34 protein-coding genes and 2 pseudogenes (2 of these 36 running past the window's edge) are annotated in these 57,671 nt (G+C 72.5%); 16 read left to right on the top strand and 20 right to left on the bottom strand.

The annotated features are described in order from the left end of the window. Positions 1-1,114 carry the 5' portion of a cytochrome P450 gene (locus SNOUR_RS35515; protein WP_067355351.1) on the bottom strand. It extends 83 nt beyond the left edge of the window, so 1,114 of the gene's 1,197 nt are visible here — the first part of the coding sequence; it begins with the start codon at positions 1,112-1,114; its stop codon lies beyond the left edge, outside the window. A 139-nt stretch (positions 1,115-1,253) separates the two neighbouring features. Next, positions 1,254-2,027 (bottom strand): SDR family oxidoreductase, encoded by a 774-nt coding sequence (locus SNOUR_RS35510; protein ID WP_067355348.1) that lies wholly within the window; start codon positions 2,025-2,027, stop codon positions 1,254-1,256. Positions 2,028-2,307: 280 nt separating this feature from the next. Here SNOUR_RS35510 and SNOUR_RS35505 point away from each other — a divergent pair, with 280 nt between their 5' ends. Continuing rightward, on the top strand, positions 2,308-3,396 hold the full coding sequence (locus tag SNOUR_RS35505; protein WP_067355345.1) for an NADH:flavin oxidoreductase: 1,089 nt from the start codon (positions 2,308-2,310) through the stop codon (positions 3,394-3,396). Positions 3,397-3,478: 82 nt separating this feature from the next. Here the strand turns inward: SNOUR_RS35505 and SNOUR_RS35500 are convergent, their stop codons facing one another. From SNOUR_RS35500 to bla, 6 genes are all read right to left on the bottom strand, one after another. Next, positions 3,479-22,786 (bottom strand): SDR family NAD(P)-dependent oxidoreductase, encoded by a 19,308-nt coding sequence (locus SNOUR_RS35500; RefSeq protein ID WP_067355343.1) that lies wholly within the window; start codon positions 22,784-22,786, stop codon positions 3,479-3,481. Continuing rightward, positions 22,786-24,780 carry an asparagine synthase (glutamine-hydrolyzing) gene (asnB, locus tag SNOUR_RS35495; protein ID WP_067355340.1) on the bottom strand — a complete coding sequence of 665 codons (1,995 nt, stop codon included), beginning with the start codon at positions 24,778-24,780 and terminating at the stop codon, positions 22,786-22,788. The genes SNOUR_RS35500 and asnB overlap by 1 nt, the downstream gene beginning before the upstream one ends. A gap of 11 nt (positions 24,781-24,791) precedes the next feature. Next, positions 24,792-25,040: an acyl carrier protein gene (locus SNOUR_RS35490; RefSeq protein ID WP_067355338.1), complete on the bottom strand. Its 249-nt coding sequence runs from the start codon at positions 25,038-25,040 to the stop codon at positions 24,792-24,794. Positions 25,041-25,043: 3 nt separating this feature from the next. Next, complete coding sequence (locus SNOUR_RS35485; RefSeq protein WP_268254040.1) at positions 25,044-25,877, bottom strand: acyltransferase domain-containing protein; 834 nt, start codon at positions 25,875-25,877, stop codon at positions 25,044-25,046. Between the two features lie 183 nt (positions 25,878-26,060). Further along, entirely contained in the window at positions 26,061-27,041 is a 981-nt protein-coding gene (locus SNOUR_RS35480) for a LysR family transcriptional regulator (RefSeq protein ID WP_312634686.1), read from the bottom strand. Positions 27,042-28,031: 990 nt separating this feature from the next. Beyond that, on the bottom strand, positions 28,032-28,949 hold the full coding sequence (gene bla, locus SNOUR_RS35470) for a class A beta-lactamase (protein WP_067355327.1): 918 nt from the start codon (positions 28,947-28,949) through the stop codon (positions 28,032-28,034). Between the two features lie 147 nt (positions 28,950-29,096). On the opposite strand from bla, the gene SNOUR_RS35465 reads away from it, so the two are divergent. The 4 genes from SNOUR_RS35465 (at position 29,097) to SNOUR_RS35450 (ending at position 32,976) form a co-directional block, all read left to right on the top strand. Next, complete coding sequence (locus SNOUR_RS35465) at positions 29,097-30,107, top strand: LysR family transcriptional regulator (protein WP_067355324.1); 1,011 nt, start codon at positions 29,097-29,099, stop codon at positions 30,105-30,107. Next, the gene (locus SNOUR_RS35460; RefSeq protein ID WP_067355322.1) at positions 30,104-31,039 is read left to right on the top strand and encodes a serine hydrolase; all 936 of its coding nucleotides are present in this window, start codon (positions 30,104-30,106) and stop codon (positions 31,037-31,039) included. The genes SNOUR_RS35465 and SNOUR_RS35460 overlap by 4 nt, the downstream gene beginning before the upstream one ends. Positions 31,040-31,482: 443 nt before the next feature. Then, entirely contained in the window at positions 31,483-32,259 is a 777-nt protein-coding gene (locus tag SNOUR_RS35455) for a GNAT family N-acetyltransferase (RefSeq protein ID WP_067355321.1), read from the top strand. A gap of 186 nt (positions 32,260-32,445) precedes the next feature. Beyond that, positions 32,446-32,976 carry a universal stress protein gene (locus SNOUR_RS35450; protein ID WP_067359050.1) on the top strand — a complete coding sequence of 177 codons (531 nt, stop codon included), beginning with the start codon at positions 32,446-32,448 and terminating at the stop codon, positions 32,974-32,976. A 31-nt stretch (positions 32,977-33,007) separates the two neighbouring features. Here SNOUR_RS35450 and SNOUR_RS35445 read toward each other — a convergent pair whose 3' ends face one another. Continuing rightward, positions 33,008-33,832 carry an alpha/beta fold hydrolase gene (locus SNOUR_RS35445; protein ID WP_067355319.1) on the bottom strand — a complete coding sequence of 275 codons (825 nt, stop codon included), beginning with the start codon at positions 33,830-33,832 and terminating at the stop codon, positions 33,008-33,010. 92 nt (positions 33,833-33,924) lie between these two features. Continuing rightward, positions 33,925-34,221, bottom strand: coding sequence for a hypothetical protein (locus tag SNOUR_RS35440; protein ID WP_067359049.1), 297 nt, complete (start codon positions 34,219-34,221; stop codon positions 33,925-33,927). Positions 34,222-34,359: 138 nt separating this feature from the next. Between SNOUR_RS35440 and SNOUR_RS35435 the strand changes: the two genes are divergently transcribed. Continuing rightward, complete coding sequence (locus tag SNOUR_RS35435; RefSeq protein ID WP_312634678.1) at positions 34,360-35,130, top strand: class I SAM-dependent methyltransferase; 771 nt, start codon at positions 34,360-34,362, stop codon at positions 35,128-35,130. Positions 35,131-35,139: 9 nt separating this feature from the next. On the opposite strand, the pseudogene SNOUR_RS43680 reads toward SNOUR_RS35435, so the two are convergent. Beyond that, a pseudogene (locus SNOUR_RS43680) lies at positions 35,140-35,387 on the bottom strand (short-chain fatty acyl-CoA regulator family protein); the annotation flags it as partial. On the opposite strand from SNOUR_RS43680, the pseudogene SNOUR_RS35430 reads away from it, so the two are divergent. Further along, positions 35,385-35,720, top strand: a pseudogene (locus tag SNOUR_RS35430) (malate synthase A); the annotation flags it as partial. The pseudogenes SNOUR_RS43680 and SNOUR_RS35430 overlap by 3 nt on opposite strands. Before the next feature lie 270 nt (positions 35,721-35,990). Here the strand turns inward: SNOUR_RS35430 and SNOUR_RS35425 are convergent. The 4 genes from SNOUR_RS35425 to SNOUR_RS35410 all read right to left on the bottom strand — a co-directional run bounded on the left by SNOUR_RS35425 (position 35,991) and on the right by SNOUR_RS35410 (position 42,623). Continuing rightward, positions 35,991-38,126, bottom strand: coding sequence for a protein kinase domain-containing protein (locus tag SNOUR_RS35425; RefSeq protein ID WP_067355314.1), 2,136 nt, complete (start codon positions 38,124-38,126; stop codon positions 35,991-35,993). Further along, on the bottom strand, positions 38,123-40,342 hold the full coding sequence (locus SNOUR_RS35420; RefSeq protein ID WP_067355311.1) for a protein kinase domain-containing protein: 2,220 nt from the start codon (positions 40,340-40,342) through the stop codon (positions 38,123-38,125). Before SNOUR_RS35420 ends, SNOUR_RS35425 begins: the two co-directional genes overlap by 4 nt. Before the next feature lie 14 nt (positions 40,343-40,356). Next, positions 40,357-41,268: a hypothetical protein gene (locus SNOUR_RS35415; RefSeq protein ID WP_312634674.1), complete on the bottom strand. Its 912-nt coding sequence runs from the start codon at positions 41,266-41,268 to the stop codon at positions 40,357-40,359. A 338-nt stretch (positions 41,269-41,606) separates the two neighbouring features. Further along, positions 41,607-42,623: a LysR family transcriptional regulator gene (locus SNOUR_RS35410; protein ID WP_067355309.1), complete on the bottom strand. Its 1,017-nt coding sequence runs from the start codon at positions 42,621-42,623 to the stop codon at positions 41,607-41,609. 100 nt (positions 42,624-42,723) lie between these two features. Between SNOUR_RS35410 and SNOUR_RS35405 the strand changes: the two genes are divergently transcribed. Further along, positions 42,724-43,974, top strand: coding sequence for a M6 family metalloprotease domain-containing protein (locus SNOUR_RS35405; protein ID WP_067355306.1), 1,251 nt, complete (start codon positions 42,724-42,726; stop codon positions 43,972-43,974). Positions 43,975-44,087: 113 nt separating this feature from the next. Here SNOUR_RS35405 and SNOUR_RS35400 read toward each other — a convergent pair whose 3' ends face one another. Genes SNOUR_RS35400 through SNOUR_RS35380 form a run of 5 tightly spaced genes read right to left on the bottom strand, consistent with a single transcriptional unit; the run spans position 44,088 to position 49,905 of the window. Then, the gene (locus SNOUR_RS35400) at positions 44,088-45,110 is read right to left on the bottom strand and encodes an ABC transporter ATP-binding protein (protein WP_067355304.1); all 1,023 of its coding nucleotides are present in this window, start codon (positions 45,108-45,110) and stop codon (positions 44,088-44,090) included. Further along, complete coding sequence (locus SNOUR_RS35395; RefSeq protein ID WP_067355301.1) at positions 45,107-46,198, bottom strand: ABC transporter ATP-binding protein; 1,092 nt, start codon at positions 46,196-46,198, stop codon at positions 45,107-45,109. Before SNOUR_RS35395 ends, SNOUR_RS35400 begins: the two co-directional genes overlap by 4 nt. Continuing rightward, positions 46,198-47,184: an ABC transporter permease gene (locus tag SNOUR_RS35390; RefSeq protein WP_067355298.1), complete on the bottom strand. Its 987-nt coding sequence runs from the start codon at positions 47,182-47,184 to the stop codon at positions 46,198-46,200. The genes SNOUR_RS35395 and SNOUR_RS35390 overlap by 1 nt, the downstream gene beginning before the upstream one ends. Then, entirely contained in the window at positions 47,181-48,146 is a 966-nt protein-coding gene (locus tag SNOUR_RS35385) for an ABC transporter permease (RefSeq protein ID WP_067355295.1), read from the bottom strand. Before SNOUR_RS35385 ends, SNOUR_RS35390 begins: the two co-directional genes overlap by 4 nt. A gap of 16 nt (positions 48,147-48,162) precedes the next feature. Further along, positions 48,163-49,905 carry an ABC transporter substrate-binding protein gene (locus tag SNOUR_RS35380; RefSeq protein ID WP_067355292.1) on the bottom strand — a complete coding sequence of 581 codons (1,743 nt, stop codon included), beginning with the start codon at positions 49,903-49,905 and terminating at the stop codon, positions 48,163-48,165. Between the two features lie 189 nt (positions 49,906-50,094). Between SNOUR_RS35380 and SNOUR_RS35375 the strand changes: the two genes are divergently transcribed. The 8 genes from SNOUR_RS35375 to SNOUR_RS35340 form a co-directional block, all read left to right on the top strand. Beyond that, on the top strand, positions 50,095-51,273 hold the full coding sequence (locus SNOUR_RS35375) for an NAD(P)/FAD-dependent oxidoreductase (protein WP_067355290.1): 1,179 nt from the start codon (positions 50,095-50,097) through the stop codon (positions 51,271-51,273). A gap of 44 nt (positions 51,274-51,317) precedes the next feature. After that, a complete protein-coding gene (locus SNOUR_RS35370) occupies positions 51,318-51,638 on the top strand; it encodes a (2Fe-2S)-binding protein (protein ID WP_067355287.1) in 321 nt (106 codons plus the stop codon). After that, positions 51,619-53,154, top strand: coding sequence for an NAD(P)/FAD-dependent oxidoreductase (locus SNOUR_RS35365; protein WP_067355284.1), 1,536 nt, complete (start codon positions 51,619-51,621; stop codon positions 53,152-53,154). Before SNOUR_RS35370 ends, SNOUR_RS35365 begins: the two co-directional genes overlap by 20 nt. A gap of 78 nt (positions 53,155-53,232) precedes the next feature. Next, positions 53,233-54,150 carry a dihydrodipicolinate synthase family protein gene (locus tag SNOUR_RS35360; protein WP_067355281.1) on the top strand — a complete coding sequence of 306 codons (918 nt, stop codon included), beginning with the start codon at positions 53,233-53,235 and terminating at the stop codon, positions 54,148-54,150. 45 nt (positions 54,151-54,195) lie between these two features. Next, the gene (locus SNOUR_RS35355; RefSeq protein ID WP_067355278.1) at positions 54,196-55,200 is read left to right on the top strand and encodes a proline racemase family protein; all 1,005 of its coding nucleotides are present in this window, start codon (positions 54,196-54,198) and stop codon (positions 55,198-55,200) included. After that, positions 55,197-56,588 (top strand): aldehyde dehydrogenase family protein, encoded by a 1,392-nt coding sequence (locus SNOUR_RS35350; protein WP_067355275.1) that lies wholly within the window; start codon positions 55,197-55,199, stop codon positions 56,586-56,588. Before SNOUR_RS35355 ends, SNOUR_RS35350 begins: the two co-directional genes overlap by 4 nt. A gap of 69 nt (positions 56,589-56,657) precedes the next feature. After that, entirely contained in the window at positions 56,658-57,374 is a 717-nt protein-coding gene (locus tag SNOUR_RS35345) for a GntR family transcriptional regulator (RefSeq protein WP_067355273.1), read from the top strand. 123 nt (positions 57,375-57,497) lie between these two features. Then, positions 57,498-57,671, top strand: partial view of an alpha/beta fold hydrolase gene (locus SNOUR_RS35340; protein ID WP_067355270.1) — the 5' portion only. The gene runs 1,101 nt beyond the window's last position; only the first 174 of its 1,275 coding nucleotides appear in the window; the start codon lies at positions 57,498-57,500; its stop codon lies beyond the right edge, outside the window.

Raw genomic sequence — 57,671 nt, 5'->3', positions numbered from 1 at the left:
GCAGCCCCGGCAGTCGGCGCATCAGGGCCGCCAGGACCACGCGCAGCTCCATCCTGGCCAACTGCGCGCCGAGGCAGTGGTGTACGCCGTGTCCGAAGGTGACGTGCGGGACGCTCCCGCGGTGGAAGTCGATCTCCTCGGGCCGCTCGAACACCTCGGGGTCCCGGTTGGCCATCCCCAGCTCGGCGACCACCGCCTCGCCGGCACGGACGGTCTGCCCGCTCAGCTCGACGTCCGCGGTGGCGATCCGGGTGAAGCCGGCGGAGGCGCTGATCGGGATGTACCGGGAGAGCTCCTCGACGGCGTCGGGGATCAGGCCGGGGTCCGCGACGAGCTTCTCCCACAGCTCGGGCCTGGTCAGCAGCGTGTAGACGAAGTTGCCGATCTGGTTGGCGGTGGCCTCCTGGCCGGCGGACAGCAGGCTGACCCCGAGGCTGACCAGTTCCTCGTCCCGGAGCCCGTCCTCGTCGTCCGGTGCGGCGACCAGTTCGCCGAGCAGGTCCTCGGTGGGTTCGATGCGGCGCTGGGCGATCAGACCGCCGAGGTAATCGTTGAGATGCCCGCGGGCCTGCGCGGACTGTTCCGGGTCGGAGAGCATCAGCAGGCCGTCCACCCAGACGTTGAACCGGTCGCGGTCGGCCATGGGCACGCCGAGCAGTTCGCAGATCACCGTGATCGGCAGCGACCAGGTCAGCGCCTGGGTCAGGTCGGCGGGCGCCCCCGCGTCGATCATGGTGTCGAGCAGGCCGTCGACGATCTCCTCGACGCGCGGGCGGAGCTTCTCCACCCGGCGCACGGTGAACGCGTTGGCCACCCTGCGCCGCAGCCGGCTGTGTTCCGGCGGGTCCATGCTCAGCATGGAGGTACGGGGCAGCCCGACGGCGACCGTGCGCGGTACGTGGTCGCCCACGGCGGCGGCGCGGCTGAACCGGGGATCGGCCAGCACCGTCTTGACGTCCGCGTGCCGCGTCACCAGCCAGCCGTCGCCGCCGAAGGGCAGGCGCACGCGCAGTATCGGCTCCTCGCCGGATATCTCGGCCAGCGTCGCGTCCACGTTGAGTTTGTCGGCCGGACCGAACGGATAGGCCCGCGGCCCTTCCTCTGTCGCGGTCATCGTGTCAGTCCTTCCTGTGCCGGCAGGCGGTTACCCATGGATACGTGCGCGTCGCGCGGATTCCGCAGCGCGTGGAGTGGCGACGAAAGCGGACCTGCCGATGCCCGGCCGGCGCGCGGGCCGCGCGGTCCGCCGCGGGTCACAGGGCCGCGATCTTCCCGCCGTCGATGACGAGGCTGCTGCCGGTGATCCACGCGGCGCGCGGCGAGGCCAGGAAGCCCACCGCCTCGGCGATGTCCCGGGGTTGGCCGAGACGTCCGAGCGGAATTTCGTCGGCCCACTCTTCCGATTCGGCGCCGAGATAATCGACGATCTTCTCGCGCGCCTCGTCCGCCCCGGGCGTCATCACATTGCCCAGCGAGACGGCGACGACGCGGATTCCCTCCGGCGCCAATTGGGCCGCGAGCCCCTTGCTGTACGTTTCGAGGGCGGACTTCGCGGCGGCGTAGTGCAGGATCATCGGGTAGGACGAAATGGTGGCGATGGACGAGACGTGCACGATCGCCCCGCCGCCGCTCTCGCGCATCGCCGGCACGAGTGCCGAATTGAGTCGGACGGCGGCGAGGAAGTTGATGTCCATCGTGTACTGCCAGTCGTTCTCGATGTCCAGCGCGCTCTGAAAGGCTCGGCAGCCACCCGCGTTGTTGACGACGATATCCACGCCGCCGAGCGTGTCCAGCGCGGCATCCGCGAATTCGCGCACACCGTCGCGCGTGCTGAGGTCGGCTTTCACGAACGTGGCAGCGGACGGGGTGTCCTCGGTGGCGCTGCGGGCGGAGGTGACGACGCTGGCTCCGGCGTCGAGGAAGTGCTGCACGATGGCGGCGCCGATACCGCGGCTGCCGCCGGTCACCACGGCCCGCTTGCCTGCCAACTCCTTGGGAATGTCTGCAGTAACGCGAATTTCACTCACCGGGTTTCACTCCAGCTTGGCGGGGCGATGCGGAATGGCTAGGGAAACTATCCACGGGCCCGCCGACAGGGGTCAAGCTGATTATTTCGATGCACTGGATCGCATTGTGCGATCCAGCAATCGCACCGACTGGACGCTGCGCTCACCAGCACCGATAATCTTGCGCTGTCGAAGGGCGACCAGAACGGTTTGCGCGCAACCCGGTAAATGCATTGCCGAGTTGGCGAATCGGGCGCCCGGAACATCGATTTAATCAGTGCCGACATCTCGGGAGGAAAAAATGGCCACCCTGGACGAGCCGTTCACCGTGGGAGATCTGACGGTCCCCAATCGGATCGTGATGGCCCCGATGACCAGGATGCAGTCCCCCGGTGGCGTGCCGGGACCGGCCGTGGCGGAGTACTACGCCCGCCGGGCGGCCCACCAGGTCGGACTGATCATCACCGAGGGCACCTACATCGACCGCCCCGCGGCCGGCGCGTACGACGGCGTGCCGCACTTCTACGGCGAGCAGGCGCTCGCCGGCTGGGCCCACGTGGTGCGGCAGGTGCACCAGGCCGGCGGGAAGATCATCCCGCAGCTGTGGCACACCGGGGCCGTGCGCACCGGGGCCGAGCCGCCCGCCGACAACCCCTCCGGGCTCGGCCTGGACGGCGCGCCGGCCGGCAAGGCCATGACCCAGGCGGACATCGACGCCACGGTGGCCGCCTTCGCCGAGGCCGCGGCGACCGCCGAGCGGCTCGGGTTCGACGGCGTCGAGCTGCACGGCGCGCACGGATATCTGATCGACAACTTCCTGTGGAGCCGCACCAATCGGCGCACCGACGGCTACGGCGGCGCCCCGGCCGCCCGGGCCCGGTTCGGCGCCGAGATAGTGCGGGCCGTCCGTGCGGCCGTCCGCCCCGGATTCCCGATCTTCTTCCGGCTGTCCCAGTGGAAGCTCGGCGACTACGAGGCCCGCATCGCGAAGAGCCCGGACGAGCTGGCGCAGCTGCTGACCCCGCTGGCCGACGCCGGGGTGGACGCGTTCCACGCCTCCACCCGCCGCTACTGGCTGCCCGAATTCGACGGCAGCGAGCTCAACTTGGCCGGTTGGGTGCGCAAGCTCACCGGCAGGGCCACCGTGACGGTCGGCTCGGTGGGCCTGGACCGGCAGTACGGGGAAGGCGAGTTCGCCCAGGGCCTCACCAAGGAGGCCGGCCTGGCCGGCATCGAGGAGCTGGTGGCGCGCCTGGAGCGCGACGAGTTCGACCTCGTCGCGGTGGGCCGGACGCTGCTGGCCAACCCGGACTGGGCGGCGAAGGCGCTGCGCGGTGAACTGGACCGGACCGTCGCCTACGACCCCGCCGTGCTCCAGACCCTGGTCTGACCCCTCTCTTCTACGGGGCGGACACCGCAGCCGGGCCGCGGAGACGTCGAACGTCTCCGCGGCCCGGCCCGTTCACCCGCTGCTACGCGTCCGGTTCCGCCGTCCCGCCGTGCCGGCCCAGTTCATCCCGGATGATCGCGTGCCACTCGTCCCTCATACGGCGCGCCGTGGCTTCGTTGAAGACATGGGTGTCGTACTTGAGGAACACCTTGTAGCCCGCGCCCTCCCGGTAGAACTCCGCGGACAGTACGTACTCTCCGGCGTACGGCAGGTCGTCGAACCGCCGCAGGTCCAACTCGCCCTGACCGGCCGGCGCGTCGTTGGTGAGCAGTTCGGCGCCGTCGAAGTTCTGGAACAGGAAGTTGGTCAGTACCAGCGGCTCGTCCTCCGCCCCCAGCGCCCGGGTGATCTCCAGCAAGGGGTAGGCGCCGTGCTCGATGCCGGCGACCACCTTGCGCTGGAGCGGACCGAGCAGTTCGGGGAGGCCGCCGGTGACCGCGCAGCGGATCGGCAGGCAGTTGGCGAACTGGCCGACCACGTCCTGGAACCGCTGCTCGTAGCGGGCGGCGGCGGTCATGCCCAGGATCAGGTCGTCCTGTCCGGTCAGCTCGTGCAGGAACCGCGCGTACGTCGCGAAGAGCACGGTCGCCACGCTGACCCGGTGTTCCCGTGCCGTGTCGGCGAGTGCGGTGGCCAGTGCCGGCGGCAGCGTGAACGTCACCGTGTCCACGCGGGGCAGCCGCTCCGGGTCGTACGGCCGGTCGTACGGCAGCGCGAGCGCCCTGCGCGGGGCCGCCAACTCACCGACCCAGTAGTCGCGGTGCCGCGCGGCCCGTGGGCCGGTCAGCAGCGCCTCCTCCCAGGCGACGAAGTCGCCGTAGGCGGCCCGGCTCGGGTTCCCCCCGCCCCGGTAGGCGTCCTTGAGCGTGCGGACCAGGACCGCGGTCGACGTACCGTCCAGCAGGATGTGGTGCGCGGTGATCATCAGCAGCCGGCGTCGACCGGGGAGGGTCACCAGGTGCGTCCGGACCAGCGGGCCCGTCGCCAGGTCGAACGGGATGTTGACCAGCTCCCGCAGCCTGGCCAGTTGGGCGACGCGCGAGGCGGCCGCGATGTCGATCCGCTCGAACGACGGCACCCTGGTCGGGTCGATGTCCAGGTATGGCTCGCCGTCCCGCTCGCCGAGGACCGCGCTCAGCACCGGGTGGAGTGCCGTCTGCGCGCGGATCGCCCGCTCCAGTGCCGCCTCGTCCAGGTCGCCGTGGATCTCGAAGAGGAGCGGGAGATGGTAGGCGGTCGACTCCGGGCAGCGTCGCTGGTCCCGGTACATGGTCAGCTGCCCGCGCGAGAGGTTCCACCGTTCGCCGGCCGGGCCCGCGAAGTGGGCGCACAGGCCGTCGATGGACTCCACCTCGAAGAGCAGGGTGGAGGAGACGTCGTCGCCGAACTCCTCGCGCAGGGCGTTGGTCAGCTGGAGGACCAGGATCGAGTCCAGGCCGTAGTCGGTGAGCCGGGCCGAGGTGTCGATCCGGTCGGCCGGGATGCCCAGGACGGCGGCGGCCTTGTCGAGGATGACCGCGGACGGGTCGGACACCGCTGCGGGGGTGGCGGCGGGCGCCGGCTCGGGGCTCACCACCGGGGCGGGTGCGGGCCGGGGCGCCGGGACCGGAGCCGCCTCAGGGGCGACGACCGCGGTGCCGGACACCGGGGCAGGCGCGGGCTCGGATCGCGGTGCCTGCACCGTGCGCTCCGCGCCGCCGGCGCCGGGCCGCGCCCCCGCCTTCGGGGTGCTCGTCCCCTGCCGGGCGCGCCCTTTGGCCGCGCCGGCCAGTCCTTGCCGTGCCACGCCGTCGCTCTCCGCCGCGATGACCTGCTGCCCCAGCGGCAGCGCCTGCGACAGCGGGAAGACGACGGTGCCGAATCCCTCTCCGGTCAGCACGTCCCGCCAGCTCTCGGGCGACAGCGCCGGCGAGCCGGGGATCCGCAGCGACCGGTCGTCGAACAGCCACCAGCCCTCCAGCAGCCCGAACGTCAGGTGGCTGAAGAGGTCGAACGCCGACAGCTCGTTGAGCAGCAGCCATCCGCCGGCCCGCAGGGCGGCCTTTGCGTTGCGCAGGGTGTTGCGGGTGTCCCGGGTCGCGTGCAGCACGTTGGCGGCGATCACCAGGTCGAAACCGCCCTCCGCGACGTCCTGCCCGGCCAGCGGCTGCTCGATGTTGAGCAGCCGGCAGTCCAGGTACGGCACGTCCGGCCCGTACGTGGCCCGTGCGTGGTTGAGGAACGCCTTCGACAGGTCCGTGTAGACGTAGCTCTCGATGCTGTCCTGGTACGGCTTGAGCGCGGCGAACATCCCGCTGCTGGTGCCGCCGGTGCCGGCGCCGATCTCCAGGATCCGCAGCCGCGCACCGGGTTCGTGGCGCAGCCGCTCCGTGACGATGTCCACGGCGGCGCGGGCCATGGCCTGGTTGAACAGGTCGGCGGCCGGGTTGTCCCGGTAGCAGCCCTCCACCAGCTCCATGGAGCCGCGCGGGAAGATGACGTCGGTGGGTCGGATCCGGCCGGTCAGGACGTCCGGCAGGGCCCTGAGCGTGGCGGAGACCAGCCGCAGCTCGGCCGTGCGGTGGGCGTCGGTCGACCACAGCTCGCACTGCCGGTCCCACTGCGCCAGCACCACCTCCACCGGCTCGGCCGGCACCCCGACCTGCTCGGCGTGCGCCAACCAGTCGGCGTACAACGGCAGGATCTCGCCGTGGTCGAGGGACGCCAGCTGCGCCGCCAGGACCTTGGCCAACCACGGGTCGCGCTCGGTTCGGCGCCACCGCACGACCCCGTCCATGCGGCCGTCCACGCCGTCGGAGGTGAGCAGCAGCTCGCCGCGGACCCGGGAGGGCGTCGGCTCGTGCACGGTGACCTGGGTGCCGCGGTCGAAGTTGGCCAGGGTGTTGTGCTGGTTGGTCTTGATGAACGCGAGCTGCCGCTGGTCCCCGCCGAGCAGCGTGTCCAGGGCGGCGAGCCCCTCGTGCGGCTCGATCGACACCAGTCCGACCCGGCTCAGCCGCTCCCGGTAGAACGCGGAGGTGACGCTCCCGCGGTCGCCCCACCACCCCCAGTTCATGACCTTGACCGGTGTGTCCCAGTGCTGGCCGAGGGCGTGCGCATAGGCGTCGCTGAAGGTGCATCCGGCCGCGTAGTTGCCCTGGCCGGCGGCGGTCGTGAAGGACTGCATCGACGACAGCAGCACCGCGAAGTCCAGGGGCTCGCCGTCGAAGACCTCGGCCATCGCGGTCGTGACGTCGATCTTGGCCGCGAGTCCGGCGCGGAGCGTCGCCTCGTCCATCCTGGCGAAGGTGCTGTCCCGCAGGACGAGTGCGGCCTGCACCACCCCGTCGATCCGCGGGTGCCGCTGCCTGACCTCGGCGACGGCCCGGCGCAGCGCGGCCGGGTCCCCTGCGTCGGCGCTGAGGTAGCGGACGGTGCCGCGTCCGGTGATGGCGCGCAGCTTGTCGTCCACGGACGCGTCGTGCGCGCTGCGGCCGATCCAGGTGACGTGCGCGCCGAAGTGCTGCACCACGTGCTGGGTCCAGGCCGTGCCCAGGCCGCCGGCGCCGCCGATCACGACGTAGACGCCGCCCTCGCGGTAGACCGGTTTCGCCGGTGCCGCGCAGGGCGCCCAGTGTCGGGCCAGCCATTGGCCGGCGCGGCGGGCCCAGGCGTCGTCGGGTGACTGCGCGGGCAGCGCCGTGAGATCGGCCGGCCATTCGGGGGTGTCGAGGTCGACGCGGCGCACGGTCCACTGCCCGTACTCCCGCCCCAACGACCCGAACAGGCCGTGGAGTCCGGCGTGTGCCGGCTGGACGGCGTCGTGGGCGTGGGTGGCGAGGGCGCGGATCGTGACCAGTGTGATCCCCAGCGGCCGGGCGTCGTATCCGGCGGCGAGCAGCGCCTTGATCATGCGGAACGCCGCGACGACGCCGTCGTTCTGGGCGGCGACGTGCCCGGGGGCGTCGGTGGGTTCGAGTTTGGTCTCGGGCGCGGCCCAGACCAGGTGGTCGACGGGGCCGAGGGCGCGCAGCGCGGCGGTCGCCTCCTCGACGGTCGCCGAGGGCGGCAACGGCCAGGTCAGGGCGGTGTCGAACGGTGCGGGCCCGCCGACGACCAGGACCCGGTCGGTGCCGGACGGCACCGGCGCTTCGGCCGCGGTGATCGGGTCCCACACGGGAGCGAACAGCGCGGGTTCGGCCTGGACCGTGCGGCGCGAGGTGTATCCGGTCAGCCGCACGCAGACCTCGCCGTCGGCGTCCACCAGGTCGATGTCCAGCTTGTCGAGCGGTCCGGAGCCGCCGCCCCGCACGATCGCCCACATCGTCGGCGTGCACGGGGCGAACGCGTCCAGCTGGTCCAGGGCGAACGGCACGGCGGTGTCCCGCATCCCGGTGAGGTGGGCCGCCACCGCCGACTGGATCGCCGAGTCCAGCATCGCGGGTGTCAGCACCCCCGGCTCCGCCCCGTCGGGCAGCGCCAGTTCGGCCAGGACGAGCCCGGAGCCGACGTGTGCCTGCCGGATCGCCCGGAGCGACGGGCCGTGGTCGATGCCCATCGACACCAGGGCGTCGTGGATGCGGTCGCCGGAGACGGTCTCCCGGCAGTCCGCGCGCAGTGCGGCCAGGTCGGCCCGGGCCGGGCGCGGGGCGTCGGACGGCGTGATGCTGCCTTCGCAGCACACGGTGTCGCCGGTGGCGATCTCGAAGCGGTGGGCGCCCCTGCCGGTCGCGCGCACCGTCACCCGGGCCTCCACCGGGGTGTCGGCTACCTCCAGCGGCTGCACCCACGTCACGTTGCGCATCCGCACCGGGACGGTGCCGACCGCCTTGCGGGCCAGTTCGAGGGAGGCGACCGCGGGCAGGATGTGGCGGCCCTGTACCACGTGGTCGCGCAGCAGGCCGTGTTCCCGGGTCAGCGTCACCCGGTCGTCGCCGGCCGCCGCGGGCCAGTACCGGTCGCGGGCGAACGGGTAGGTGGGCAGCGGGATGCGGCGCCCCTCGGCCGGTATCGGCTCCTCGGCGGGCAGGCGGGCCGGGACCGTGCCGTCGAGGACCTGGATCAACTCCTCGCGGTCCCGGACCACACAGGCGAACCGGTGCGCGAAGCGCTGCCGGCCGACGGCCAACGTGAACGCGAGGTCGCCGAGGTCGATCGCGGCGTCGGCGCGCAGGTGGGCCGCCAACCGGCGCTTCTGCTCGTCGAGTTGCTGCTCGGTGCGCGCCGAGAGGACCACGGTGTGGGCCCTGTGCGGGGTCGCGGTGCGCGCGACGGGCGGCGCCTCTTCGAGCACGAGGTGTGCGTTGGTCCCGCTGGCGCCGAAGGAACTCACCACACCGCAGCGCGGCGCGCCGGCCGGCGCCTCCCAGGCGTGGGTGCGGGTGCTCAGGTAGAACGGGCTGCCGGCGAGGGGGATCGCCTCGTTGGCGGTCTCGAAGTGCAGCGAGGCGGGGATCTGCCGGTGCTTGAGGGCCAGCAGCACCTTCAGCACGCCCGCGACGCCGGCCGCGAACTGGGTGTGGCCGATGTTGGTCTTCAAGGAGCCGACCGCGCAGTACTCCGTCCTGTCGGTGTGGGCGCGGAAGGCACGGTCGAGTGCCTGGAACTCGATGGGGTCGCCGAGCTTGGTGCCGGTGCCGTGCGCCTCGACGAGCCCGATCCGCGTCACGTCGACGTCGAACCGCTCGTACACCTCGCGGAGCAGGCTCTCCTGGGAGAGCGAACTCGGCGCGGTGATGCCGTTGGTGGCGCCGTCCTGGTTGACCCCGCTGGCCTTGATCACGCCGTGGATGTGGTCGCCGTCGGCCAGCGCGTCCGCGAGGCGCTTGAGCACCACGACCCCGACGCCCTCACCGGGCACGAAGCCGTCGGCGCGGTGGTCGAAGGTGTGGCAGCGCCCGGTCGGCGAGAGCATGCCGGCGCGGCCCGCGAGCCCGTACAGCCGCGGCGTGGACTGGAGGAACACCCCGCCCGCCAGCGCCATCGAGGTCTCACCGGACCAGAGGCCCTTGCACGCCAGGTCGATCGCCACCAGCGAGCTGGAGCACGAGGTGTCGACGGCGATCGCCGGGCCCTTGAGGTCGAGGAAGTAGGACACCCGGCTCGGGATGACCGACGTCATGTTGCCCCACAGGGTCTGCGCCGGGGCGTCCGGGTCGAGCAGCCCCTGGTAGTCCCCCGCCCAGGCTCCGACGTACACGCCGCAGCGCCGCCGGCCCATCTGCCCGGCGTATCCGGCATCCTCCAACGCCTTCCAGGACTCTTCGAGCAGCAGCCGCTGCTGGGGGTCCATCACCGTGGCCTCGGTGCCGGAGATGTTGAAGAACATCGCGTCGAACTCGTCGATGCGGTCGAGGAATCCGCCCCGGGTGCAGCTGCTCACTCCGTCGAGGTCGAACCGGGTCGTCCCGGTGACCAGGTCGTCGCCGTCGGCCAGGTGCGTCCACAGTTCGTCCAGCGAGTCGGCGCCGGCGAACCGGCCGCTCATGCCGATCACCGCGATCGGTCCGCGCTCCCCGCTGACGCGCTCGTCCGCCCGGCGCCCGGTCGGCACCGGCACCGGCACCGGCACCGGCACCGGCTCGCCCGTCGTCTGCGGGGCGTCCGCCGGCTCCGACGCCGTGTCCGCGGCGCCCTCCGTGTAGGCAAGGGTGTCCCGGTACGTGGTGAGCAGGTGTGCGGTCAGCCGGTCGGCGGTGCTGAAGTCGAAGACCACGCTGGTCGGGAGGTCCAGCGACAGCGCCTCGTTGAGCTGGTGCACCACGCGGATCGCCAGGATCGAGTCCAGGCCGTAGTCGGCGAACGCCAGGCCGCCCTCGATCTCGGCGACCTCCAGCGCCAGCGCGCGGGCGATCTTCTCGCGCACCACGGCGGGCACGATCTCGTCCAGGTTCCGGCGCCCGACGGCGGGGGGCGCGGCTGCGGGCTCCGCGGCAACGGGCGCCACGGCGGCCGGCTCCACGACGACGGGTGCGGCGGCGGGTCGGGCGGCGCGTTCGACGACGGGCTCGGCGGCCGGGGCCGCGACCGATGCGGGCGCCGTCCGGGTCAGGTCGCCGATCCAGAACCGGTCCTTGGCGAACGGATAGGTCGGCAGCGACACCACCCGGCGCGGCGCGCCCTGGTGCAGGCGCTCCCAGTCCACCGCGACGCCCGAGGCCCACAGCGCCGCCAGCTTGGACAGCTTGCCGGCGGCGATCCACCGCCGCACCAGCAGCTCCTGGAGATCGCCGTCGTCGGTGATCTCGGCGAGCAGACCGCCGGAAGCCTCGACGGTACCCCGGTGTCCCCGGCCGGCACGCAGGCTGGTCCTCAGTTCCGCGGTGGACGACACCGCGACCGCGTACCGCTCGGTCATCGCCTCCCGTCCGACCTGGAGCGTGAAGGCCAGGTCGGCGAGGTCGGTGTCCGGGTTGCGGTCGAGGAACCCGGCCAACCGGTCGAGGGACGCGGTGAGCTGCTCGGGAGTCCTCGCCGAGAGGGCGACGACCTGTTCTGCGGTGTTCGTCGGGCCGTTGGTCGGCTGCACGGGATACTCCTCGACGATCAGGTGCGCGTTCGAGCCGCCGGCCCCGAACGAGGACACCGCAGCGATCCGCGGGCCCTCGGAGTGCCACGGGCTCAGCTCGCGCTGGACGCGGAACGGGGTCCGCTCGAAGGTGATGTTCGGATTGAGTCGTTCGGCGTGCAGGGTCGGCACGAGCTGCCGGTGCCGCATCTGGAGCAGCACCTTGGTCAGGCCGGCCACTCCGGCCGCGGCCTCCAGGTGGCCGATGCCCGACTTCACCGAGCCGATCGCGCAGTACTGTCGGTCGGCGGTGTCCTGCTCGAACGCCGTGGTCAGACCCGTGATCTCGATCGGGTCGCCCAGTTCGGTGCCGGTGCCGTGCGCCTCGACGTAACTGACCTCCCGCGCGTGGACCCCGGCCCGGTCGAGCGCCTGTCGGACCAGATCCGCCTGGGCGACCGGGCTCGGCACGGTGTAGCCGGTGGTGCGGCCGCCGTGGTTGACGCTGGAGCCGCGGATCACCGCGAGCACCCGGTCCCCGTCGGCCTCCGCCCGGGACAGCGGCTTGAGGAGCACGCATCCGACGCCCTCACCGGGCACGAACCCGTGGCCGCCGGCGCCGAAGCTGCGGCAGTGCCGGTCGGGCGAGAGCATGCCGGAGCGGCACAGTTCGACGTAGTCCAGCGGATGGGTGTAGAGGTTCACGCCGCCGGCGATCGCCACCTCGCAGGCGCCGCGCCGGAGTTGCTCGCACGCCTCGTGGATCGCGGTCAGCGACGCCGAGCACATGGTGTCGATGGTCAGGCTCGGTCCGCGCAGGTCCAGCAGGTAGGAGGCGCGGGCGCTCAGCGAGGCGAACGACAGGCCGGGCACCACGAGTTCGCCCGAGGGCAGTCGGCCCACGTCGTGCCGGGCGTGGCCGACCTTGGTGACGCCCGCGAACACCCCGACCCCGTGGCCGTGGCGGTCGGCCAGGCGTGCCCTGGTGTAGCCCGCGTCCTCCAGGACTTCCCACGCGGCCTGGACGAAGAGCCGCTCCTGCGGGTCCATGGCGTAGGCGTCGCGCGGGGCGATGCCGAAGAACCTGGGGTCGAACGCGGCGAAGTCGTCCAGGAAGCCGCCCCACTTGCTGTAGCTGCGGCCGGTGGCGACCGCCGTGTTGCGGTCCGGTTCGAAGAAGCCGTCCAGCGGCCAGCGGTCCACCTCCCGGACGCAGTCGCGGCCGGCCCGGAGGTTGTCCCAGAACTGGTCCGGGTCGGCGGCACCGGGGTAGCGCCCGCTCAGCCCGATGATCGCGATCGGCTCGTCGGTGCCGGCGGCCGGCGGTTCGGCGCGGCCGGTCGGCGTGTCGGCGGTGACGGTGGTGACAGTGGGTGTGGTCGGCGTGTCGGTGGTGCCGGTCGAGTGCTGCCGGGCCGGTTCCGGCCGGTGGCCGGTGAGTTGGCCGGCGACCCCCCGAAGGGTCGGCTGCTCGAAGAAGATCGTCGAGGAGACGTCGGGATGGGTCCGGATCAGCTCCCGGTTGAGCTGGAGGACCATCATCGAGTCCAGGCCGACCTCGACGAGCGGGCGGTCGGGGTCGACCGAACCCGGCGCGAGACCGGTGACCTCGGCGAACACCGTGAGGAGATGGTCCAGGACGTCCGGGTCCGCGGTGGGCACGGGGCGTGTCGCGACCGGTCGGGCCGCGGCCGGCCGGGGTGTCGCGGCCGGCGCACTCTGCCGCGCCCGCCGCGGGTCGCCGTGATGCACCCACACCTGGTCCGCCCCGGTGTGCCAGGCGTCGAGCAGGGCCGTGAGCCCCTCCTCCGTGGGCATCGGGGCCAACCCCCGGTCCTCCCACAGATATGCCCGAGCACGGTCGTCCACCCGCATGCCGCCGTCCTCCCAGAGCGGCCACGCCAGCGACAGCGTGCGCCCGCGGCGCCGTCCCTCGGCGACCCGCGTGTTGCGCACGGCGGCGAACTCGTCGAGGAAGGCGTTGGCGGTCGCGTAGTCGGACTGGCCGGGGTTGCCGGTGAGCGCGGCGCCCGAGGAGAACGTCAGCAGGAACTCCAGCGGGCAGTGCTCGGTGGCCCGGTCGAGGTGCACCAGACCGTCCACCTTGGTCGCGAGCACCTCGTCCCACTGCTCGACGGTCTTGTCCGCGAGCAGCGCGTCCCGGACCACGCCGGCGGCATGCACGATCCCGGTGAGTTCGCCCGCCTCGGCGACGAGGTGCCGCACCTCCTCCCAACGGGAGACGTCGGCGCGCACATACCGCGCGTCCGCGCCGGCCTGCCGCAACTCGGCGAGCAGGCGGTCCACCCGGCCGTCGCCGGGCGACCGGCCGGCCAGTACCAGGGTCGGTCGCCGCACGTCCGCGGCGATCCGGCGGGCCAGGCGGGCGCCGATACCGCCGGCGCCGCCGGTGATCAGGTACCTGCCGCCGTCGCGCCACGGCGTGTCGGCCGCCGTGCTCGCAGGCGCGGCCGGCGCCCAGGTGCGCGTGTGCCGGACACCGTCGCGGTAGACCACGAGATCGTCGGTGGCCTCGGCGTTCTCCGCCACGACGGCGGCCACGTCGGTGCCGCCGGCGTCATCGAGGCCGATGACCTGGCCGGCGATCCGGGGGTTCTCCTTGGCGACGGTCCGCAGCAGGCCGGCCAGGGCGATGTCGTCGGTGACGACCTGCACCAAGGTGGTGCCGGCCCGGGTGTCGAGGCCGCGGACGGTCTCCAGCAGCTGCCACGACAGGTCGCGGAACCGGCTCTCCGGCCGCCGCTTGACGGTGTCCAGGTGGAGCGCGCCGGGCACGGACCCGTCGATCCCGCACAGCACCACGACGCGCCGGTCGTACCGGCCGGTCGCGGCCGCGGGCGTCGGCGTCCACCGCGGCGTCAGCAGGACCGTGCCGATCTCCTGCGTGTCGCCGCCGGGTTGCTCGGTGCGGGGACCTCGCCCGGCCCCGGAGGGCTGCTCGGTGCCGGGAAGGTGCCTGGTGCCGGGGATCCAGAACCGGTCCCGGGCGAAGGGGTATCCGGGCAGCCGCACGCGCCGGGGCGGTGTGCCGCCGAACGTCGCGCGCCAGTCGACGGTGGCGCCGTCGATCCACTCCCCGATCGGCCCCTCGCCGCTCCCGCGGTCGCCGGTGGTGACGAACGCCCGCAGCCGGTCGAGGAGTTCGGCACGCGACGAGACGACCCAGCCGACGCGTTCCGCCATCTCCTCGCGGCCGATCTGCAGGCTCCACGCGACGGACCGCAGCGGGACGTCGTCCGACCTCTCCAGGTAGGACAGCAGGTCCCGGGCGCGGGCGGTCAACTGCTCCCGGGTACGGGCCGACAGCGGCACCGCCACCGTGGCGGCGGTCTCCCCGTCCTGGTCGCGGGGAACGTATTCCTCGACGACGACATGGGCGTTGACGCCGCCGAACCCGAAGCTGCTCACCCCGGCGCGCCGCGGCGCGGGGCTGCCGTCACGGTTGCGGGGACGCGCCCAGGGCTCGTTGTCCCGCACGATGTGGAACGGGCCGTCGGCCAGTTCGATGTACGGGTTGACCTGCTGGACGTGTTGGGTCGCCGGCAGCACACCGTGCTTCAGCGCGAGCAGCACCTTCAGCAGTCCGGCGATGCCGGCGGCCGACTCCAGGTGGCCGATGTTGGTCTTGACCGAACCGAGGCCGCACGCGCCGTCGTCACGGCGTCCCAGCCGGCGGAACGCCGTGCGCAGCGCGCGGACCTCCACCGGATCGCCGAGGGCCGTGCCCGTGCCGTGCGTCTCCAGGTAGCCGACGGTGTCCGGGTCGAGGTCGCCGAGGGCGGTCGTCACCAGCTCGGCCTGGGCGTCGGCGTTCGGCGCGGTCAGCGAGTTCGCCCGGCCGCCGTGGTTGCACGCGCTGCCCCGGAGCACGCCGAGGATCGCGTCGCCGTCGCGCTCCGCCGCGGCCAACGGCTTGAGCACGACCGCCCCGACGCCCTCGCCCCGCACATAGCCGTTTGCGTCGGCGTCGAAGGTCTTGCACAGGCCGTCCGGGCTGAGCATGCCCGCGCGGTGCGCGCTGACGAACGCGTCCGTGCTGAGCAGCACGTTCACCCCGCCCGCGACGGCCATGTCACAGGCGCCGGAACGGATCGCCTCCATCGCCCGGTGCACCGCCACCAGCGAGCTGGAGCAGGCCGTGTCGATCGGTTCGCTCGGGCCGCGCACATCGAGCAGATAGGAGATGCGGTTGGCCAGGATCGAGTGCGTCGTCCCGGTCGCGGTGAAGGCGTCCGGTGCCACACCGAGCGAGGTGAGCAGGGTCGCGTAGTCGTTGCCCGAGACACCGAGGAACACGCCCGTGGTGGTGGGCAGGTCCGCCGGCCGGTACGCGCTGTCCTCCAGTGCCTGCCACACCGTCTCCAGCGCGAGGCGGTGCTGCGGGTCCATCAGATCGGCCTCGCGCGGCAGGATGCGGAAGAAGCCGGCGTCGAAGGCGTCGATGTCGTCCAGGGCTCCGACCCGCTGGGGGAAGTCCTGGTCGGCGATGGTCCGGCGCTGGTTCTCGTCGTACCGGTGCAGCGGGAAGGCGGTGACGGAGTCCTTGCCGGCCACCAGGTTCGCCCAGTACTCGTCCAGGTCGCGGGCGCCCGGGAAGCGCCCCGCCGCGCCGATGACGGCGATCGGCATACGCGGATCGGCCGCGTCGCCGGCCGGCTCCGGCCGGGCCTCGGCGCGGACCGGCTCGGGCCGCTCCTCGACACGGACCGGCCGCGGCGGCCGGGCCTCGACCGTGACGCCGTGCTCGTCGGCGAGGTAGGTGCCCAGTGCCTGAAGCGTGTTGACGTCGAAGAAGACCGCCGGGCTGATCGTGACGCCGAACCGCTCGTGGATCTCCTTGGCGAAGGCCACCAGCGAGATGGAGGCGAAGCCGAACGCGTCCAGACCGGTGCGCGGGTCGAGCTCCTCCGGCGCGAACTTGAGGATGTCGGCGGCGATGGACCGCAGCACGTCCACGACGGCCGGCACGGGCGATGCCACCGGCTCGACGCTCACCGGCTCCGGTTCGACGCGTGCCGGGGCGGCCTGCGGTACCGGACGGTCGGCCGGCGTCGTCCCTCCGACGCCGCGCCGCGCGCCGGTCAACTCCCCGACGACCTCGCCCGTTTCGTCGGCCAGGACGATCCGGTCGGCTTCGAAGAGCACGTGTGCGACCGGCACGCCGGCCCGCACGTGGATCTCCGCGACGTGGTTGAGCGCGGTCCGGGCCCAGTCCGGTGCACCGGCACGCCGGGCCTCCCACTGCACGCCCTGGGCGAGGGCGGCCAGGACGTGCGGCTCCACGGTGACGTTGCGCCGCGCGTGGTCCTGTTGGAACGCGGGCCGGCCGACCCGCAGCACGGTCCGTTCGTCCGGCGTGCGGAACACGCCGTCGACCGCGCACGACGCCGGCTTGTAGTCCAGCCCGCCGTCGGCCAGCTCCGCCAGGAACTGCTCCCGCGTGCGCACCTGCCGCAGGCCGGCCAGGTCGATCCGACCGGACGGCGGCGTGGCGGCCCGCACGGTGAACTCCACGGCCGCCGACCCGTCGTCGGTCCGTACGACGCCGTGGCCGTCGGCGAACTCCGTGACCAGCCGCCGGGTCGCGGACCAGTCGACGGGCCGCAGCACGCGCAGGTCGTGGACCGACGCCTGTGCGGCGAATCCGCTGACCTTCGCGGTGGCCAGCGCGAGGTCCACGGCGAAGGTGGGCACGACGGCCGGCGCCTTGTCCCGGCGGTAGCCGTAGTCGAGCAGGTCGTCGAGGTGGACGTCCGTCGCGTAGCGCAGGCCGCGGACGTCGGACGCGTTGCGCCCCAGGAACGGGTGCAGCCGCTCCCGCAATGCCAGCGGGGCCAGCACGGACGGCGCGCCCTCGGTCTGCTCGACCCAGCACCGCACCTTCTCGAACGGGTACGCCGGCAGCGACACCCGGCGTGCCGTGGGCAGTTGGTCCCAGTCGACGCTCCTGCCGGCGACCCAGGTCGTCGCGAGGTCGTGCGCGGGCAGCTCCCGGCGCCCGGCGAGGTAGCCGTCGACGGCCGCCAGCGCGGACCGCTTGTCCGCCGCGACGAACGCCCAGCGGTGGGCCAGTTCGTTCTTGCCCACGCGCAGGGTGAAGGCGATGTCGGGGAGATCGGCCTCCGGCGCCCCGGCGAGGTAGTCGCGGAAGGAGGCCAGATAGCGCCCGAGCGCGGCCTCGTTCATCGCGGAGAACACGAAGAGCTGCTCGCCGAACGGCTCCCGGCGGGCCGGACGTTCGGGGTACTCCTCCAGAATGATGTGCGAGTTCATGCCGCCGGCGCCGATCGAGGTGATGCCGGCCCGGCGGGGGTGGGCGACCTCCCGGCCGTCCACCACGGTGACCGGGGGCTGCCAGTCGGCGAGCGTCTGCTGCACCCGGAACGGCGTGTCGGTGAAGTCGATGTCCGGGTTCAGTTCCGTGCTGTGCAGGGACGGCGCCAGCTTGCCGTGCCGGAACTGCAGCAGCACCTTGGCCAGCCCGATCATGCCGGCCGCCGCCAGCAGGTGCCCCATGTTGGCCTTGACCGATCCGAGCGCACAGAACTGCCGGTCCGGGGTGTGCTTGCGGTACGCCGTGGTCAGCGCGCGGACCTCGATCGGGTCGCCCAGCGCGGTGCCCGAGCCGTGCCCCTCGACGTAGCTGATCGTCCTGGGGTCGACGGCGGCGTCCGCGACCGCCTTCTCGATCGCGTGCGCCTGCATGCCCGGGTTCGGCACGGTGAAGCCGTTGCGGGTGCCGGCATTGGACAGAGCGGTGCCCTTGATGACGGCGTACACCTGGTCGCCGTCGCGCTCGGCGTCGACCAGCGGCTTGAGCACGACCGCGCCGACGCCCTCGCCGAGGATGGTGCCGTCCACGCCCCGGCCGAAGCTGCGGATGACGTCGGAGGTGCCGGTGGTGAAGTGCTCCTGCGACGAGGCGATCAGGTTGTACGGGTGCAGCATGAGGTTGATGCCGCCGGCGACCACCATCCGGCACTCGCCGGCCCGCAGCATCTGGACGGCCTGGTGCACGCACGTGGACGAGGCCGAGCACATGGTGTCCACGAAGAGCGACGGCCCGGTCAGGCCGTAGAAGTAGGACAGCATGTTGGGGATCGTCCCGGTGTAGCTGCCGCTCTGCGGCGCGCCCCGGGTCAGGCCGTTCTGGAAGCCGTAGAGGTTGTAGTGGTTGCTCATGGTGCCCACGAGCACGCCGACGTCGCCCTGGTAGCGGCGGTGGATGGTCTCCTTCGAGTAACCGGCGTCCTCCAGCGCCTGCACGCCGGCCTGGAGGAACAGCCGCACCTCCGGGGACATCTGCTCGGCCTCGCGCTTGGAGATGCGGAAGTAGCGGGGGTCGAAGGCGTCGATGTCGCGGAGGAAGGTTCCCGTCCTGATCACGCTCTTGCCGAGCACGGCGCGGTCGCTGTCGTGGACGGCCTCGTGGTCCCAGCGGTCGGCGGGGATCTCCTCGAAGGTGTGCCGGCCGTTCTCCAGCAGCTCCCACAGCTCGTCCATCGTGTCGGCGCCGGGGTAGCGCCCGGACACGCCGATGATCGCGATGTCGTGCCGGTCGTCGCGTGCGCCGCGTAAGGAGGCGCCCGCGGTGGCGGGCTCGGAGGCGGGTTCGCGGACTCTTGCGGTGGCGGGCCCGGCCGCGTCGTCGAACCGCGTCGCCGGGGCGCTGGGCCGCTCGGCAGGGGTGTCCCGTCGTGCTTCCGGCGTCTGCGCCGGCTCCGTCTTGCCCAGCACGGCTTCCAGTTGTTCGCGCCGCGACTCCACGAAGTGCGCGGCCACGTCCGCGATGTTGAGGTACTCGAAGAAGATCGTCTTGGACAACGGCCCGAACAGCTTCTCCAGTTGGGCGGTCACCCCCAGGATGCTCAGCGAGTCGATGCCGTACTCGATCAGGTTGGTGGTCGACTCCAGGTCTTCCGGGGCGTGCCGGAGGACCTCGGCGACGACGCCCTTGAGCAGGTCCTCGGCCCGCGCCTGGAGGTCGCCCGCGCCGGCCCGGTCGCCCTCCACCACGCCGCCGGACGAGGCCACCGGCACCGGCGCCGCGCGGCGGGCCGCGCCGAGGGTGGCCTCGGCACCGTAGGCGACGACGAGGTGCGCGGGGGCGTCGGCGAGCAGGGACCGGCCGAAGGCGCGCAGCCCGTCCTCGGTGGGCAGGGGCTGCCACCCGCGCTCGCGGCGCATCGACTCCCGGGTGACCTCGTCCACGGTCATGCCGCCGTCGGCCCACAGCGGCCAGCTGACGGCGACGGTCCGCCCGCTGCGCTCCCCCGCCTCGACCAGCGACTGCCGGTGCTCGGCGAAGGCGTCCAGGAAGGCGTTGGCCGCCGCGTAGTCGGACTGCCCCGGATTGCCGTAGACACTGGCGACCGAGGAGAACAGCGCGAAGAAGTCCAGGTCGAGATGGCGGGTGGCGGCGTCGAGGTTGAGCGTGCCGCGGACCTTCGGCGCGGTCACCAGGGGGACGTCGGCGAGGTCCTTGCGCAGCAGGTACTGGTCGCGCAGCACACCGGCGGCGTGCACGACGCCGTCGAGCGAACCGTGCTCCCGCACGAGCGTGGCGACCGCGTCCCGCACGGCCTGGGCATCGGCCACGTCGACCGGCAGGTAGTGCGCGTCGACGCCCTCGGCCCGCAGCGCCGCGACGGAGCCGGCCGTGGAGCGACCGCTGAGCACGACCGTCGCCTCCGCGCGGCCGAAGTAGCGGGCGAGGTGCGGGCCGATGCCGCCGAGGCCACCGGTGACCCAGTACACCCCGCCGGCCCGCAGCTCGGGCACCCGGGGACCGGCACCGAGCTGCGTCTCGACGGGCTCCCGCACCTGCCGGGTGCCGTCGGCGGAGTAGCGGACCTCGGTGTCGGCGGAGTCGTCGGCGCCTTCCTCGCGGACGATCCGCGCGACCTGTTCCGGGGAGGCCGCGGCCAGGCCCGTGACCCGGACGATGCGGCCCGAGACGAGCGGGTTCTCCAGGGCGACGGTGCGGAACAGGCCGGTCAGCGGGGCGTGGAGGTGCGCCGGCACCCGGGCGTCGACCAGTGCCAGGAACCGGTGCTCGCCCTTGGGGCCGGCCGCGAGCAGCTGCTGGACCTCGGCGAACACCTGCTCCGTCATGGCCTCGACGCCGTCGGCCGGACGGGCCGGAGCGATCTCCGGCAGGGTCACGGAGTGTGTGGTGCGGGAGCCGTCGGCCGGGTTCGTCGCCCGGTCGATCCACCGCGTGGTCGCGGTGACGACGCGCGGGCCGGCGTCGGTGGTGCGCTGGGCGAGGCCGCGCAGGCTGGCGCTGATCACGCCGTCGCGGTCGCACAGGTCGATGTCGAACTTGGCGAGCGCCCCGGAGTCGCCGCTGCGTCGGACCCAGGCCCAGGTCTCGGACGGGCAGGGCCGGTGGACCTGGAGCTCGTCGAGGGCGAAGGCCAGGGTCGGGCCGGTGCTCTCGCCCATCAGGAGCACGGAGGTCTGGAAGGCGGCGTCCAGGAGGCTCGGCGGCAGCACGCATCCGTCGGCCGCGGTGGTCTGGATGCGGGCGAGCGCCTCGTCCTGCCCCACCCAGACGTCGCGCAGCGCGCGCATGTCCGGCCCGTATTCCAGTCCCTGGGCGTCGAGTTGGGCGTACATCTCGTCGGGGTCGCGCGGGGTCGCGCAGGACGCGCGCAGGGCGTCCAGGTCCAGGGGCGACGGCTCCGGCACGGTGACGAGCTCGGCGGAGCCCACGCTGTGGGTCGTCTCGCCCTGGAGGAACTCGAACGCGATCGTGTCGCCGCGCGGGGTCAGTCCGATGTGCACGTCGACCGGCTCGTCCACGACGATCGGCCGCATCCACGCCACGTCGCGCAGCCGGACCGCCCCGTCCCCGGTCGCCGCGGACTCCACCGCGGCCCGCGCCATTTCCAGGTACGCGACCGCGGGCAACACGCGCGCGCCGCGCACCTGGTGGGAGGCGAGGAAGGGCTCGGACCCGGTGAAGGTGCTGGTGTAGCGCTGTTGCGCCAGATCGGAGGTGTTGCGGTGGACGAGCGGGTGCAGCGCCGCGGGGTCCGGCGTCCCGGCCGCCGGGGTGCGGTACCAGTGCCGGTCGCGGGCGAAGGGGTAGGTGGGCAGCCGGACGCGGTGTGCCTCGGGGTCGTGGGGCCAGTCGGCGGTTCCCCCGCGCACCCACTCCTCGGCCGCGGCGACCGTGTCCGGGCCGGCCTCGGCGGGGTTGTGCACCTCGCCGTCGGTCACCGACGCCAGCGCGTCGACGAGCTGCTCCCGGTCCGCGACGACGAGCACGGCCCGGGCCGCCATCGGCTCCCGGCCGACCTGGAGGGTGTGCGCGATGTCGGCCAGCGACTGGCGCGGCCGCAGCGCGCTCTCCGGGGCCCGCAGGTGGTCCCGCAGCTGGTCGGCCAGCGCGCGCAACCGCTCCGGCTTCTTCGCCGAGAGCGGGATGACGTACGGTCCCGGCGCCTCGGCGGCCGACTCCGCACGGGCCGGCTCGTCACGAAGTTCCTCGCGGGCCGGTTCCTCGCGGGTCGGTTCCTCCAGCAGTACATGGGCGTTGGTGCCGCCGAAGCCGAACGAGCTGACGCCCGCCCGGCGCGGTGTCCCCTCGTCGGCCGGCCACGGCTGGGTGTCGCCGACGATGTAGAACGGGCTGCCGTCCAGGTCGATCAGCTGGTTCTGGGTGCGGAAGTTGACCGTCGCCGGCAGGGTCCCGGCGGCCATCGCGCCGATCACCTTCACCACGCCCGCCACGCCGGCGGCCGACTCCAGGTGACCGATGTTGGTCTTCACCGAGCCGATGCCGGTGCTGCCCGGCCGGGGTTCGGTCCCGTTGGCCTCGTGCAGGTTCCGGAAGGCGCGGGTGAGGCCGAGGATCTCGATCGGGTCGCCGACCGGTGTGCCCGGCCCGTGGGCCTCGATGTAGCCGACGGTCTCCGGCGCGATCCCGGCGCGGGTGTAGACGTCCTCGATCAGGGTGGCCTGCGCGGTCGGGTTGGTCACGGTCAGCGAGTTGGTCTTGCCGCCGTGGTTGGTGCCGACGCTCTTGATCACCGCGTGCACCGGGTCGCGGTCCGCCACGGCCCGGGCCAGCGGCTTGAGCAGCAGGACGGCGCCGCCCTCGCCCCGGACGAATCCGTCGGCGCCCTCGTCGAAGGCGTGCGAGGTGCCGGTGGGCGAGAGCATGCTGGCCTTGCTGAACGCCACGAACAGCTTCGGCGACCAGCACAGGTTGACGCCACCGGCCAGCGCCAGGTCGCAGTCGCCGTTGTGCAGTGCGGAAACCGCCTCGTAGAGCGAGACCAGGGAGCTGGAGCAGGCGGTGTCGTTGGCGATGCTGGGGCCGTGGAAGTCGAAGAAGTACGACAGGCGGTTGGCCACGATCGAGTACGCGGTGCCGGTCGGGAAGTAGACGTCGGTCGGCACGTCGTCGCGCTCGATCAGCTCGGCGTAGTCGCCGTGGCACACGCCCATGAAGACGCCCGTGCGGCTGCCGGCGAGCGTGCCCGCCCGGTAGCCGGCGTCCTCGATGGCCTGCCAGGCCAGCTCCAGCGCGAACCGCTGCTGCGGATCCATCGTCTCCGCCTCGCGCGGCGAGATGTTGAAGAAGGCCGCGTCGAAGCGGTCGGCGTTCTCGATGAAGCCGGCCCAGACGCTGTTGGTCTTCTCCTCGCCGCTGCGCGGATCGCCGAAGTAACGTTCCTTTGACCACCGTTCGGCGGGCACCTCGGTGATCAGCGAGCGGCCCGCCGCGAGGTGGTCGAACAGCTCGACCAGCGTGTCGGAACCGGGGAACCGCAGTGCGAGCCCGATGATCGCGATGTCGTCGGCAGCCATCAGCGCTCCCCCACCTTCTGCACGGCACGGCGGTTGTCGACGGTCACCCGCAGGTCCAGGTCCCCGGGCACCGACGCGCCGTGCCGCCCGCTCCCGTCGTCGAGCACGAACTGTTGGTTGAGCACCGCTGTGGTCAGCAGATACACGAAGGTCTGGTCCTCCTTGGTGCTGATCTCCTCGACCGGCGAGGACATGATCTTGTCAACCAGGCGGCGGGCGAACGTGTGGTCCAGGCAGTCGATCTTGGCCAACTCACGGTCGGACAAGAGGAGTTCCAGGTACTCCGGACGGCTGTCCTTGAACGCGGCACTGCCCGGCGCGCGGTAGGGCTGCTTGGGACGGCTGGTGGTCCACTCCGGGAGTTCGGCGCGGAACGCCTTCTTCAGGATGGCCTTCTCGGTCTGGCCGTCGTCGTAGCGGAGGTTGACCGACGCGGCGGCGCGCACCACGGCCGGGTCCAGGAACGGGCAGCGGTTCTCGACGCTGTGCGCCAGCGCGGCGCGCTCCCCCTGCGTGGACAGCAGGAATCCGGCCAGCAGCGTCTTGTACTCCAGCCACTGGGCCTTGTGCACGGCGGACATGCCCGCGTAGCCGGGCGCCGCGGCGACCAGGTCGAGCAGATCGGCGAACGGGTCGCGGCGGTCGGCGAGCAGACGCGCCGCGAACCGGCCGTTCTGGTAGCGCATCTCGTGGGAGAACAGGCCCGGCAGCCGTTCCTCCGAGAACTGCTGGTACAGGCCGAGCAGATGGGCCTGGTGGGCGGGACCGAAGTGCGCCAGTTCCGGGTGCAGGTTGGCCAGCCTGGTGCGGCGCTCGTCGTCGGGCAGCTCGTTCCACTGCTCGCGCAGCAGGGTCTCGCGGAACAGCGAGTAGCCCAGGAACGCCTCGTCGGCGCCCTCGCCGCTGAGGATGGTCTTGATGCCGGCGTCGCGCACGTGCCGGGACAGCAGGAACATCGGCACGAACGAGGTGCGGAAGGTGGGGACCTCGGCGTGGTACACCGCGGCCGGGAAGTTGTCGGTGATGTCCGCGCTGGTGATCGGGACCGTGCAGTGCAGGGTGCCCAGGTGCTCGGCGACCAGGGACTGGCTGTCGGACTCGTCGAACGTCCTGTCCTGGAACGCCACGGAGAACGTGCGGACCTGGTGCGGGGAGAGCCGGGTGGCCAGCCTCGTCACGATCGAGGAGTCCAGGCCGCCGCTGAGGTAGACGCCGACCTCGACGTCGGTGCGCAGGCGCATCTCCACGCTGGTGCGCAGGGTGTCCCGGACGAAGTCGATCGCCTCGGCCTCGGTGCCGTCGAAGGCCGGGACGTCGAAGCCGAGGTCCTCGTAGGCCCGCAGGGAGCGGCGTCCCCCGCTGAGGGTCAGCACCGAGGCCGTCGGCAGCTGGCGGATGCCGTGGAACGGCGTGCGGTCGGGCAGCGGCGTCCACACCCCGAAGGTGGTGGCCAGCTCGCTCGGGTCGAGTGCGAATCGGAATCCGGGAAAGGCGCGGAACGCCTTCATCTCGGACGCGAAGAGGAAGTCATCGCCGTGGTCGGCGTAGAACAGCGGGCGTTTGCCGTACCGGTCGCGGGCCAGTACGAGGTCGCCGGTCAGCGCGTCCCTGATGGCCACCGCGAAGGCGCCGTTGAAGCGGGTGAAGCAGTCCGACCCCCACTGGATCCATGCCTGGAGCACCACTTCGGTGTCGGAGTGGTCGGTGCGGAACGGCCGCCCGAGCCGGGCGAGTTCCGCGCGGAGCTCGATGTGGTTGTAGATCTCGCCGTTGAAGCAGATCCAGTAGCGCCCCGAGGGGTCGCTCATGGGTTGCGAGCCGTCGGCTGGATCCACGATGGCCAGCCGCACCGCGCCCATGGCGATGCCGTCATCCAAGTAGTAGCCGGCCTCGTCCGGCCCGCGGTGACGAATGTTCGACAGCATCGAGGTGATGACCCCGGCGGTGGCATCGGGATGCACCGAGGTCGAGAGGAATCCAGCCAACCCGCACATGATCCGTCCTTCTAGCTCGCGGAGATCTTCTTCTGGACGAATCCGTCGATCGCGTTCAGCGAGACGAAGACGTTGGTGAGGATGTCCTCCGAGGTGATCTTCAGGGAGAACTCGGACTCCAGGAACTTCATCATCCTGACGTAGCCGAACGAGTCGATGACACCTGCCTTGAACAGGTCGGTGTCCGGGGTGATCGTGTCGTCGAACTCGAAGAGGAAACGGTCCTCCAGGTACTTACGGATGCTGTCCGTCGTCGTCATCAGTCACGCTCCAGCCTTGATCTTGTACACCATGTGGGAGAGGGCCAGGCCCCCTATTTCGTCGAATTCCAGCCCGTCGTCGCCGTCGAGCAGGGTGCGGACGCTGTCGGTCCACCGCACCGGGGTCACCAGCTGTTCCGCGAGCATGCGGGCCGTCTGTCCCGGCTCGTACGGCCGGGCGGTGACGTTGGAGATGACCGGGGTGGCGGGTTCGGCGAAGCTGAACTGCGTCAGGAATTCGGCGAATCGCACCCGGGCCGGCTCCATGTACCGGGAGTGGAACGGCGCACTCACCTTCAGTGGCACGAAGCGGATCTCCCGGCGTGCCAGGCAGTCGTGCGCCGCGGTCAGTACGGGGGGTGTGGCTGCGATGACGACCTGCGAGCCGGTGTTGAAACCGGCGATGTCGACACCGTCGACACCGTCGTCCGCGAGGATCTGCAGCAGCTTCTCCGCCGGTGTGTCCATCACCGCGGTCATGCCGCCGTCGGAGGCCGCCGCCATCAGCTCGCCGCGCTTGGCGACCAGCCGCAGCCCCGTTTCGAAGTCGAAGACACCGGCGGCGAGCAGGGCGTTGTACTCGCCCAGGCTGTGCCCCAGATAGCAGTCGGCCGGCCGGTCCTCGCGGTGCACCCGCTCGAACGTACGCAGCGCGTTGACCGCATAGAGCGCCGGCTGGGTGTATTCCGTGCGGGCCAATAAGTGGTCCGGATCCTCGGTGCACAAGGAAACGAGGTCGTACCCCAGCACATCCGAGGCGAACTGCACCAGCCCCGGATAGCGCTCGAACACCTCACCCCCCATTCCCTTTTCCTGGCTTCCCTGGCCTGCAAACATAACCGCCAGCACGACACTCCTTTATCTTGCGACAGCCTGCGAGAGGGGTCATCGTCCGGATTCAAAAAGCTAGGAAAGCGCCGGCATCACACGGCGGAACTCGACGCCAACTCCGGTGGAAGTAAGCTCACTTCGACCAGGCTCACATCGTTTCGCCAGCGCCGCACCGCGGGACCTTCCGGGTCATGCAATCGATTTCACACCGCAGCCGAGCGAAACCACCGACCTCAGCACTTGGAGGAAGGCCCTACCGCGACTGCTCATGGTCAGATCGGGCATCATGGCCACGCCGAGCGAAGCCGAAGGCACCTCACCGGCGATCTCGACCGCGCACACCGTTCCACCGTCCAACGTCGAGGTGTGCGCGGCGCGTTGATACATCAGGCCGAAGCCGGCGCCGGCGGCCACCAGCCCCCGCAGCGTCTCCAGACTCGTCGTCGTGATCACCCGCGGCATGCGGACGCCACGGTCGGCGAACACCGCTTCGCGGTGTCGGAGAACGGCCGGGTCGTCCAAGGTGACGAGCGGGCGGGCGGCCAGTTCGTCCAGACCGAGCGAACCGGCCGCGCTCATCGGGTCGTCATCGGCCAACAGCGCATGCATCGGCAGGGCGACCAGCGGACGGAACCTGGCCTCACCCGCCAAGAAGTCATAGGTCACGACTACTTCGCATCGGCCGTCTTGCAGGAAGGTCAGGAGTTGCCCGGCGGACGCCTCCAGAACGTTCAGTTGCAGCGCCGCATACCGCTCTCGTGTCATCCGGTGGACCGGGGGCAGCAGGAACGGGGCGAGCGAGGAGAGGAATCCCACGTCGAGGGGGCCGGCGGTGTCACCCGCCAGGGCATCGCCGCGCGCCTTCAGGCTCCGGGCCTGCCCCAACAGTGCGCGTGCCTCGCGCAGCAGGTGCCGGCCGCTCGGCGTGAGCGTGACCCCACGGGCGTGATGACGGAGCAGGAGTTGCACGCCCAGTTGGCGTTCCAGCCTCATCACGGCCGAGGAAACGGTGGACTGCGACGCGCTCAGCTTCTCCGCCGCCTCCGATATGTTGCCCACTTCCGCGGACACCACGAAGTAACGCAGTTGCGTGAGACTGAAGCCCAGGTGATCTATCACAGTGCACGTCCGGAGGGCTTTTTCCGGATTCTGGCCGCGCGCACCTCGCATTCGGCGACACTGCCGCCGAGGGCCGTACGGACATGGGTGACGCGCTGCCGACGGACCATGTGCAGGTCGAAGGTCCGGCGGGCCGGGGCGCGGCGGGGTAACTCGACCGGAGTCCGGCGCAGGCCGGCGGTGACCATGGGTGAGACTCTCCTCGACTTCGATCGACGACAAGCAGGCGGTCTCCCCGCTGCCCAGGGCAGGGCGCCCTGACCAGCGTGAATGGATGTATTCTTGCGACCTTCTGACCGCCGAGTCGTCGGTCGTGCTCAGGATCGCGTCCGGATTCGGTTCAAGATGGGTGTGGAACAGGCCGTGAGGACGGCGGAGTCGGCTGCAACGTCGAAGAACAGCCGGGCCGACAGCGTGGGGGGTATCAGCTTCTTCGCGAGGGGGGAATATGAGTGCGCCTGTTGAACTCCCAATCTCTCCGTTACGGCGGCGCCACGAGAATCGATCCCAACGGTCGATCCAGGTGCGGCCGTCGCTCCTGGCGTTGGCGATCACCATAATCGGACGTCTGCGCGGCCGGAAGACGAAGTTTTAGGACGCCCTCATCATTTGGACACGTGTGAATCGGCCAACGGGATTGCTCGATGATTCAAGCGCGGCAGCGCGGTACGGCGGTCGTCCCGCCGTCGCGGAGACCTTTCGCCGCGTCGCCACATCGCTTGAAATGGCGGGCCCGGTGCGAAAGTTGGGCGCACTCCACGACCACATCTCGATGTTACCGCCGGGAATCGCCGACGGCGCCCCGTCGGGTGTTCGACGGGGCGCCGTCGGCGCCATTCCGGCCAATGGTGTCGCGCGCCGGCGGTGAGGTGGGTGTCTTGTATCCGCCCGACACCGCTCGACGTCAGTTGTCCGCGGGGCGTCGGGCACACCAACTTCCCGGTCCGACCAGTGGTCGTCCGCGCGTCGGGTGAGGGCGGGGACGAGCAGGACCGCGACTGTCCGCGGCGCGCGGCGAAACCGCCTGGTGGAGGGCGGTCGTCACTCGCCGGGGGCGAGGGTGCGCGCGACGATGCGCGCCGCGTCCGCGATCAGCGCCTCGTCCACCGGGGCGTCCTTGGTGGATTTCGTCGACAGTACGGCCAGCACGATCGGGGTGCTCCGGCCGGTCCAGGCCACACCGACGTCGTTGGCGGACGCGTAGTCACCGGTGCCTGTCTTGTCGCCGACCACCCAGTGTTGCGGCAGTCCGGCGCGGAACCGATGCTCGCTGGTGGTGTTGCCCTTGAGCCAGGTGACGAGTTGCTCGCGCGCGTCGTGGGTCAGCGCCCGGCCCAGCGCCAGCCGCCCGTAGCTGGTGCCGAGCGCCTCGGGCGTGGTGGTGTCGCGCGGGTCGCCGGGGACGGCGGTGTTGAGATCGGGCTCCCAGCGGTCGAGCCGGCTGGTCGGGTCGCCGATCGACCGGAAGAACCGGGTGAGGCCCTCGGGCCCGCCGAGCTGGCGCAGGAGGAGGTTGCCGGCCGCGTTGTCGCTGTACTGGATCGTGGCGGCGCACAGATCGCCCACCGTCATGCCGGTGTCCACGTGCTCCTGGGTCTTCGGCGAGTACGGCAGGATGTCCCTGGCCGGATAGTGGATCACCTTGTCCAGCGGCGCGCAGTGCGCGTGGTCGCGGAGGACCGCGGCGGCGGCGACCGTCTTGAAGGTCGAGCACATCGCGAACCACTCCTGCGCGCGATGGGCGACGACCTGACCGGTGCGGGCGTTGCGCGCGTACACCCCGAGGCGCGCCGCGTACCGCCGCTCCAGATCACGCAACTCCGCGGCCGCACCACGCAGTTGGCCGGAGCCAGCGGCCGAGGCGGCCGACGACGACGCGGCGGAGGCGAGTACGGCGGTGGACGCGGCGAGGCCGGCCTTGAGCAGGCCGCGTCGGTGCAGCGGGCTGGCACTGGTCATGTGCGAGGGTCTCCGGTTTCGTCCAGGGGGAAGTTCTCGGAGCCCCGACCGAGCGAAGCTCCGACGAGGAACAGCGAAGCAGCCGGCCCGCACCCATGTCCAAGAGTGAAGATTGAATGCCTCATAACTTCTTGATATGACTCCAGGATGGACCTGCTCGCACACCTTGAGGCGTATGTCGCCGCCGTCGACGAGGCGAGCTTCTCGCGCGCCGCCGAGCGGCTCGGCATCGCCCAGCCCCTGCTCAGCCGGCGCATCAAGACGCTGGAGGCACACTTCGAGGGCCAGCTCTTCGACCGTTCGCGGCGCCAGGTCGCGACCACCGAACTGGGCGTCCTCCTGCTGCCGTACGCCCGGGACGTCCTGGACCGGGCCCAGCGGCTGCGGCATGTGGCCCGGTCGGCCCGGCGGTCGGCGGCGTGCGGCGTCGGCGTGCCGGCGGACTGCGGTCCGGCCGCGCTGGCGCGGGTCATCCGCGCCGGGGTCGAGCGCGGCACCACGCTCGGCATGCGGGAGTTGCCGCCGGCGGAACGCGAGGCGGGCCTCGCCGACAGCTCGCTGGCGTACGCACTGGTACGGGTACCCCCGGAGCACGCCCCGCTGCGGGTGCCGCTCGGCCTGGCCTCCGCGCCCTCGGAGACGCCGGACGGCGCGCGCCCCGCGTCGCCGGCGGACCCACCGCGGACGCGTCGGCGCACCGTCCACCTGGAGGATCTGCGTCCGCGGCGGGTCAGCGGTGCGGGACACCGGCGGCCGGCGGCCGTCCCGATCCTCACCACGGTCGAGGACCACGTCGGCTATGCGCAGGACCGGCTGCGCCGTGCCGTCGCGCGGGCCGGACTGCCGGAGTCCACGGTCCGGCCGGCCGGGCCGATGGCGACCGCGCTCGCCGAGACCCTCGCCGGACAGGCGACGCTGCTCTGCGCCGAGCCGTTCGCCCGACAGCACGGAGCGCGCTGGGCCGCGCTGGGCGATGTGTCGCTGCACCGGGGTTACGACCTGCGCGCGGCGCACCGTGGCCGTGGCCCGGCGAAGGTGCCGCAGTGGCTGTGCGCGCTGTTGGCCACCGCGGTGGGCGCCGTGCCGGACGAGCCGACCGCGGCGGTGGCCCGGGCCGTGGGCGAGGACGGCCGGTCCCGACTGGCGGCACACGGATGAGCGCCCGCCACACGCCCGGTCCCGCCTGTGTCGCCGACGACGCGGACCTCTTCGACGTGGCCGAGGCGATCGCCGCGGAGTGGGCGGACCTTGGTGTCCGCGGCTCGTTCCTGGCCCGGCACATCGACACCGGCGAGCAACTCGGCTTCGACGTCGAGGAGTCGGTGCCACTCGCCTCGGTGGCCAAGGTCCCGCTCGCCCTCGTCACGCTGGACCGGATCGCGACCGGGGAGCTCGACGCGGCCCGTCCCGTGCTCGTCGACCCCGCCACCAGCAGCGTCGGGCCCACCGGGCTGGCGGCGTTCCGCCACCCGGCCACCGTGGCCGTCGGCGACCTCCTGCTGCTGATGCTCTCGGTGAGCGACAACGCCGCCGCCGACACGCTGTTCGGCCTCGTCCCGGCGGAGGAGGTCGACGCCCGCCTGCGCGCATGGGGATGCACGGGCATCCGTCTGCGCCACCGGCTCAACCGCATGTACGAGTGCGCCGCCGGAGCCGCCGGCAACGACTTCTCGCTCGCCCTGGAGCTGGCCATCCGCGACGACCACTCGGGGCGGCACACCATCGAGACGTTGGATCCGGCGCACGCCAACGTCGGCACCGCCACCGGCCTGGTCGACCTGCTGCAACGGGTCTGGCGGGACGACATCGCCCATCCCGACGCGACCGCGGAACTGCGTCGGGTGATGGGGCATCAGGTATTCACCCATCGCCTGGCCAGCGAACTGCGTGCGGACACCATCAGGGTGAGCGGCAAGACCGGCACCTTTCTGCACCTGCGCCACGAGATCGGTGTGGTGGAATCCGAGCTCGGCGACCGGGTCGCGATGGCCGCGCTCACCCGCTCCGACCGCCGGGCCAACCTCGCGCCGGACATCGACCTGGTGATCGGCACCAGCGCCCGGCTGGCCTTCGAGGCGCTGCGTCGTTGACGCCCCGGCCGGCCGGATCGCGGCACCATTTCGCGCGAAACCGCAGTTCATCAGGGGGACGTCAAGAGGCGTGAAGGGCCCTTGCGGCGGGCTGCGGCATGGCATTCGATGGCGGGGTGAAAAGCGTCTGGCTCCCGCTCGACCACCCGCCTCATCCGATGGGGCCGTCTCGCGCATCGCGCTGCCCGGAGACGTCCGCCTCCCGCTGACGCGTCTCCCGCATCCTGCTGCGACGCCGGATGAACCCCGTTTCCCCGCGCCGCAGTCACCCCTCGACCGTTCGTCGGCCACACCACCTGACGACCATTCAGCGTGCCGAGCCGCAACGCGAAGAAGAGGACAGATCCACCGAGCGGGGCGGACCCGAGGCCCGGGATCCGAGGTCCGACACCCAAGGTCCTGGATCCGAGGTCCGGCCCCGCGACAGCCACAAGGAAACGCCTGTGATCGAAGTCTTTCCCAGTCAGCTCCCGCACTGCGCCGACTGGTTCGTCGACGGTCCCCCCGGAGCGGCCGCCCTGGCCGAGCACGCGCTTCTCGCGGGCACCGGTCGCTGGTGGGCCGACCGTGTCCACGCCCCACGTGCCGTGGCCGTCTCCTGCGCCGACCACGTGCTGTTCCGCGGGGACCCCACCGCGCTGGCCCCCCTCTCCCTGGCCGGGTTCGCCGCGCACTACGCCCAGGCGCCCGACCGCTTCCTGCCGCTCCTGGGCAGTTCGTTCGATCTGCTCGTGCCCTGGGAGCGGATGGTGTATCTCCAGCGCGAGCCGCTGGCCGCCACGCGCCCGCCCCGTGGTGTGAAGGTGCGCCGTCTGCTTCCCCAGGACGCCGAGGCGGTGGGCGCGCTGGGCGCGGACGCCGCCTGGATCCATGCCAGTTGGGGCGGCCCGGCCGGGCTCGCCGCCTCCGGACACGGCTGGGCCGCCTTCCAGGAGGGACGGGTCGTCGCCGTTGCCTGTACGTACTTCCGCGGCACCAGGTACGAGGACGTCGCCTGCGTGACCCTCCCCGAACATCGACGGCAGCGACTGGCCCTGGCCTGCGTCACCGCGCTGTGCCGGGACATCGCCGCCCGTGGGCACATCCCGAGTTGGACCTGCTCCCGCGACAACCGTCCCAGTCGGCTGCTCGCCTGGACCGCCGGCTTCCGCCTGGCGGACGAGTACGTGCACCATGCCACGGGGCAGCCGGTACGGCACACGGCCGGACTCGTCGCCTGACGCGCCTCGGCAGCGGGAAAACGACCGGGAGGCGTCATGGAACCGTCAGAGACCCCCGTCCCCACGCAAGGGACCCGCCAACACCGCGCGATCGCCTGGCCGCGGTCGCTTCGATGGCAGAGAAGTGGACGTGGCAGAGCGCAAGGAGCTGAACCCATGAGAGCCAACCCCATGAGAGCCGACCTCATGAGCAGACCTGCCCTACGCGTCGTGGCGGGTGTGAGTGGTTCGCTGGGAAGTCTGACCGCTCTGCACCGGGCGGCCTCCGAGGCGCGCGTCAGGGGCGCGGCGCTGTCGGCCGTGCTGGCCTGGGAGCCGCCGGGCGGCGACATCCCCCATCGCGGCGGCCCCTGCCCGACGAGCACCGCCGCCTGGCGCGGCATGGCGGCCGACCGGCTCACCGAGGCCCTCGATACCGCCTTCGGCAGCGCCGGACCCGGGGTTCCGCTGGAGCGGCTGGTCGTGCTCGGCAAGCCGGGCACGGTCCTGCTGGCGGTCGCCGATCAGCCCGACGACCTGCTCGTGATCGGGGCAGGTCCGCGCGGGCGACTGCGTCGGGCGATGTGGCCCTCGGTGGGCCGCTACTGCCTCGCGCACGCCCGCTGCCCGGTGCTGGCCGTGCCGCCCTCGCCCCTCCACCGCACGCTCGACGCCGTACACCGCCGCAATGCGTGGAAACTCCCCCTCGACACCCAGGGGTTGACCGAGATCCGCTGACCCTCCGACCTTCCGACCCTCCGCCCGCCCATCAGCGCTCGGCCATCGCTTCGTCTCCGTCGTGCCCAGGCCGTACCAAGGCGTGGTGGCGCAGAAAGTTCCGCACCCGGCGGTTCCACTCCTGTGGTTGTTCCCAGTAGGCGCTGTGTCCGGCGTACGGCATGAGGTGGAACTCTGCGTTCGGCAGGTGGTCGGCCACCCGCTGCATGACCGGCGGCGGGGCGTAGCGGTCCTCGTCGCCGGCGAGCACCAGCACCGGGACGGACGGCAGGCGTGCCAGGCGCGTCAGGGTCAGGGGTTCGCGTACGGACTGGTAGGAGCCGTGGTCCCGGGAGTCGCTGCCCCGTGTCATCGCCAGGAAGCGGCGCACTCCTTCGGGGTGGGCCGCGCGGTAGGTCCGGCCCAGTTCCTTCTCCTCGGTCGGGAGCCGGGGGAGGTCGGGATCGACGTACCGGGCGCGGAATCGGACGGATGCGGGATCGACGAGCCCGCAATAGCTGGTGGAGACGACGAGCGCGGCCAGGCGGGTCGGGTTGTCGAGGGCGTACTCGGTGGCGCAGACGGCGCCGCGCGCGGTGCCGACGAGCGAGAACCGCGGCAGTCCGAGTGCGTCCACCAGGGCTTCGAGGTCGGCCGTCATGGATCCGGCGGCCTGGTGCTCGGGGGCCGAGCGGGTCCGGCCGAAGCCGCGCATGTCGTAGGTGACGACCCGGTGGCCGGCGGCCTCGAACAGCGGGCGCTGCTCGGCCCAGCAGGTGCCGTTGCCGGCCAGGGCGTGCAACAGCACGAGCGGCGGGCCGTCGCCGCCGCTGTCCTCCACCCAGAGTCGGGCCTCCGGCACGTCGATGTACGGCATCCGATCACTCCTCGCCGGAGCCCGTGGGCGACCGGGGCAGCGGATGAACGCCGCCGAGCGGGCCACGGCCGCGGCGGCGGGCGGGCGGGCTGTCACATGTTCGGGTGGTCGGGCACCGGCGAGGCCGCGACGGCGTCGTCGAGGATCTGCTCGCGCACCGAGTCGATCAGCTTGTTGACGGCGGTGGCCACGGAGAGGATCTCCTCGGACCGCTCGGAGCCGACGATCCGGCCGGTCGACGCGTCGAGAAAGGCCATCGCCTTCCGCATGAGGGTGCGGGCCTCCGGGGTGGTGGGCAGCGCGTCGGCCCTGATCAGGTTGAGCATCGTCTCCAATGCCCCGGCCAACGCGCGGACGGCTTCCCGCATCTGGGCTTCTTCGGAACTCATGCACCCTACGATCGCGGACCGGCCCACCGCTGTCACGGGGGCGATTTCCGTCCGAGGGACCGGAATCGAACGCTTGGGCCGCGCGACGCGCGCGACTACGCTCCGCGTGGATCGTACGACGGAGGAGGCGATGCGGGCGTGGGTTTCTCGGCGGGGGAAGCGGAGTGGCGGGCTCGTCTGGGCACGCTGCGGCAGGTCGTGCGCCAGGAACTGGTCTCCCGGCAGCTCGCCGCGCATCTGCCGGACCTGCCGCCGCGGCGGGTGCTGGACGTCGGTTGCGGTCAGGGCACCCAGGCCCTGCGGCTGGCCCGTCGGGGACACATGGTGACCGGGCTGGACGCCTCGCCCCGGCTCCTCGACGACTTCCGCGCCGCGTTGGCCGAGGCGCCGGTGGAGGTCGGCGACCGGGTGCGGCTGGTCGAAGGGGACGCCGAGCGGTTGGCCGATCTCTTCGCGCCGTCCGGTTTCGATGTGGTGCTGTGCCAGGGCGTGTTGATGTATTTCGCGGATCCCGGTCCGCTGTTGGACGCCGTCGGGCGGGTCCTGGCGCCGGGCGGGATCGTCTCGCTGCTGGTGCGCAACGGCGATGCCCTGGCGATGCGGCCCGGCCTGCTGGCCGACTGGGAGGGCGTGGAGCAGGCGTTCGAGGGCGACTCCTACCGCAACCGAATCGGTGTGCGGGCGCGTGCCGATCGGCTGGAGGAGCTTGCGGCGGCGTTGGCACGGCGTGCGATGCCGGTGCGGCAGTGGTACGGGGTGCGGGTGTTCACCGACGCCGCCGCGTCGGATGCGGCACTGCCGGACGCGGCGACGCTCGACGCCGTTCTCCGCTGCGAGGAACGTGCCGGCCGCACCGATCCCTATCGCCGGGTGGCGGCGCTGCTGCATGTGATCGCCGAGCGTCGCTAGGGCCTGTCGTCAGGGCGCGGGATCCGTCACCGGGTAGGGGACGAAGGTGCTGGTGTGCTGGTCGATGCGGAGGGGGCGGTCGGGGGGTGGGGCGGCCCCCGCTGCGGGCAGTCGAGGCGTTCGCAGACCCGGCAGCCCATGCCGATGGGGGTGGCGGCCGAGGCGTTGGCGAGGTCCAGGCCGTCGGAGTAGACCAGCCGGTGGGCGTGCCGGAGCTCGCAGCCGAGGCCGATGGCGAAGGTCTTGCCCGGTTCCCCTCAGCCGCCGCGGCGGCGCTCGCCACGGTGCGGCTGGACAAGGAACGCGAGGCCGAGGACGGCTTCGACTGGGCCTGGGTGGCCCATCCCGGCCTGGTGCCGGTGTGCCGGGCGGCGTTCGACGAGGTGCTGGGCGCGCGCCCGCACCAGCTGGACCGCACCCGGGACGAGGTGGCGGTGACGGCGGCGGACCTGCTGTCGGTGCGCCGGACCAGCGGGCCGCCCACGCCGGACGGGGTCCGGACGAACACCGCGGTCGCGCTGGGCTACTTCGATGCCTGGCTGCGCGGACAGGGGGCCGTCGCGCTGGACGGCGCTCGCCGACGCGCTGCCGCCGTTCTTCACCTCCGACGCCTACGCCCGCCACCTCGCGCCGGGCCGCGCGGCCGACCGCGGCGCCCACGCCGGGTAGCGGGATCGAGACGCCTGGCACCACCGGGCTGAGGGGCCCGGTGGCACCCGGCGGTCGAGGGGGCCGTCGGAACCGCCAGGAGAGGGCGGGAAGTGCTGCTTCGGCGCTTCCCGCCCTCGGCCCGTCGCGGGCGCGCCCGACGCATGGCACCCCGGCGCCGGCACCGGGGGAGCCGGCACACCCACCGGCAGCTACGCCTTGGGCAGGGTGAAGCAGAAGAGCTTGCCGGACCGGCTGGCGAAGATCCGGTCGTCGACGGGGAACGCCGACCAGGAGCCGGAGCCGCCGCTGACCGGGTACTGCCAGACCTGCCGGCCGGTCTCGGCGTGGAAGCCGTACAGCCCCTTGGGTGCCGCGGCGAGGAACAGCTCGCCCGCCGCGCCCAGGAACTGCAGCGTGCCGAGGCCGGCGCCGGCCGTCCAACGGGCCGCCCCGGTACGGGCGTCGACGGCGTGCAGGACCGTGTCGAGATAGCAGACGGTGCCACCGGACCGGTCGTAGCCACGACTTCCCCGGGCGGCGGTCCGCACGCTCCACAGGGCCTTTCCCGTCGTCGGGTCGAAGGCCGCGAGCAGCCCGCTGGTGGCGCCGCTGGCGCCGGTGCCCGGGTAGCAGAACAGGATGTCGTCGTGCAGCCGCAGGGACCCTTCGTACATCATGAACTGGCTGTTCGTCGGCGGCAGTTGTGTGCGCTGGCGCCAGCGCGTGGCGCCGTCGGCCGGATCGAGGCCCAGCAGGTTCATGTCGCCGTCGATGGCGTAGAGCACCTTGCCCTTGGCCGGCGGGTAGAGGGCGACGAGGTCCTTCGACCACAGCGCGGTCCCGGTGTCCGGGGCGAGGGCGGTGTATCCGTTGAGCGTCGCGGTGGTGGACGTCTGCCCGGCGCCGCCCCAGACGATCACCCGGCCCGTCGGGGTGGTGCCGACCACCGCCAGTCCGCCCTTGATCGGTGCCTGCCAGCGCACGGCGCCGGTCGCGGCGTCGAGGCCCTGGAAGCGCCCGCCGTTGTCCATGGTCACGACCAGTGAGCCGCCCGCGAACTCCAGGTGCGGCGCGCCCGTTCCGGTCGGGGGCGCCGTCCAACGCTCCTTCCCGGTGCGGCCGTCGACGGCGTGGACCCTGCCGTCTGTGCGCACGGTGTAGACGCGTTGGTCGTCGGCGCGGGCGGCGGTGTTCTGACCGCTGAGGTCCTTCCACAGGAGCGTGCCCCTGGCCCGGTCGAAGCAGGCGCCCGAGGTCTTCCCGGCGCACAGCAGCGTGGACGAAGTCACCGCCATGAGGTCCATGTCGGGCTGTGGGAGGTCGGCGGTCCAGGAGAGTTCGGGGCCTGCGGGCGGGTCGCCGTCGCGCGAGCGGAGCAGCAGGAAGGTGCCTCCGGTGGCGGCGGCCACGGCGAGCGCCGCGCCGCCGAACAACATCCGGCGCCGGCTGACCAGGGACGTGCGCACCTCCTCCTGGAAGCTGCGCTCCGACTCGGCCACCTGGAGCTCGACCGCGCCGAGCCAGCCCGCGGTACCGGTGGGGCGCAGCCACTGCTGCAGCTGCGCGATGGTCGGCCGGCGGGCCGGGTCCTTGTCGAGGCAGGCGGCGACGGTGCCGAGCAGGCCGTGCGGGACGCCGTCCAGCACGGGCGCCTCATGGGTGGCGCGGTAGAGCAGGGCGTGGGCCGCTCCGGTGCCGAAGGGCGGATTGCCGGTGGCGGCGTAGGCGAGCACGGCGCCCAGGGCGAACACGTCGCTCGCGGGCGTGAGTTCGGCTCCGGTGGACTGCTCGGGCGACATGAAGCCCGGCGAACCGATGATCTGGCCCTGCGCGGTGAGCACGGTGCCGTCGACGGCCCGGCTGATGCCGAAGTCGATGACGCGGGGCCCGTCGAAGGTGAGCAGGATGTTGGACGGCTTGAGGTCGCGGTGGATCAGCCCCGCACGGTGGATGGCGGCCAGTGCCTCGGCCAGGCCCGCGCCGAGCACCCGCAGGGTGGCCTCGGGCATGGGCCCGTGCGCCTCGATGGCGTCGGACAGCGCGGGGCCCGGGACGTACGCGGTGGCCAGCCAGGGCTGCGGCCCGTCGGGGTCGGCGTCCACGACGGGCGCGGTGAAGGCGCCGCCGACGGCGCGGGCCGCGTCCACCTCGGCCTTGAAGCGTCGTCGGAAGTCGTGGTCGGCGCTCAGTTCGGAGCGGACGACCTTGACGGCGACGGCGCGGCCGCTGCGCGACGCGGCCAGGTAGACGCGGCCCATGCCGCCCGCGCCGAGTTCCCGCATCACGCGGTACGGGCCGATGTGGGTGACAGCGGTGTCGGTCCGCGTGCTGGGCGTCGTCGTCATCTGGGGTCGCTCCGGAAGGCGTACAGGGTGGTGTCGGATGCCGCGTAGAGGGTGGTGCCGCTGATCTGCACGCGCCACGCGGTGGTCTTGTCGCCGGCCTCGGCACCGGAGGCCCGGTGCGCCCAGAGGACCTTGCCGTCCGCGGCGCCCAGCACCAAGAAGCCCGGGGTGTCGGCGCCGAACAGGGGGTAGGCCAGCAGGGACGCGGAGACGGCCGGGCCCGGGTCGGATGCTCCGGCGGGAGCCAGGGACAGCGGGCTCGCGGTGTGCCACCGCTGCTTGCCGCTGCGGGTGTCGAGGGCGAAGACGGTGCCCTGGCCGTCGATGGCGTAGGCCGTCGTGCCCAGGACCGTGGTCCGGTCGAGGCGGGTCGGCTCGTCGACGGCGGTCCACAGCGTCCGGCCGTCGGTGGCGCGGAACGCCTGCACCTTGGTGCTGGTGACGAGCAGCGCGTTCCCGTCGGTGGTCAGGTCCGGGTAGTCGCCGGGCCGCAGCACGTCCCGGACCGTCCAGCGCACCGTGCCGGTCCGCAGGTCCAGGCCGTGCAGGTCGCCGGCGTCGTGCAGGAAGCAGGTGCGGCCGTCGGAGTGGGCGTGGAAGTCGCTGCCGGCCACCTTGCGGGACCACAGCACCTTCCCCGCGGCGAGGTCCACCGCCGAGACGCCGTAGCCCGTGTCGCCGCTGGTGCCGAGGAGGGCGACCGCATCGGTGGCGTGGAAGACGTCGTTGATCTGGGCGGGGAAGCCGCCCGGTGGCCGCTCGGTGACCGCGTGGCTGAACTTCAGGGCGCCGCTGCCGTCCAGGCCGAGCAGATAGCCGCGGTCGCCCAGGGCCGCCGCGAACAGCGTCGATCCCCGCACCCCGAGCCATTCGGGCCTGCCGCTGACGTCGGACGGCATGCGGGGCGCGGCGGTCCAGCGCTCCGCTCCGCTCGTGGCGTGGTAGCCGATCGCGGTGGTCCGGTCCCACCGTACGAGGGTGTCGCCGAGCAGCCTCAACTGACCGTTCTGCAGCTGCCGCAGCGGGCGCGACCACTGCGGCGCCGGACCTGCGGGCACCGTGGCGCCCGGCCCGATCGTGGCGCCCGCGGGCCGGCCCGGGGCGCCGTCGGGCTTCGCTCGCCCGCCGGCCAGGGCCGCGGTGCCGGCGGCCGCCGCGGCGGCGCCGCCGGCCAGCGCGAGCCATACGAAGCGGCGGCGGCTCGGCCGGCTCGGGGCCGCCGTCGCCTCCAGCGGGGTGACCGGCACCGGAGGCGCGGTGACCAGGACGCCGGCGTGTGCCGCTCGCGTGGCGAGGTCCTCCCGCAGTCCCGGTACGAGCAGCGCGGCGGGGTCGGTGGTGCCCAACGCGGTCAGCACCGCGGTGGTGGCCGGCCGGCCCGCCGGGTCCTTGGCCAGGCAGGCCGTCACCAGGGGACGCAGCGCGTCGGGTACGCCGGTGAGCTGCGGCGGGGCGTGCACGGCCCGGTAGACGACCTCGGTGGGGCTGCCCGCGCCGAAGGGGCCCTGCCCGGTGGCCGCGAAGACCAGGACGCAGCCGAGGGAGAAGACGTCGGCCGCCGGACCGGCCTCGCGGCTCGACACGATCTGCTCGGGGGCCATGAAGCCGGGCGTGCCCATGACGGTGCCCGTCCGGGTCAGCTGCGTGGCGTCCGCGGCCCGGCTGATGCCGAAGTCGATGACGCGCGGGCCGTCTTCGGCCACCAGGACGTTCGCGGGCTTGAGGTCGCGGTGGACGACGCCGGCGGTGTGGATGGCCAGCAGCGCCTCGGCGAGGCCCGTGCCCAGTGCCCGCAGGGCCGGGTCGGGCAGCACGCCGAAGCGGCGTACCACGTCGTGCAGGGACGGTGCGGGGATGTAGGCGGTGGCCAGCCAGGGTTGGGGGGCGTCGGCGTCCGCGTCGAGCACCGGCGGGGTGAAGAAGCCGCTCACCTTGCGGGCGGCGTCCGCCTCGCGCCGGAAGCGCCCGCGGAAGTCCGGCGTCTCGGCGTACTCGGGCCGGATGACCTTCAACGCGACCAGGCGCGAGCCCGGCGATCTGGCGAGGAAGACCCGGCCCATGCCGCCCTCGCCGAGGAGTTGGAAGACCTCGTAGGGGCCGATCCGGCCGGGGCCCTGCTGCTGCGGGGCCGACGGGTGCGGCTGCGGTCGGGTGGGCTGCGGAGGGGGCTGCCGGAGCGTGGCGTCGTCGCCGCGGCCGTGCTGGGGTGTGTCCACTGCGCGGTGGCGGGTCAGCTGAGCGAGCCGAGCACGTCACGGGCGGCGGCGAGGGCGGCGTCCTCGGCCTGCTGCTGGTTGATGCCGGAGCGCCCGGGATCGTAGGTGTAGCTCACGGTGTAGGCGGCGTTGCCCGAGCGGACGATCACCGTCGCCTCGGCCAGGTTCATCGGTGGCTTGTCGACGCCGTGGACGAGGTATGCCTCGTCGCCGAAGCCGCCGATCGACCGCGAGTCGGTGACCTTGCGCATCTTGGCCAGGGCGAAGAGCGCGGAATGCTTCTTCATGTCGTACAGGCTCTTCGCCGCCGGGCCGACCGTGAGGTCCACGTTCATGTGCAGCATCGCGCCGCCGGAACCGAAGGGCGTCTTCCAGCCCGGCATCCTGGTGATCGTCGCCGCCATGGTGGCGTTGTCGAACTGCGAGGGCTTGCACTCGGTTCCGGGCGCGATACGGGCGACGGTGGCCGCCTTGATCAGCTGGCAGCCCTCGGGCGCCTTGGTGTAGGTCTTCCCCTCCGGCGCCCCGGCCCCCGGGCCCGGCGAGGTGACGGCTCCGCCGGGGGCCTGCCCCGCCGCGGTACCGGTGCCGTCGCCCCCCGACAGGGCGAGAGCCACGCCGACGACCGCGGCCACGGCCAGCGCCGCGCCGCCGCCGATCAGCCACGGCCGGGCACCGCGGGGCGGGCGCCCCGCGGCCGGAGCGCCGCCGTCCGGCAGCGTCGACGGGGCCGGCTGCGACCAGGCCGAGGGCACACCCGGCGCCCCGCCCGGGACCGGCGACGGTGCCTGGCCCGGCATGGGCGGCACTGCCTGGTCCGGGGCCTGCGCCGCCGGCGCCCCGCCGGGCGCCCCCTGCCGGAGGGGCTGGGTGGGGCGGTTCTCGACGTAGCCCTTGCGGGGGTCCGGCTGGGAAGTCTCACTCACGGGGCAACTCGCCTTTTTCCGTTCCGATTTCGCCGCCGGGAGCGCCATGGTCAGGTCCCATGGCCCGGGCCCGGGACGAGGACGCCCCAACGCCCCGAGGCGACGTGGGGAAGTCTGTCGCCGGGCGATGTCATGTCGATGAAATCTCGCTGACGTGACCGACGGACCGGGTGCGGCGGGCGGCGGGCGGCGGGCGCCGGGGCGGGGCGCCGGGCTACCCGGCGGTCGCCGGCACCGCCCGCTGCCCTGGTCCCGCGTACGAGGCCGGCGGCCGGATCGGGGCCTTGTGGGCGAGTTGTTCGTCGCATGCCCCTCGGGAGCCCTGATCGAGCCGGTGATCACTGCGGGGAAGGACCGGCACCCGCGTCCAACGCACCGATCGCCGACGACGACCCCAGCGGCTGCGCCCTCTCCGGGTGCCGTTCCCGCCAGCGCGCGTATGCGGGGCTGGCGGCGCAGCTACCCAGGTAGCCGTCGCCCACGCGCCGCAGGATCGCCTCTCCGTGCCGGGCCAGCGGGCCGTCCCGGCGCCAGGCCAGCACATGGCGGTACCACAACGGGTTTCCGGTCAGCGCGCGGACGGCGACGCCGGGTACTTCGATGAAGGTGGCCTGGCACAGGCTCACCGCCAGGCCCGCGCGGACGATCTCGACCAGCTGCCGCCCCTCGGCCTCATACGGGATACGGGGATGGCGGTCGGCCAGAGTGAAGATGGACGACCAGTACTCCCGCGTGCGGTCGCTGTCCGGCCGGGGCGCGGCCCAGTCCTCTTCGGCCAGCCGGACCAGGCTGACCTCTTCCTGGCCGGCCAGCGGGTGGGTCGCGGGCAGCAGCGCGAAGACGGGCTCCGTGACGAGCGGGTGCAGGAGCACCCCGTCGCGGGGCGGGGATTCCTGGCCTGGGTGGTCGCCGAGGACTGCGGCTTCCAGACGGCCGGCGCCGAGGTCGTCGAGCAACGGGGCGGGGGCGTACTGGCAACGAGAGGTCACCTCCGCGTCGGGCATCGACTCCCTTACGGCAAGCAGGAGATGGCCGAGGAGCGGGGCGCCGACGGAGCCGATGCGCAGACGGGTGGGGGCCGTGGCGCGCCGTACGGCCCGGTCGGTGTCGGCGAGGAGCTGGTCGACGCCCGGCAGGATGGCGTGTGCCCGGGAGAGGACGAGATCGCCCAGCGGCGTGGGCGCGGCCCCCGCACGTCTGCGGTCGAACAGCGTGCCGCCCAGGAGGGTTTCGATACGCCGCAGCTGGGCGCTCAGGCCCGGCTGGGTCATCCGCAGCGCCGCGGCGGCCCGGGTCAGACTGCCGGCCTCGGCAATGGCGCACACCACCCGCAGGTGCCGAATCTCCAGATCCATGGCGCGGATGTTATGGACCGGTGGGAGGTTCCCGGCAGGGCGTCATGCCCCTCAGTCTTATGCGAAATGTCACACCCTACCCACGTGGAGGTTTCCGGCCGTGAGATTCCTGGCCATATCCCCCGGGAGGCGAGCGGCGCTGCTGTCCGCGGTGCTCGCCGGTCTGCTGCTGGTCGTCTGCGGGATGACGCACGCCAAGGCGTCCCCGATGTCCGAGCGGGCGTCCCCGGCGTCCAAGGCCGTGTCCACGCCGCCCCCGTCCCGGGGCCACGCCGCCGCCTGTGCGCTGCCGGGCACGACCGGGTGGACGGACGAGGGCCACCACACCGACTACTCCGTCTTCCAGCGCCCCGCCGGGACCGTCAAGGCCGCCATGATCTTCGTGGACTTCCCGGACGCCCCTGCCACCGAGTCCCCGGCCGACGACGCCGCGCAGGTCACGCCTGGCGCGGACTGGGTGTGGCAGGCGTCGTACGGCAAGGCGTGGTTGGCCATCACCCAGTACCCGCACTGGGTGCGGATGCCCCACGACTCCACGGACTACCACTTCCAGCGCGGCTTCAGCCACGAGACGCACGAGGCGTACATCAGGGACGCGGTGGCCGCCGCGGACCCGGGCGTGGACTTCTCCCGGTACGACATGGTGTACGTCATGCCGACGAGGAACGCCTCGGCCATCTCCTTCACGCCGACGTACATCTACGAGCCGGGCACACCCGGCGTCGTCGCCGACGGCAAGCGCATCAAGTGGTCCGTCACCTTCGGCCAGGACATGTGGCACTGGGGTCCGAAGCTGATCGGCCACGAGACCGCGCACACCTTCGGGCTGCCCGATCTGTACGCGTTCGACGTGCGCGACGACGCCCACCGCTTCGTGGGCGGCTGGGACGTCATGGGCCTGATCAGCGGCGCCGGGCCGCAGTACTTCGGCTGGGAGTCGTGGAAACTCGGCTGGACCCGCGACGACCAGGTCGTCTGTCGGGCCTCGGCGGGCAGCGACACGGTCCGCCTCACCGCCGTCGAGTACGGCGACGGCACGAAGATGGCCGTGATCCGCACCGGGCCCACATCGGCCTACGTGGTCGAGTCCCGGCGCGCGGTCCGGGCGGATGCGGGCCTGTGCGCGACCGGCGCCCTGGTCTACAGGGTCGACTCGTCCGTCGAGACCGGCAAGGGCCCCGTCCAGGTCATGGACGCCAAGCCCGGCGCCACCCCGCCGAGCGGCTGCCGGCCCCTGGACGACGCACCGTACAAGGCCGGTCAGTCGTTCACCGATCCCGGCGCGGGGGTGCGGATCGACGTGCTCCAGGCGGATGGCGCCGGGGACACGGTGCGCCTGACCAAGTCGTAAGTCGCGTCGCAGGAACGGCAGTCGGCGACGACGGTTGTGCCCTGGCACCGGGAGTGGTGTCAGGGCACAACCGTCTCCGGTCAACGCGTCCGGTCGACGCGTCCGGTTCCGGCTCAGGCCGCCTCGGGGAAATGGCAGGCGACCCGGCGCGCCGCCCCGGGCACCGGGCTCCTCAGGACCGGGGCCTCCGTCCGGCAGACGGCCTGGGCCTTGGGGCAGCGGGGGTGGAACGTGCAGCCGGACGGGGGCGCGGCGGGACTGGGAGGGTCGCCGGGCAGGGTGATGCGTTCGCGGGTACGCTCGGCAACCGGATCGGGCAGCGGGACGGCGGACAGCAGGGCCCGGGTGTAGGGGTGGGCGGGGGCCGCGTACACCCGCTCCTTCGGGCCGGTCTCGACGATACGGCCCAGGTACATCACGGCGACCCGGTCGCAGACCCTCTTGACCACCGACAGGTCGTGCGCGATGAAGAGATAGGCCAGGCCGAGCTCGCGTTGCAGATCCGCCATCAGATTCACGATCTGCGCCTGTACGGAGACGTCGAGCGCCGAGACCGGCTCGTCCGCGACGATCAGGCGGGGGTGCGTGGCCAGGGCGCGGGCGATGCCGACGCGCTGGGCCTGGCCGCCGGAGAAGGCGTGCGGATAGCGGTCGAGGTGCTCGGGGATCAGCCCGACGAGGTTCATCAGTTCGGCGGCCCTGCGGCGTGCCTCACCGGCCGGAGTGCCCTGCGCCAGCAGCGGGTCGGCGATGATCCTGGCCACGGTCTGGCGGGGGTTGAGGGAGGCGTGGGGATCCTGGAAGACCATCTGGACGTGGCGGCGCAGCGGGCGCAGCTCCCGTTGGCCGAGGTGGCCGATGTCGCGGCCGTCGAACGTGATCGAGCCGCTCGTCGGCTCCAGGAGCCGGACGATCGCGCGGCCGGTGGTGGACTTGCCGCAGCCCGACTCGCCGACCAGGCCGAGGGTTTCGCCCGCCGCGATGCCGAAGCCGACGCCGTCGACGGCCCGGATGGGCGCGGCGCGACCCCGTTTGCCGGGGAAGGTCACGGTCAGGTCGCGCACGGACAGCAGCGGGGCCGCGTTATGGTGCGGCGCGTCGGGTGCGGAAGGCGGGGACGTTCGGGGCGTCGTCATGGTGTGGCCTTTCGGATCGGGTCCGGGCCCTCGCTCCGCGGGTGTTCGGGGGCGTCGGGTGCTGCGGCCGGGCCGAGCGGCAGATGGCAGGCCACCGCGTGGTCGCCGGAGCGGGCCAGGCGGGGCCGGAGCCGCTCGCAACGCTCCCGGGTGTCCGCGCCGGCTGCCGTCGTGCGCGAGCAGCGGGGCGCGAAGGCGCAGCCCGGTGCGGGGGTGAGCAGCGAGGGCGGGCTGCCGGGAATGGTGCGCAGCGGCGCGTCGTCGGTGTCGTCGAGCCTGGGGAGCGAGTCGAGCAGGCCGCGCGTGTAGGGGTGGGCCGGGGCTGCGAACAGGGTCTCGGCCGGGGCCCGTTCGGCGGCCCGGCCGCCGTACATCACCAGGACCTCGTGGGCGACCCGGGCGACCACACCGAGGTCGTGGGTGATCAGGACGACGGCGAGGGAGCGTTCCTGCTGGATCCGGGCGATCAGCTCCAGGATCTGGGCCTGGACGGTGACGTCCAGCGCGGTGGTCGGTTCGTCCGCGATGAGCAGGTCGGGCTCGCAGGCCAGCGCCATGGCGATCATCACGCGCTGCCGCATGCCGCCGGAGAACTGGTGCGGGTACTCGCCCGCCCGGCGCGCCGGCTCGGGGATGCCGACTTCGGCGAGCATCTCCACGGCCCGTCGGCGGGCCGTGGCACGGCGCGAGCCGAAGTGCACCCGGTGGTGCTCGGCGATCTGCTCGCCCACCGTGTAGTAGGGGTGCAGGCTGGAGAGCGGGTCCTGGAAGACCATCGCCATCCGTCGGCCGCGCAGCCGGTTCAGCTCGCGCTCGGCGAGTACGGTCAGTTCGGTTCCGTCCAGGACGACGGAACCGGTGACCTCGGCGTCGGTGTGCAGGCCCATCACGGCCATCGAGGTGACGGACTTGCCGGAGCCGGACTCGCCGACGATGCCGAGCGTCCGGCCGCGGCCGACGTCGAAGGAGAGGCGGTCGACGGCGCGCACCGGGCCGTCAGGGGTGGGGAAGACGACCGTCAAGTCCCTTACGGAAAGGAGCGGTTCGGTGTCGGCGGCCTCGACGGCCGGACGGTGTTCGACGGCCATCACAGCCTCACTCGGGGGTCGACGACGGCATAGAGCAGGTCCACGGCCAGGTTGGCGACGACGATGAAGGCGGCGGCGAGCAGGGTCACTCCGAGGATCACCGGCTGGTCGCCACTGGACAGGGCGCCGTAGAAGAGCTGCCCGATGCCCGGGAGCCCGAAGAGGGACTCGGTGATCACCGCGCCGGCGAGCAGCCCGCCGAGGTCCATGCCGAACAGGGTGAGGATCGGCGTCATGCCGGATCGCAGCCCGTGCTTGATGACCACGGTGCGGCGCGGCAGGCCCTTGGCACGGGCGGTGCGCATGTACGGCTCCGCCATCGCTTCGATCATCGAACTGCGGCTCTGGCGGGCGTACATGGCCGCGTAGAGGAGGGCAAGCGCCAGCCAGGGCAGCAGCAGGTTGGACGCCCAGCGGGCGGGATCGTCGCCGAAGGGCACGTAGTTCGGATACGGGAACAGCCCGGCCACCCGGATGAGGCCGTAGATCAGCATCATCGAGGTGAAGTAGACCGGCAGCGAGGCGGCGCCGACCGCGCCGACCATCAGCACGCGGTCGGTGAGCGTGTTCTTGCGCAGGGCCGCGGCCACCCCGGCGCTCAGTCCGAGTGCCAGCCACAGCACCGCCGCGCCCAGGGCGAGTGAGGCGGATACCGGCAGGCGGTTCATCAGGAGGTCCCAGACCGCTTCGCTGTTCTCGTACGAGTAGCCCAGGCAGGGGAAGTCGCAGCGCAGGGTGTACTGGCCGCTGCCCAGGGTGCGGCCGGTGAAGATGCCGGAGAGGAAGTCCCAGAACTGCCGCCACACGGGTTCGTCGAGGCCCATGTGTGCGCGGATCGCCGCCAGGCGCGCGGCACTGCAGGACTTGCCGCAGGCCGCGGCGGCGGGGTCGGAGGGCAGGACGTAGAAGATGAGGAAGGTGACGGCGGCGACGGCGATCAGCACACCGATGACGCCGGCGAGGCGGCGCAGGGTGTAGAGGATCACGCGCGGCCTCCTCTCGGGTCGAGGACGTCGCGCAGGGCGTCGCCGAGGAGCGTGAAGGCGAGCACGGTCAGGAACAGACAGGCGCTCGGGATGACGAAGTACATCGGGTCGGTGTCGTAGAAGGCGACGCTCGCGGCGATCATCTGGCCCCAGGACGGAGTGGGTGGGCGGACCCCGACGCCCAGGTAGCTCAGGGCGGCCTCGGTGGCGATCATTCCGGGGATGATCAGGGTGGTGTAGGCGATGACGGGTCCCGCGACGCCCGGGAGGATGTCGTGGGTGAGGATCCGCCAGGGCCCGGAGCCGCCGACCCGGGCCGCATCGACGTACTCGCGGTGTTTGAGCGAGAGGGTCTGACCGCGCACCACACGGGCGATCCCGGGCCAGCCGAACAGGCCGATGACGGCGGTCATCAGCAGGATCCGGTTGACGTCCTTGGCCACCGACATCATCGCGATCATGAAGATCAGGGACGGGAAGGACATGGTGAGGTCCATCAGGCGGGACAGCACCGCGTCGGTGCGGCCGCCGAAGTAGCCGGCCGCGATCCCGGCCACCGTCCCGGCGACCACGACGATCGCGGTGGCCGTGAGTGCGATGAGCAGGGAGACCTGGGCGCCGTGCACGACCCGGGCCAACAGGTCGCGTCCGGTGACCGGTTCGACGCCCAGCCAGTGGTGCGCGGACATGCCGCCGAGTGGCCCGATGGGCATGCCGCCCAGGTACGGATCGACGGCGGACTTGTCGAACGTGTCGGGCGACCAGCCGCCGAGCGCGCTCAGCAGCGGGGCGGCGGACGCCATGACGAGAAAGAGCCCGATGACGACGAGGGAGACCGTGACGGAGGTCCGGCGGCGCAGCTCACGGCGGAGCAGTTGCCAGGGACTGCTCGGCACTGGAGGTTCGGCTGCCGGTTCCGGGGCCCTGTCCGGGGCGGTCGGCGCGGATGGGGAAGCGGACATGATGGGGTGTCCCCCTTCAACTCTGGCTCTTGGAGGGGTCCTTGAGACCCACGGAGGCATAGTCGAGCTGGCCGCCGTAGGAGGTGTGGCCGTAGGCGCCGGCGATGTTGCCGCCGAGCACGAGGGGCCAGCGGCGCACCAGGACCGGGACGGCCGGCGCCTGCTTGAGGATCTCACCGTCGAGCCGCTGCCACGCCTCGTCGGCCCGGCGGGCGTCGGTCATCGCGGCGATCTCGTCCATCCGCCGCATGGTCGGCTCGTCGCGGAAGAGGGAGTGATTGCCGGTGTTGCCCTTCTCCTTGATGTAGCGGCCGTCGAAGACGAAGGGGAGGAAGGTCGAGCCGGAGGCGTAGTCGGGACACCAACCGGTGTAGACCAGGTCGGTGCGGTTCTTGGTGTCCCCGATGGTGGCGTAGAACGCCGATGGGTCGACGGTGTTGATGGTGACCTTGATGCCCGCCTTGGCCAGGGACTCCTGGATCGCCTCGGCGCGGCCCTTGTCGCCGGAGGAGACGGTGATCTCGGTGGCGAAGCCGTCCGGCTCACCCGCCTCCTTGAGCAGTCGTCGGGCCTCGGCGGGGTCTCCGGTGGCGGGAATCCTCAGGGTGTCGGGTTGTCTGCCGCCGAAGAGCGCGGCGGGCATGTACGCGGTGGACAGGTCGTTGAAGGCCGGTCCGCCGGACGCGGTCAGGATCGCGTCCTTGTCGAGCGCGTACTGCACCGCCTGGCGGACCTTCACGTTGTCGAACGGAGCCCGCCCGGTGTCCATCTGGACCATGTCCGTGCAGTTCATCGACTCGGCGAGCAGCCGCCGTCTGGCCTCGGCGTTCGACAGGACCTTGGCGGCGCTCTCCGGACGCAGCGCGTACCAGGGGACGGCGGAGGAGTCCGCGCCCTGGTCGGCGATCATCCGGTCGTCGATCTGGTTGGGCTTCAGCCCGATCGTCACGACCAGTCGGTCCGGGTACGCCTTGCGCACCACGTCGGTCTTCGGGTCCCAGTACGGATTGCGGACCAGGACGAGCCGCTTGGCCCGCTCGTACGACTTGACCTCGTACGGGCCCGAGGAGAACGGCCGGTTGTCGTAGCGCGGCCCGGTGTCCCGCTTCTCGGGTACCGGTGCGAAGGTCGGCATGACGGTGGCGTTGGGGAACTCGGCGAACGGCCTGCGGAGTTCGAAGACGAGGGTGTGGTCGTCCGGCGCCCTGACGGAGTCGAGGTGCTTGCCCTCGGCCGGGCCCTTGTAGCCGTCGGCGTCGGCGAGATAGCGGGCCGCGTAGTCGGAGCCGCCCGGCAGGTCGGGCGAGAAGGACCGCTCGACGTTGTACTTGATGTCCTGCGCGGTGACGGGCGTGCCGTCCTCGTACCTGACGCCCTTCTTCAGGTGGAAGGTCCAGGTCTTGGCGCCGTTGGAGGAGGTCCCGAGATCGGTGGCGAGGTCGGGGACCAGCTTGCCGCCCTTGGCGCCGGGCGCCGCCTGGTACGTCACCAGGGTGCGGTAGAGCAGCCGGGTGCCGAAGTCCATGTCGTTCATGACCCAGTTGCGGGCCGGGTCGAGGTGCGTGAAGTCCTGGTTGGACAGGACGGTGAGGGTGCCGCCCCGCTTCGGGGCGCCGCCGACGACGGCGGCGTGGTTGAGGAGGGCGGGGTTTGCGCCGCGGCCCTCGCCGCCCGCGGCGTTGCCGCCGGAGCAGCCGGTTGCTCCGAGGGCGAGGGCCGCCGCCAGTGGGACGGCGACGAGGGAAGTTCGCTTGTTCATCAGTGGTCACTCCGAGAACAGTCGGGAGCCGCGTACGGCCGGAGTGGACTGTAAAATAGTAATGTGAAATTGCACTGCACAAGGGGTGCGTCGCAAGGGAGTTGAGACCGCACCCGCAGATCCGGGTCCGGCGATCTCCCGCCACGCGGGACCCTTGGCAAGGCAGGTGCAATGTGAAATATTACTGACGTGCCCACGAGACACTCTTCGGATCTCATCGTCGTCGGCGCGGGCGTGATCGGCGCCGCCTGTGCCCACTACGCCGCCCGGCGCGGCCTGGACGTCACCGTGATCGACCGCGGCCCCGTCGCCGGCGGGACCACCGGCGCCGGCGAAGGCAACCTCCTGGTCTCCGACAAGGAGCCCGGCCCCGAACTCGAACTGGCCCAGCTGTCCACGTCATTGTGGCGCGAGCTGGGCGAGGCGCTCCCGCCGCGGATCGAGTACGAGGCTAAGGGCGGTCTGGTCGTCGCCTCCGGCGAGGAGGACCTGGCCGCGCTGCGGACGTTCGCCGCGCGGCAGGCGCAGGCCGGTGTCAGCGCCGAAGCGGTGCCGGGCGACCGGCTCGGTGACCTGGAGCCGCATCTGGCCCCCGGCCTCGCCGGCGGTGTCCACTATCCACAGGACGCACAGGTGCAACCCGCGCTGGCCGCCGCCCATTTGCTGCGTGCGGCCGGCAGCCGGGTGCGGCTACGGCTCGGCGAGGCCGTCACCGGGATCCTCACCACGACGGGCGGTCGGGTGCGGGGGGTACGCACGCCCTCCGGCGACCTCCACGCGCCGTGCGTGGTGAACGCGGCGGGAGCGTGGGGCGGTGAGCTGGCCCGGATCGCGGGCGTAACGCTGCCGGTGCGTCCGCGGCGGGGTTTCGTCCTGGTCACCGAGCCGCTGCCGCGGGTGGTGCGGCGCAAGGTGTACTCGGCCGACTATGTCGCCGATGTCGCCAGCGGCTCGGCGGCCCTGCAGACCTCCGCGGTCGTCGAGGGCACCCCGGCCGGCCCCGTCCTGATCGGCGCGAGCCGGGAGCGCGTGGGCTTCGACCGCACGCTGTCCGTGGAGGCGCTGCACCGCCTCGCGGCGCAGGCGGTGCGGCTGTTCCCGGTACTCGGCACGGTGCGGGCCATGCGCACCTACGCCGGGTTCCGCCCGTACCTGCCCGACCACCTGCCCGCGATCGGCTCCGACCCGCGCCGGCCGGGACTGCTGCACGCCTGCGGCCACGAAGGGGCGGGCGTCGGTCTCGCTCCGGCCACCGGGCAGATCGTCGCCGCGCTGGCGGCCGGCGGCGAACCTCCCCTGGACGTCCGCCCGTTCCGGCCCGAACGGTTCGGTGAAGGCGCAGGTGGACGTGAACGTGAAGCGTGCTGACATCCCCGGTGGCCCATGCCGCCCGCCCCGAAGGGAGCCGCGCCATGGCGCGTGACCGCAGCCCCGCCGCACTCGTCGGCGCGGCGACTGACGACGCGTTCGAGATCACCTTCGACGGGCGGCCGGTCACCGCGCTGCCCGGACAGTCACTCGCCGCCGCACTCTGGGCCGCGGGCATCCTCGCCTGGCGCACCACCCGCGTCGGCGGCCGGCCGCGCGGCGCGTTCTGCGGCATCGGCCAGTGCTACGACTGCCTCGCCACCGTCAACGGCCGGCCCAACCGCCGGGCCTGCCTGGTCCCGGCCCGCCCCGGAGACACCGTCACCACCCAGGAGGGACACGGCCATGCCGAACTCGGCGTCTGACGCCCCGGAAGGCGGCCTGGAAGACGGTGCGGAGTACGACCTCGCGGTGATCGGCGCGGGCCCCGCGGGGCTCGCGGGCGCCGTCACCGCGTCCGAACTCGGCCTGTCCGTCGCCCTCTTGGACGCTTCCGGGCAGCCGGGCGGACAGTACTACCGGCACCCCTCGCCCGACCTCGGCGCCGCGCACCCCGAAGCCCTGCACCACGACTGGCCCGCCTTCGCCGGCCTGGTCCGCCGCCTGGCCGCAGGCGAGGTGACCCATCTCGCCGGACACCACGTCTGGACGGTCGCACGGGCAGCGGACACGGAGGGGTCGTGGGACGTGCATGCGGTCACCGGCGCGGACGGCGACGGGGACCGCCCGGTCCGAGTGCGGGCCCGCGCGGTGCTGCTGGCGACCGGCGCCTACGAGCGTCAACTTCCCTTCCCCGGCTGGACGTTGCCGGGGGTCGTGGGCGCCGGTGGCGCGCAGGCGATGCTGAAGTCCGGTCTGGTCCTGCCCGGGAGGAGGGTGGTCGTGGCGGGCAGCGGCCCGCTGCTGCTCGCCGTCGCCGCGTCGCTCGCCGCGGCCGGGGCCCGCGTCCCCGCGGTGGTCGAGGCGTCGGACTACCTGGGGTACGCCCGCCGGCCCGGGGCCCTGCTGTCCCATCCGCACAAGCTGGTGGAGGCCGCGGTCCACGGCGCGGCGCTGCTGCGGCACCGGGTGCGGCTGCGGACGTCGAGCGCGGTGACACAGGTGCACGGCTCGGACCGGGTGGCGGCCGTCACGGTCTCCCGGCTCGACCGCCAGTGGCGGCCGGTACGGGGGTCCGGCCACCGGATCGCGTGCGACGCGCTGGCGGTCGGGCACGGACTGGTCCCACAGCTCGAACTCGCCGTCGGGCTCGGCTGCACGACCCGGCGCACGGTGGAGGGAACCCACGCCCTCGAACTAGGCGCCCTTCAGGAGACCTCCGTGGCCGGAGTCTGGGCCGCGGGCGAGACCGGCGGTGTCGGTGGCGTTCAACTTGCCAGGGTGGAAGGCGAGTTGGCTGGCATCGCGATCGCCGCACGCCTGCGTGGACGGGCGATGGCGAGCAACGCCCGGCGGGTGCGGGAGCTACGGCGGCGGCGCGCACGCATGCGCGCCTTCGCCGACGCGATGGCCGCCGTCCACGCCCCCGGCCCCGGCTGGCCGCAGTGGCTCGACGGCGCGACGGATGTGTGCCGGTGCGAGGAGGTCACCGCGGGCCGGATTCGTGAGGCGGTCGCCGACTACGGTGCCCGGGACGCCCGGACCGTCAAACTCCTCACCCGCGCCGGCATGGGCTGGTGTCAGGGCCGGATGTGCGGGACGGCCGTGGCCTGCCTGGCCGCCCAGGCACGGGGGGCGCAGCCGGCGCCGCCCCCCGAACGCCGGCCGCTGGCCGTTCCCCTCCCCCTGGGAGTGCTCGGCGCCCTCGGCCGAACGCCCGCCCCCGAGTCGGACGGGGCCGCCCCCGAAGACCGGAGCGACGGGAGCGATGCCGTCGGCTGACGGACGGCCGACATGCCGCCTGATCGCCCCCTCACCCCCCCTCCATAAAATGTCACACACCACAGAAGGGTTCCCTTCATGACCACCACCTCCCCCGCCGCCTGGAGCACCGACCGCCCCTGGCGCGGCATCATGGTCGCCACCGCGCTGCCCCTGCGCGACGACCTCTCCATCGACTACGACGCCTACGCCGACCACGTCCGCTGGTTGATCGACAGCGGCTGCGACGGCGTCGTGCCCAACGGCTCCCTGGGCGAGTACCAGACCCTGACCGACGAGGAGCGCGCCCGTGTGGTGCGCACCGCCGTCGCCGCGGCGGGCGACGGGGCCCGGGTCATGCCGGGCGTCGCCGCGTACGGCAGCGCCGAGTCCCGCCGCTGGACCGAGCAGGCCGCCGAGGAGGGCTGCGGCAGCGTCCTGCTGCTCCCGCCGAACGCCTACCGCGCCGACGAGCCCGCCGTGCGCGCCCACTACGCCGAGGTCGCCCGGGCCGGCCTGCCGGTCGTCGCCTACAACAACCCCCACGACACCAAGGTCGATCTGACCCCCGCCCTGCTGGCCCGCCTCCACGGCGAGGGCGCGATCGTGGCCGTCAAGGAGTTCAGCGGCGATGTGCGCCGCGCCTACCAGATCGCCGAACTCGCCCCGGAACTCGACCTGTTGATCGGCGCGGACGACGTCCTGGTCGAACTCGCGCTCGCCGGGGCCGTCGGCTGGGTCGCCGGCTACCCCAACGCCTTCCCCGCCACCTGCGTCGAGCTGTACCGCGCCGCGGTGACCAAGGACATCGGGACCGCCCTGCCCCTGTACGCGTCCCTGCACTCGCTGCTGCGCTGGGACTCCAGGACCGAGTTCGTCCAGGCCATCAAGACGTCCATGGACATCGCCGGCCGTCCCGGCGGCCCCACCCGGCCGCCGCGCCTGCCGCTGCCCGCCGCGGTGGAGGCCGAGGTGCGCGCGGCGACCGAGAAGTCCGTCGCCACAGGGCACCGCTGACCCCGGCTGCCCCTCTCCGAACGAGACCCGCAGAAAGGGGACTTGATGCGCACCCGACACGTCTTCCACGCCGTCGACTCGCACACCGAGGGCATGCCCACCCGCGTCATCACCGGCGGCGTCGGGGTGCTCCCCGGCGCCACCATGGCAGAGCGCAGGCTCCACTTCATCGAGCACCTGGACCGGTTGCGCACCCTGCTCATGTACGAGCCGCGCGGGCACGCCGCCATGAGCGGCGCCATCCTTCAGCCTCCGACCCGACCCGACGCCGACTACGGCGTCCTGTTCATCGAGGTCTCCGGACTCCTGCCGATGTGCGGCCACGGCACTCTCGGCGTCGCCACCGTCCTCGTCGAGACCGGCATGGTGCCCGTCACCGAGCCGGTCACCACCATCCGCCTCGACACCCCCGCGGGGCTGGTCGCCGTCGACGTGTGCGTCGAGGACGGCAGGGCGAAGTCCGCCACCCTCACCAACGTGCCCGCCTTCTGCGTCGCACTGGACCGGACGGTGGAGGTGCCCGGGTACGGCACGGTCAGCTACGACCTCGCCTTCGGCGGGAACTTCTACGCGTTCGTCGAACTCGACGCGCTGGGGCTGCCGTTCGACCGTGCCCGCAAGGACGACCTGCTCGCCGCCGGCCTCGCCCTCATGGACGCGATCAACGCCTCGCCCGACCGGCCCGTGCACCCCGCCCAGCGCGAGATCGCCGGCCTCAAGCACGTCTATCTCGCCGCCCCCGGCTCCGACGCACACCGCTCGCGGCACGCCATGGCCATCCACCCGGGTTGGTTCGACCGCTCACCGTGCGGCACCGGCACCAGCGCGCGGATGGCGCAGCTGCACGCCCGCGGCGCCCTGCCGCTGCACCGCGACTTCGTCAACGAGTCCTTCATCGGTACGGAGTTCACCGGCCGGCTGACCGAAGAGACGGAGGTCGGCGGGGTGCCCGCGGTCGTACCGCGGATCACCGGGCGCGCCTGGATCACCGGCACCGCCCAGTACTTCCTCGACCCCGACGACCCCTTCCCCGGAGGTTTTCTCCTGTGAGTGACGCCCCGCCCCCGGTTGTCTCCCGCAACCCGGCCGACCCGTCCGACATCCTCGTGCACGTCCCCGCCCCCGGCGCGCGGGCCGCCACCCGTGCCGTCGAGCGGGCCCGCGCCGCCCAGCCCCACTGGCTGCTGGACGGCGCGGCGGCCCGCTCGGCCGCGCTCGGCGCGATCGCCGCCGCCGTCGAGGCCGCCGCGGACGAACTGACCGCGCTGGCCGTGCGGGAGGTCGGCAAGCCGGTCACCGAAGCCCGCGCCGAAGTGGCGCGCACCGCGGCAATCTGGCGGTACTACGCCCAGGCCCCCTACGAGCCCACCGGCGTCGTCCACGAGACGGCCGCGGGCCCCGGACTGCTGCTCACCCGCCGCCGTCCACACGGTGTCGCCGGCCTCATCACCCCCTGGAACTTCCCCTTCGCGATCCCCAGTTGGAAGGCCGCCCCGGCACTGGCGACCGGCAACACGGTCGTCCTCAAACCCGCGCCGGAAGCCACCGCCTGTGCGCAACGCCTCGCCGAGATCGTCCAACAGGCCGTCCCCACAGGTGTGTTCACCGTGTTGCCCGGCGGCGCTACCGAGGGCAACGCCGTCGTCTCGGCCGCCGATGCCGTCTCCTTCACGGGCTCCACCGTCGTCGGCCAGGCAGTCACCCTCACCACCACCGCACGCGGCATCCCCGCACAGGCCGAGATGGGCGGACTCAACGCGGCGATCGTCCTGCCCGACGCGGACATCGACACCGCCGCGGCGCACATCGCCTCCGCGATCGCCGGCTACGCGGGCCAGAAGTGCACCGCCACCAGCCGCGTGATCGCGGTGGGCGCGGCCCTCGGCCCCCTGCGCGAGGCACTGGCCGAGCGTCTGCGGGCACTCGCGGTGGGCGACCCCGCCGACTCCGCCACCGTCTGCGGCCCCCTCATCAGCGAGCGGGCCCGCGACCGCGTCATCGAAGCCCGGCGGGGACTGCCCGCGGTGGCCACCGCCGCCCCCACCGGGAGCGACGGCTGGTACGCGGCCCCCGCGCTCGTGACGGACCTGCCGCCCGGCCATCCACTGCTGCACGAAGAGGTCTTCGGCCCACTCGCCGCGCTGCTCCCCGCCGACGACCTCGCCCAGGCGGTGCGCATCACCAACTCCGTTCCGTACGGCCTGGTCACCTCGGTGCACACGGCAACGCTCGATGCGACCCTGCACGGACTCGACCACCTCGACACCGGCATGGTCCGGGTGAACGCCCCCTCCAGCGGCGTCGACTTCCACCTGCCGTTCGGCGGCACCAAGGCATCCAGCAGCGGCCCACGCGAGCAGGGACACGCCGCCCTGGACTTCTACACCTCGCAGCGCACCTACACGCTGACCCCCGCGCTCCCATCGATCCTCGCATAAACAACGTGACATTGTACGCTGGTGACCGCCCGATGACGGAGGGCAGGGCACGAAGGGAACACCACGACCATGGGCCACCTCAAGCAGCGCAACCTCAACACCACCAGGGAGCGGCTGCGCGACCAGGTCGCCCACCACCTGCGGGCCGCCCTGATCTCGGGTGAACTCCGGCCCGGTGAGGTGTACTCGGCGCCCGGCCTCGCGGACGACTTCGGCATCTCCGCGACCCCGGTGCGCGAGGCGATGCTCGACCTGGCCCGCGAGGGCCTGGTCGAGCCGGTCCGCAACAAGGGCTTCCGGGTCACCGAGGTCAACGAGCGCGACCTCGACCAGTACACCGAGATCCGCACCCTCATCGAGGTCCCCATGGTCGGCCGGATCACCCGCACCGCCGCCCGCGCGGACCTGGAGGAACTGCGCCCGATCGCACAGGAGATCGTCCGCGCCGCCCGCGAACACGACCTCATCGGCTACCTGGAGGCGGACCGTCGCTTCCACCTCTCCCTCCTCGCGCTGGCCGGAAACGACCGGCTCGTGGAAACCGTCGGCGATCTGCGCAAGCGCTCCCGCCTGTACGGCCTGACCGCCCTGGACGAGCGTGACCAGCTGATCCCCTCGGCCGAGGAGCATCTCGAACTCCTCGACCTGATGGTGGCGGGGGAGGCCGAGGGCGCCCAGAAGTGCATGACCCGCCACCTCGGCCATGTGCGCTCACTGTGGGCGGAAGGCACGCAGGAGCCCGAGTCGACCCCGGGCGGGCTCAAGGCCCGCCTGAAGTCCCGATGACCGGCGTCCGGAGCGACTGGGACTGCGACTGCGACTGCGACCCGTCAACGCGCGCCGCATAACCCGGAGTTATGACAAAACAGGAGTTACCCCGACTCACCGGCACCCTCCAGACTCATCGGCATGAATCCCTCGTACGCCACCGTCGATCACGTCTTCACGGTCCCGCTGGACCACACCACCCCCGGCGGCGAGACCCTCCAGGTCTTCGCCCGTGAGGTCGCCGACCCGTCCCGCGTCGACGAGGAGCTGCCCTGGCTGCTGTATCTCCAGGGCGGCCCGGGCGGCAAGTCTCCC

Origin of the sequence: Streptomyces noursei ATCC 11455, assembly GCF_001704275.1 — a bacterium.
Lineage (GTDB): Bacteria > Actinomycetota > Actinomycetes > Streptomycetales > Streptomycetaceae > Streptomyces > Streptomyces noursei.
Note: the sequence above shows the minus strand (reverse complement) of the source record. Positions and strands in the feature narration are given on the sequence as shown.

Excerpts from the sequence above, each read along its gene's own strand:
- SNOUR_RS35505 (WP_067355345.1), top strand. The coding sequence starts at position 2,308 with ATGGCCACCCTGGACGAGCCGTTCACCGTGGGAGATCTGACGGTCCCC.
- SNOUR_RS35500 (WP_067355343.1), bottom strand. The coding sequence starts at position 22,786 with ATGGCTGCCGACGACATCGCGATCATCGGGCTCGCACTGCGGTTCCCC.
- asnB (WP_067355340.1), bottom strand. The coding sequence starts at position 24,780 with ATGTGCGGGTTGGCTGGATTCCTCTCGACCTCGGTGCATCCCGATGCC.
- SNOUR_RS35490 (WP_067355338.1), bottom strand. The coding sequence starts at position 25,040 with ATGACGACGACGGACAGCATCCGTAAGTACCTGGAGGACCGTTTCCTC.
- SNOUR_RS35485 (WP_268254040.1), bottom strand. The coding sequence starts at position 25,877 with ATGTTTGCAGGCCAGGGAAGCCAGGAAAAGGGAATGGGGGGTGAGGTG.
- SNOUR_RS35480 (WP_312634686.1), bottom strand. The coding sequence starts at position 27,041 with ATGCGAGGTGCGCGCGGCCAGAATCCGGAAAAAGCCCTCCGGACGTGC.
- bla (WP_067355327.1), bottom strand. The coding sequence starts at position 28,949 with ATGACCAGTGCCAGCCCGCTGCACCGACGCGGCCTGCTCAAGGCCGGC.
- SNOUR_RS35465 (WP_067355324.1), top strand. The coding sequence starts at position 29,097 with ATGGACCTGCTCGCACACCTTGAGGCGTATGTCGCCGCCGTCGACGAG.
- SNOUR_RS35460 (WP_067355322.1), top strand. The coding sequence starts at position 30,104 with ATGAGCGCCCGCCACACGCCCGGTCCCGCCTGTGTCGCCGACGACGCG.
- SNOUR_RS35450 (WP_067359050.1), top strand. The coding sequence starts at position 32,446 with ATGAGCAGACCTGCCCTACGCGTCGTGGCGGGTGTGAGTGGTTCGCTG.
- SNOUR_RS35445 (WP_067355319.1), bottom strand. The coding sequence starts at position 33,832 with ATGCCGTACATCGACGTGCCGGAGGCCCGACTCTGGGTGGAGGACAGC.
- SNOUR_RS35440 (WP_067359049.1), bottom strand. The coding sequence starts at position 34,221 with ATGAGTTCCGAAGAAGCCCAGATGCGGGAAGCCGTCCGCGCGTTGGCC.
- SNOUR_RS35425 (WP_067355314.1), bottom strand. The coding sequence starts at position 38,126 with ATGACGACGACGCCCAGCACGCGGACCGACACCGCTGTCACCCACATC.
- SNOUR_RS35410 (WP_067355309.1), bottom strand. The coding sequence starts at position 42,623 with ATGGATCTGGAGATTCGGCACCTGCGGGTGGTGTGCGCCATTGCCGAG.
- SNOUR_RS35400 (WP_067355304.1), bottom strand. The coding sequence starts at position 45,110 with ATGACGACGCCCCGAACGTCCCCGCCTTCCGCACCCGACGCGCCGCAC.
- SNOUR_RS35395 (WP_067355301.1), bottom strand. The coding sequence starts at position 46,198 with ATGGCCGTCGAACACCGTCCGGCCGTCGAGGCCGCCGACACCGAACCG.
- SNOUR_RS35385 (WP_067355295.1), bottom strand. The coding sequence starts at position 48,146 with ATGTCCGCTTCCCCATCCGCGCCGACCGCCCCGGACAGGGCCCCGGAA.
- SNOUR_RS35380 (WP_067355292.1), bottom strand. The coding sequence starts at position 49,905 with ATGAACAAGCGAACTTCCCTCGTCGCCGTCCCACTGGCGGCGGCCCTC.
- SNOUR_RS35370 (WP_067355287.1), top strand. The coding sequence starts at position 51,318 with ATGGCGCGTGACCGCAGCCCCGCCGCACTCGTCGGCGCGGCGACTGAC.
- SNOUR_RS35365 (WP_067355284.1), top strand. The coding sequence starts at position 51,619 with ATGCCGAACTCGGCGTCTGACGCCCCGGAAGGCGGCCTGGAAGACGGT.
- SNOUR_RS35360 (WP_067355281.1), top strand. The coding sequence starts at position 53,233 with ATGACCACCACCTCCCCCGCCGCCTGGAGCACCGACCGCCCCTGGCGC.
- SNOUR_RS35355 (WP_067355278.1), top strand. The coding sequence starts at position 54,196 with ATGCGCACCCGACACGTCTTCCACGCCGTCGACTCGCACACCGAGGGC.
- SNOUR_RS35345 (WP_067355273.1), top strand. The coding sequence starts at position 56,658 with ATGGGCCACCTCAAGCAGCGCAACCTCAACACCACCAGGGAGCGGCTG.